Raw genomic sequence first — 57671 nt, forward strand, 5'->3', positions numbered from 1 at the left:
CAAGTGGTGCGGCCAACCGGTCTGGTCGACCCGCAAATTGAAGTGCGCCCGGCTACCACCAAGTGACGACCTGCTTTCGGAAATCAAAAAAACGCAGCGCCATCGACGAGCGTGTTTTGGTGACCACCCTGACCAAGCGCATGGCCGAAGACCTCACCGACTACCTCGCCGACCACGGCGTGCGCGTGCGTTATCTGCACTCGGACATCGATACCGTGGAACGCGTAGAGATATTCGCGACCTGCGCATCGGCGCGTTCGATGTGCTGGTGGGCATCAACCTGCTGCGTGAAGGGTTGGATATGCCCGAAGTGTCGCTGGTGGCGATTCTCGACGCCGACAAGGAAGGTTTTCTGCGCTCCGAGCGCTCGCTGATCCAGACCATCGGCCGCGCCGCCCGTAACCTCAACGGCCGGGCGATTCTGTATGCCGACCGCATGACCGGTTCCATGGAGCGTGCCATCGGCGAAACCGACCGCCGCCGGGACAAACAGATTGCCTTCAACCTGGCCAATGGCATCACGCCCAAAGGGGTGAAGAAAGACGTTCAGGACATTCTCGAAGGCGCCGTGGTACCGGGCTCGCGCAGCAACAAACGCAAAGGCATGGCCAAGGCGGCCGAGGAAAACGCGCGCTACGAAAACGAACTGCGCTCGCCGAGTGAAATCAACAAACGCATTCGTCAACTCGAAGAGAAGATGTACCAGTTGGCGCGGGACCTGGAGTTCGAGGCGGCGGCGCAGATGCGCGATGAGATCACCAAGCTGCGGGATCGGTTGTTGAAAGTCTGACCAACCCCCGTCATCCCCGCGCAGGCGGGGATCCAGACTTTCGAGTCGTGCGTAAATATCCGTATGGTCCGAGATTCTGGATCCCGGCCTGCGCTGGGATGACGGTGGTGGATGGGAAGTCGGTGTTACTGGTCGCCAATCCCCAACGCCACCATCTTCTTGTACAACGTCGAGCGCCCCAATCCGAGGCGCTTTGCCGCTTCCACCACATTGCCGTTATGCGCCGCCAGGCTTTGTTCGATCAACTGGCGCTCAAACGCCGCGCGGGCGCTGTAAAAGTCTTGGTCGCCGCCGACATTCACTGCTTTGCCGGCAGGCAATGGACTAAACCGGCCAATCGCCGTCCGCAGCGCCGCCGCCGTCAGCAACGGTTCATCACTTAGCAACGCCGCGCGTTCCAGCACATTGCGCAGTTCTCGGATATTGCCCGGCCAGGCATGGCTGCCGAGCAGGGCGAAGGCCTCAACCGTCAGGTCGAAATGGCCGCGACCCAGCTCCTCGAGAATTGCATCGCACAGCGCCGGCAAGTCGTCGAGACGGTCGCGCAGCGGCGGCACGGGAATCGGCAGCACGCTCAGGCGGTAATACAGATCGGCGCGAAAACGCCCATCGGCCACCGCGTCTTCCAGGTCTAGCGAAGTGGCGGCGATCAGGCGGATATCGCTGCGCAGCATCTGGTTGGAACCCACCGGCTCGAATTCTTTCTCCTGCAACACGCGCAGCAATTTGCTTTGCAGGGCCAGCGGCATATCGCCGATTTCATCGAGAAACAGCGTGCCGCCCTCGGCCAGTTGCAGCTTGCCGGAGCGGCCTTTGCGGTCGGCGCCGGTGAAGGCGCCAGGAGCGGTGCCGAAGAATTCCGCTTCCAGCAGGTTCTCCGGAATGGCCGCGCAGTTCACGCTGACAAAGGGTTTGTTCGCCCGTGCACTGGCGCTGTGAATGGCATGGGCGAGCAGTTCCTTGCCGGTGCCGGTCTCACCCAGCAACAACACCGGGGAGTCCGTGGTGGCGGCGCGCCGGGCGTGGCGCTTCACTTCCAGGCTGCGGGCGCTGGTGCCGATAAAGTGCGCGAAGCTGTATTTGGCCTGCCGCGCTTGTAGCAGCGAGCGAGTGGACGCCAGCTCCTGCTGAATCTGGGTAAAGCGCGTCACCAGCGGCGCCAGGCGGGTGACCTGGTCGAACAGGGCAAAGCCAATGGCGCCGATCACCTTGCCGACGGCGTCGTGAATCGGCAGACGCATCACCACCAATGGGCCGCTCGGCGTGTCGAGCATATCCAGCAGAATCGGTTCGCCGGTCTGTGCCACCTGGCGCATCAGGCTGCCGGGAATGATTTTCTCCACTTCCTGGCCGACCGCCGCTTTGGCGCTAGGCTGACCGTAGCGCCGGGCATAGCGCTCGTTCATCCAGACGATGCGCGCGTCCTTGTCGACAATCACCGTGCCCTCGCTGGACTGCTCAACGATCTCGAACAACGAACGGATCGCCAATTGGCGAACCTGCCGGTAGTCCTTGAGGTTGTCGGCGTCTTTCATGGGGCGCGGGCCTTGTAGGGAGGAGGGGGCAAGGGTGCCAGAAATGGCGGCGCAGCGCATACAGCGGGAACTAAACGCAGCGGCGCGCCACTACCACACTGTGCGGTTTAGAGCGTTTGCGTCAAAAGCATCGCGGCTGAAGCCGCTCCTACAGGCAATTTCGGTCCATTGTAGGAGCGGCTTCAGCCGCGATGCGGTTGTGCAGGCGCCGCCGATAACCAAGCCACAACAACAACGATGAGGTTCGCGGATGAATACTCAAGTCGAAGAAAGCCGCTACGCGCGTTTCGCCATGCGCTGTTCCAACTGGGCGGAACGCTGGTTCCCCGATTCCTGGGTGTTCGCCACCTTGGCGGTGGTGCTGGTCACCGTAGCGGTGCTGGCCATGGGCGCGCCGCCAGCGCAGGCGGCCAAGGCGTTTGGTGACGGCTTCTGGAGCCTGATCCCGTTCACGATGCAAATGGCTTTTGTGGTCATTGGCGGTTATGTGGTGGCCAGCTCCGGGCCTGCTTCGCGCCTTATCGACGTGCTGGCGCGCGTACCGAAAAACGGCCGCTCGGCGGTGGCCTGGGTGGCGTTGATTTCCATGTCGGCGTCGTTGCTCAACTGGGGCCTGAGCCTGGTGTTCGGCGGCCTGCTGGTGCGGGCGCTGGCGCGGCGGGAAGAGCTGCATATGGACTACCGCGCCGCCGGCGCAGCGGCGTACCTGGGGTTGGGCGCGGTGTGGGCGTTGGGGCTGTCGTCCTCGGCGGCGCAGTTGCAGGCCAACCCCACCAGTTTGCCGCCGTCGATTCTGGCGATTACCGGGGTCATTCCGTTCACCGAAACCATCTTTCTCTGGCAGTCCGGCGTGCTGCTCTTGGCGCTCGTGGTGGTGTCGTTGGTAATTGCTTATGTCACCGCGCCCAGCGCCAGCAGTGCACGGGACGCCAAGGCTTGCGGCATCGACCCGAGCTTTAACGCGGCGAAACTGGAAAAGCCCACGCGCCCCGGTGAATGGCTGGAACACAGCCCGCTGCTGATCATTTTGCTTGTGCTGCTGGCCGCCGGTTGGCTGGCTCAGGAGTTCGCCAGCAAGCCGGCCATCGTCGCGATCTCCGGGCTCAATACGTACAACCTGCTGTTTCTGATGGTAGGTGCATTGCTGCATTGGCGGCCGCGCAGCTTTCTGGATGCGGTGGCGCGGGCGGTGCCGACTACCACCGGCGTGCTGATTCAGTTCCCGCTCTACGGCTCGATTGCCGCGATCATGACCACGGTAAACGGCAGCGACGGCCAGACCGTGGCGCACCATATCTCCACGTTCTTTGTGCAGATTGCCTCCCACGACACCTACGCGCTGCTGATGGGCACGTACTCGGCGGTGCTGGGGTTCTTTATTCCGTCGGGCGGCGGCAAGTGGATTATCGAGGCGCCGTATGTGATGCAGGTGGCCAACGAGCTGCAATACCACCGCGGCTGGGCGGTGCAGATCTACAACGCCGCGGAGGCGCTGCCGAACCTGATCAACCCGTTTTATATGCTGCCGCTGCTGGGCGTGCTGGGGTTGCGGGCGCGGGATCTGATCGGGTTTTCGTTTGTGCAGTTACTGGCGCACGCACCGTTGGTGCTGTTTCTGCTGTGGGCGTTGGGGACGACGTTGCAGTACACGCCGCCGGTGGCGCCTTAGGTTTATTGGGCGGGCGGCTGTTCGCCGCTTGCCTCAGCTGCCGGCGCGGCTTCACTGCTTTCCACCGGAGCGGGGTCTACGACATCCGCCGGCGTTTCCGTCATCGGCTGCTCCACCACCGGCGGCGCCGCTTGCAGGGCGGCAGCGTCCGGCGTGGCTTCTGGCGGCACCGGCGCCGGTTCACTGATCGGCAATTCGGTCGCCATCGGTTCCACCACCGGTTCAGTAACCGGCGCAACGGCTGGCGCGGCAGCCGGCTCGATCACCGGCGTCACCACTTCCTGAATCACCGGCGCGGTAGCCGGGGCCAATGCCTGCGGCTCTGGAATACCCAGATCCTGCTCGGGCGCCGCCGGTGCCACGGGCACAGCCGGCTTCACCTGCGGCGGCAGGAACAGTTCAACCAAGCCAAAAAAGCGCTCATAGAACTTGGCGGATGACACCGTCTCACTGGCCACTTTCACCAGCGAGTCATCGGTGGAGCCAATCGGCATCGACACCGAGCCCAATACACCCACTCCCAAACTGGCCGAGTTATTGAGCTTCTTCAGCGCATAACGGTCCTGCAGGGCGTTGGCGAACATGGTCGAGTGGTGGTCCGTGGCGCCGCCGTCGGTGCACACCACGTTGAAGGTGATTTCCAAGTGGTTATCGCCACTTTGCTGAAAGCTCTTGTGGCCGCTGACCTGCTTGGGGTCGGCACTGGTGATGATGTAACCCTGGCTCAGCAATGCGCGGCGCGCGGCCTCGCAGGACACCGCGTCGCTGCTGGCGTAGTTGCGTGAGAAGGTGCCCGAGTCGGCGAAGTCTTCGTGCTCATAGACGGCGGTGTTGTTCGAGGAACAGCCGGCAGCGCTTGCCAGCACCAGCGCCAGAGCGGCGCACTGCAGCGTGAATGGTTTGAACATTGGGGGTCCGGGCCAAAATAATGCGTCGCGTATTGTGCCTCAGAAAACTCCTACATGGTGTGTCGCTATTCATACACAGTCGGGCGCTCTAAATCCGTTACTGCGCTCTGACTACAGTTCTAAACATTTCTCCCCTTGCGTGTGTTGGGTGGTGCGTGGAATAGTCCGACCAAGCAAGTGCTTGGTTTTTGTTTTGCATGCAGTTTCCCCACAAAAATAATTAGGAGGAGGCCCTGTGACAAATGCTGCCGTTTTGCCCCTAGAGATTTTCTTCCAGCGCGAGGCGCGCCACCCCGACAAGCGCTATATGGTGCAGCCGCTGCCGGGTGGCCAGGTGCTGGAGCTGAGCTGGTCGGATGTCGGCGACCAGGCCCGCCGCGCCGCCAACTGGCTGCGTGCCCAAGAACTGCCAGCGGGTAGCCGCATTGCGCTGGTATCCAAGAACTGCGCGCACTGGATCATCACCGACCTGGCGATCTGGATGGCCGGCCATGTGTCGGTGCCGCTGTACCCCAACCTCACCGCAGACTCCGTGCGCCAGGTGCTGACCCATTCCGAGGCCGCGCTGGTGTTTGTCGGCAAGCTCGATGACTGGGCCGCGATGGCGCCAGGTGTTCCCGAAGGCGTTCGTACCATCGCCATACCGCTGCACCCCGAAGGCACCTTTGATGTGGACTGGAGCGAGCTGCAAGCCTGCACGCCCATCCGCGACAACCCCATCGGCGGCCACGACCAGCTCGCCACCATCGTCTACACCTCGGGCACCACCGGCACGCCAAAGGGGGTGATGCATAACTTCGGCAATTTCGCGTTTGCCTCGAGCAGTGCTTACGACTTGTTCAAGGCCTCCGAGGACGACCGCCTGCTGTCCTATCTGCCGCTGTGCCATGTGGCGGAGCGCATGTTTGTAGAGCTCAACTCCCTGTATGCCGGCGAGACGGTGTTCTTCGCCGAAAGCCTCGACACCTTCCTGGTCGACCTGCGCCGCGCCCGGCCGACGCTGATGTTCGGGGTACCGCGCATCTGGACCAAATTCCAGATGGGCGTGTACAGCAAGATGCCCGCCGAGCGTTTGGACTTTCTGCTGAAAATCCCGCTTATCGGCAAGCGCGTGGGCCACAAGGTGCTGGTGGGTCTTGGCCTGGACGCTGTGCGTTTCGCATTGTCCGGCGCCGCGCCGGTGCCTGAAGCCTTGCTGCACTGGTACCAACGCCTGGGCCTGGATGTGCTCGAGGTGTACGGCATGACCGAGAACTGCGGCTACTCGCATATCTGCCGCAAAGGCAAAAACCGCCCCGGCTGGATCGGCCAGGCCAGCCCCGGCGTGGAAGTGCGCATCAGCGAACTCGGCGAAGTGCAGGTACGCAGCCCCGCGACCATGCAGGGCTATTACAAAGACCCGGAAAAAACCGCTGAAACCATCACCGAAGACGGCTTCTTGCGCACCGGCGACAAGGGCGAGCAAGACGCCGAGCACTACCTGCGCCTGACCGGACGGATCAAGGAAATCTTCAAAACCAGCAAGGGCAAATACGTGGCCCCGGCGCCGATTGAAAACCTGTTGGCGGTGCACCCGCGTATCGAGCAAGTGTGCGTGGTGGGTGACGGCATGCCGCAGCCGATGGCGCTGTGTGTGCTCTCAGATGTCGGCCGCGAAGAAGCGCTGAACGGCTCACGGCCGGCGCTGGAAGGCAGCTTCAAAACGCTGCTGGCCGATGTGAACGCCGCGTTGGATAAGCATGAGCAACTCAGCGGCCTGATTCTGCTCAAGGAAGTCTGGGCAGTGGACAACGGCTTTCTGACGCCTACCTTGAAGATCAAACGCAGTGTGGTGGAGGACGCCTATGCCGGGCGCTTTGCCGAATGGTCCGGTCGGCGCGAAGCGTTGGTCTGGCATGAATGACTGATAAGGAGTTGGCATGAGTTTGTGGCGCACCCCCCCGGATTTGCAGGCCTTGAACAACCTGCGCAAAAACACCATCAACGAGGCGCTGGATGTGCGCTTCGATGCGTTTGACGACGAGTCGATTACCGCCAGCATCGTGGTCGACTCCCGCACCCACCAACCCTACGGTCTGCTGCACGGCGGCGCCTCGGTGGTACTGGCCGAAACCCTCGGCAGCACCGCCAGCTACCTGTGCATCGACAGCAGCAAGTTCTACTGCGTGGGCCTGGAAGTGAACGCCAACCACCTGCGCGGCGTGCGCAGTGGGAGGGTGACGGCGGTGGCGCGGCCGGTGCATCTGGGCCGCACCACCCACGTGTGGGATATCCGCCTGAGCGGTGATGACGGCAAACCCAGCTGCATCTCGCGGCTGACGATGGCGATTGTGCCGCTGGGGAATATGCCGCCGCTGGTGTGATGCAGCCCTTTAATCCCACACCGTCATCCCTGCGCAGGCAGGGATCCAGAATTCCGGAGCGGTCTTCGTTCTCCTGCAAGACTCTGGATTCCCGCCTGCGCGGGAATGACGGTGTTTTGGATGGATTGGCGTGAACACCCAGGTTTATTCCCCTGGCCGTATCGCCATCATTCCCGGCACTTACAGTCATTGCCCCTCGCCGCTTGCTTACGGACAATCGCCCGAGTTTTGTTTCTGGAAGTTCCGCGTATGTCGCAACCGGTGTTTTTCGCCCACGCCAACGGCTTTCCTTCGGCCACGTACGGCAAGTTGTTTGCCGCGCTGGCGCCGGATTACCACGTGCTGCATTTGCCGCAGCACGGTCACGACCCGCGTTTTCCGGTGAATGACAACTGGAGCAACCTGGTCGACGAACTGGTGCACCACCTGCGCGAGCTCTCCGAGCCGGTGTGGGGCGTCGGCCATTCCCTCGGTGGCGTGCTGCATTACCACGCCGCATTGCGCCACCCCGAGCTGTACCGCGGTGTGGTGATGCTCGACTCGCCGGTGCTGACCCTGGCCGACCGCATCGTCATTCGTGCAGCCAAGCGCTTCGGGTTTATCGACCGCATTACCCCGGCCGGCCGCACGTTGGGCCGCCGCGAGGCCTTCAGCGATTTCGCCGAAGCGCGTGATTATTTCTCGGCCAAATCACTGTTCCGCCGCTTCGACCCCGAATGCCTGGACGCCTACGTGCAGCACGGCCTGCAAGCCGATGGCGAGGGCCTGCGCCTGCTGTTCGATCCGGCGACCGAAATCAGCATTTACCGCAGCGTCCCGCACAGCAATCCTGGCCGCCCGCAACAGTTGCAGGTGCCGCTGGCCATGGTCCGTGGCCGTCACAGCCGCGTGGTATTGCCCCATCACACCCGTTCAATCCGGCGCCTGCCGCATTGCCAGTACCTCACGCTGCCAGGCGGGCATATGTTCCCGCTGGAGCGCCCGCACGCCACGGCCGATCTGCTGAAAACCCTGTTCGATCGCTGGCAAGTCCGTTTGGAGACCGCATGAATTATTCCTTCGAAGAAGTGCGCCTGAGCCTGCCGCACATCGAGCTGTCGGCCCACGTGTTCGGGCCGGAAGACGGCAAGCCGGTGATCGCCTTGCACGGCTGGCTGGACAACGCCATGAGCTTTGCCCGCCTGGCGCCCAAGCTCGACGGCCTGCGCATCATTGCCCTGGATTTTGCCGGCCACGGCCATTCCGACCATCGTCCGGCAGGCGCGCATTACCAGCTCTGGGACTACGCCTACGACGTGCTGCTGGTGGCCGAACAGTTCGGCTGGCAGCGGTTTTCCCTATTGGGGCATTCGATGGGCGCCATTGTGTCGGTGCTGTTGGCCGGCTCTATGCCCGAGCGCATCGAACGCCTGGCGCTGATCGATGGCCTTATTCCCTTTACCGGTGAAGCCGAAGCCGCACCGGCCAAGTTGGGTTCCGCGCTTCGTGAGCAACTGGCCTTGGCTGGCAAGCGCAAGCCGGTTTACGAGAAGGTGGAGCAGGCCGTTAAGGCGCGCATGAAAGGCGTTGGCGGGGTCAGCCTGGAAGCGGCGCAGTTGCTCGCTCAACGCGGCTTGATGCCAGTGCCCGGCGGCTTTACCTGGCGCACCGATAGCCGCCTGACCTTGCCATCCCCGCTGCGCTTTACCCAGGCGCATACCGATGTGTTTGTGCGCAGCGTGGCCTGTCCGGCATGCCTGGTGGTGGCCGAAGGCGGCATGCTGCATGCGCAGCCGCAGGTGGTGAGTTCGCTGGAAGGCACGCCGATCAAGGTGGAGCGTCTGGTTGGCGGCCATCACTTGCACCTGGATGACGAGGCGGGCGCCCAGGCAGTCGCAGACTGTTTCAATCGGTTTTTCGCCGCGCCTTGACTTGCCCCGGCCAACTGCGGAGGCTGGGCAGCTTCCGCTTGGCTGACAGGGATTCGCCATGATCGACCTCTACACGGCCGCCACGCCCAATGGCCACAAAGCTTCCATCGTTCTCGAAGAACTCGGGCTGGCCTACCAAGCCCATATCCTCAGCTTCGACAAGAAAGAACAGAAAACCCCCGAATTTCTCGCCATCAATCCCAATGGCCGGATTCCCGCCATTGTCGACCGCGATAACGATAACTTCGCCGTGTTCGAGTCCGGCGCCATTCTGGTTTACCTCGCCGAAAAATCCGGGCAATTGTTACCTTCGGACGTCAAAGGCCGCTCCACCGTCATGCAATGGCTGATGTTCCAAATGGGTGGTGTCGGCCCGATGCAGGGCCAGGCCAATGTGTTTTTCCGCTACTTTCCGGAAAAACTGCAAGGCGCCATCGACCGCTACCAACACGAGACCCGCCGCCTCTATGAAGTGCTGGACGGGCAGCTGGGCCGCCATGAATACCTGGCGGGCGAGTACAGCATTGCCGATATCGCCACCTATCCTTGGGTATTGCGCCATGAGTGGGCGGGCGTTTCGGTGGATGGGCTCGAGCACCTGCAGCGTTGGCTGGCGGTGGTTGGTGAGCGGCCGGCCGTACAGCGCGGGTTGAATGTTCCTGCCTCCACCATGGGCACGCCTGACAAGGTGGTGAAGTCCGCCCAGAGCATGCTCATCAAATGACATGCGGCTTAACGAGAAGATCAATGCGACTGTCTAGCCTGTTGGCGCCCGTTGTTATGTTGTCCCTGGCCAGTTTGGCTAACGCTGCCGATCTGCCCGGCAGCCAGGATCTGGAAATACTGCCGCGCTTCCCCCGTGCCGAAATCGTCGACTTTCGCGATGTAGCGGGGCAGGAGCGTATCTACCCACTGGGTTCCATCCGCCGTATCAGCGGCAACCTGCGTTACGAGCGGCAAGTGGACAGCCTCGGGCGTATGCGTTCGGTCACCTACGAGCTGCCGCCAGAACACAGCTCCGGCCAGGCCTTCAATGCTGCACGCGACACCTTGCAGGAGCAGGGCGCCGAGTTGCTGTACTGGTGTGAAGCGCGCGAATGCGGCGGCAGCAGCCTGTGGGCCAACTCGGTGTTCGGCAATGCCAAGCTGTTGGGCGCGGACGACCAGCAAGCCTATTTGCTGTTGCGCCTGGCCGAGCCCAAGCAGAACACGTTGGTGGCGCTCTACAGCATTACCCGGGGTAACCGCCGGGCGTATTTGCATGTTGAGCAACTCGATAACCAGGCCGATCTCGGCGAGCTATTGCCCGGCCCGGCCACCTTGCTGCGGCAACTGCGCAATACCGGCGAGCTGGATTTCGCCCGCCTTGATGGCGAGCCGGTGGATGCCTGGGCAGAATTGCTCGGCCGTACGCTCAACCAGGACAGCACCTTGCGCGTGAGCCTTTCCGGCAAATACGCCGAAGCCTGGCGCGATGCGTTGGTGACGCAGCGGGTGAGGGCGACCCGGATGGAAATCGACCCAGCGCAAACAGACGGCCTATCCTTTAAGCTGCTGCGCTAGTCGCCCTGACCCCGCTGGAGAAACACATGCTTAATAACGACCGCTTACTGGTCCAGATTCTGTTGCTCGCTTTGTTAGGCGCGGCGCTCTGGGTGCTGGCGCCGTTCTTCTCCGCGTTGTTCTGGGGCGCCGTGCTGGCCTTCGCCAGTTGGCCATTGATGCCCTTGCTTACACGCTGGCTCGGCGGGCGCACGTCGCTGGCTGCGGGCATTCTCACCGCCTGCTGGATGTTCTTGGTGGTGCTGCCATTGGTATGGCTGGGCTTTAACCTGGCCGACCATGTGCGCGACGCGGTCAATCTGGTCAAAGACCTGCAGGTACAAGGGCTCCCGGCGCCGCCTGAGTGGCTGGGCCGCGTGCCGTTGGTGGGCGAGCGTTTAGTGGGCTGGTGGATGACCATCGACCAGCAGGGCGCCGCCGTATTTGCCAGCGTCAAACCCTACCTCGGCGAAGTCGGCAACTGGCTGCTGGCGCGCAGCGCCAAAATCGGCGGCGGCATGCTGGAGCTGTCCCTGAGCCTGGTGCTGGTGTTTTTCTTCTACCGCGATGGCCCGGCCTTGGCCGACCTGGTCCGCCAAGGTTTGCACCGCTTGATCGGCGCGCGTGCCGACCACTATCTGCACCTGATTGCGGGCACCGTGCAACGGGTAGTCAACGGCGTAATTGGTACGGCGGCGGCGCAAGCGGTGCTGGCGCTGATCGGCTTCTGGATCGCCGGCGTGCCGGGCGCCATTCTGCTCGGCATCCTGACGTTCGTCTTCAGCCTGATTCCAATGGGCCCGCCATTGGTGTGGATTCCAGCCACCGCCTGGCTCGCCTGGAAAGGTGAATACGGCTACGCGATCTTCCTCGGTATCTGGGGCACCTTTATCGTTAGCGGCGTGGACAACGTGCTCAAGCCATACCTGATCAGCCGCGGCGGCAACCTGCCGTTGGTGGTGGTGCTGCTCGGGGTGTTCGGCGGCTTGCTGGCCTTCGGGTTTATGGGCCTGTTCCTAGGCCCAACCCTACTGGCCGTTGCCTACAGCTTGCTGAGCGATTGGGTGAAAACCGATCCGGCAACGCCGGACGTGAGAATCATAGAACAGCGATAGGCAACACAGCGGCGGCGATGGCGGCAGTGCTACTATCGCGGCCGCTTTCGCTGTGCCGCGCACCTAGCGCGAGGGTTGTTTGCCAGGAAGGCGCTTACTTAAACACGGACATCGGTTGAGTCGACTCATGAAAAAAGCAGGAATAGCGGTAGGCGTTGTGGTTGCCATTGGTGCGCTCAGCACCGTCGGCGCGTGGTACACCGGCACCCAGTTGCCGAGCGTGCTGGCCAACTCCATCGTCGAAGCCAACCAGAAAAGCGCCGACGCGCTGCTCGGCACCGGCATTACCAGCAAGCTGGAACTGTTGTCGCTGGACAGCCACCTGTTCACCAGCACCGCCCATTACCGCCTGACCCTCGATATGCCCGCTTCCGAAGGCGAAGCTCGCCACCTGGAAGTGTTGCTGGTCGACAATATCCAGCACGGCCCGCTGCCCGCCGCGCGCCTGAAAAAACTAAACCTGTGGCCGGTATTGGCCACCAGCAACTACGCACTGGAACCCAACGAGCTGACCCAGAAATGGTTCGATGCCGCCAAGGGCCAAGCGCCATTGTTCGGCCAGGTGAGCCTGGGCTACGACCATTCCACCACGGGCACCATTGAACTGACCCCGTTGGATTTCTCGCCCGCCGAAGGCCAGAACGTAAAATTCTCCGGCCTCAAGCTGGATATGGATGTGAGCGCCCACGCCGAAAAAGTCGCCCTCAGCGGCGGCATGAACAGCCTGGTGTTGAGCGGCACCGACACCAACGGTGAAGCGATCAGGTTCGAAGCCAAAGACCTGGTGCTGGACAGCGACCAGAAGCTGGGCAGCGGCGATTTCTACCTCGGCGACAGCAGCGTCAAGCTGGCCAGCATGGAATTCAAGATCGCCGACAAGCCGCCGGTACTGATCAAGAACGTCTCGCAGACCGCCACCCTCGAAGAAGCCGCCGGCAAACTCGCCGGGCATATTACCTACGACATCGGCCAGATCAGCTTTGCCGGCAAAGATATCGCCGGCGTGCAGATGCTCTGGCGCATGAAGGACTTTGACGCCAAGGCCATGCAGTCCTTGGTCGAGCTGTACAAAGACAAACTGGCGCCGGTGCAACAAGCCCAGGCCCTGGGCCAGGAAGCCCCGGAAATGGCCTTCAGCCCCGCTGAAGAAGCCAAGTTGAAAGCCAGTATTGGCGACCTTCTGGCAGCCAAGCCCCATGTGGCGCTGGAAAAATTCGCCATCAAAACCGCCCACGGCGAAGCCCTGGTGAGCCTGGCGGTGGACTTCAACAAGCCTGAGTCCTTCGAACTGCCGGTGCCGGATTTGGCCAAGCAGTTGATTGGCCAGCTCGACGCCAAGCTGTCGGTCGACAAGGCCGTGATCGGCGACGGTGTGCGCGTGCAAGCGGCCATCGCCGGCGAAACCGACCAGAAGGCCATCGAAGATCAAGCCGCCATGTTCACCGAGATGGGCAGCGGCATGGCTCTGGCGACCGAGATGGTGGCGTTGAAGGGCGACAAGCTGGAATCCAACCTGCACTACGCCAATAACGAAGTGATCTTCAACGACCAGAAAATGTCGGTGGAAGAGTTCGTGATGTTGGTGATGTCCAAGGCCGGCGGCCTGGGCGGCGGCGCGGGGGATGAGCAGCCGGAAGGCTATGCGCCGGATGATGAAGCACCGGACGCTGGTGCGTTGGATGAGGAAGCGCCGGAAGAAATGCCGGAAGAGGCGCCAGAAGAGCAGTAATACGCTCTGTGTGTTGGCTCCAATATTCTCGTGCGAGGTTCTAGTCTTGACGAGCTGCGCAGCAACCATAAAAAAGGCCAGTCAATTGACTGGCCTTTTTTGTCGTCGCTAATTTTCGCTGGCGTTTAACCCGCCATGGTCAGACGGTTACGGCCATCGCGTTTGGCCACATACAACGCGCTATCGGCACGGCGCAGCAGGCTGTCCACCGACTCGCCCGGCAGCAGGCAAGCGCAGCCCAGGCTGACCGACACATCCACATGCTGGTTCTGCGCAGTGCACTGCAGCTCCTGCACGGCAAAACGCAGACGCTCACCCACCATCGCCGCGCCTTCGCGGCTGGTGTTGGACAGCAGCACGAGAAACTCTTCGCCGCCGAAGCGGAAAATCATATCGATGTTGCGCAACTGCGCCTTGAGTGTTTCGGCCATGGCACGCAGCACTTCGTCGCCGGTGCTGTGGCCGTAGGTGTCGTTGATGTTCTTGAAGTGGTCCACGTCCAGCATCAGCACCGACAGCGGTTGCAGATTGCGGCGGGCCAGATCGATTTCGCGCTGCAAGGCCTGGTCCATGGCGATGCGGTTGCCGGTATCGGTCAAAGGGTCACGCAGGGCGCACTGCACGGCCTTGCGGTAGAGCAGGGCGTTGCGCAGCGGGAAGAGCATGCAGGCCAGCAGCGATTCCAGTTGGCTCAGCTCTTCTTCGGAAAAACGCTGGTTGCGGCGGAAAATCAGCTCGCCCAGGTATTCGCCTTCATGGTTCAGACGGTAACCGGCCGAATGGGTGGCGCGTACGCCAAGTTCCAGGCGCAGATCGCTGGACGGCTGCTGATAGGCCAGCGCATCCAGGGGCACCAGACGTTGCACTTCGCGGAAGAAGATATCGAGGATGCGCTCGACTTCCAGGCTGGTCTGCAATTGCAGGTTCAGCTTCTGACGCAGGTGTGCCAGAGACACCGGACGCAGCGACTGCGTGCGATTGCTGGCGAAACCCAGGCGCTGCAGCTTGGCGGCGTCAAAGTCGATTGTGTTGGTTTTGCTTGGGGGGACCATACCGGGAAACCTCAGCGCGAAAGTGCGGCGACAGGTTCCCTTTTGCGAATAGTGTGCCAGGTGTCACATTCGTCTTTTTTATTCAACAAAATCAAGTGTTTATCAGTGTTGATACACTACAAGCGGCAAACATTTGCCGCTGTTTTGCCGGTTGTTTGGCGAGGGATGGCAAATTGCCGGTTAGTGGCAGAGGGGGTTCGCCAATTTCTTGTCAGGGAATGCTTACATGGCACTTATGGGCAAGTTACCGTCGTGCCCGCGAAGGGGGGACCCAGATTTTCGGATAGGAATGCGTTCGTCACGAGATTCTGGATTCCGAATCGTCGGACCGCCGCCTTCGCGGGAATGACGGAAGCTTTGCTTACGAGCGAGGTGAATTGAGTGCCCGCGACTACTGAGCGTCGAACGCCTGACCATTAACGCCCTGACTGTCCGGCCCCATCAGGTACAGATACACCGGCATGATCTCGTCGGGCAGCGGATTGTTATGTGGGTTTTCGCCTGGGTAGGCGTGGGCGCGCATATCGGTGCGGGTCGCGCCGGGGTTGATGCTGTTGGCACGCACGTTGGTGATATCGGCCACTTCATCAGCCATGGTCTGCATCAGGCCCTCGGTGGCGAACTTCGACACGCCATAAGCGCCCCAATACGCACGGCCTTTGCGGCCGACGCTGCTGGAGGTAAATATCACCGAGGCATCCGGCGCCAACTTGAGCAGCGGCAGCAGCGTGGCGGTGAGCATAAACATGGCGTTGACGTTCACGTGCATCACGCGCATGAAGTTGTCGCCCGACAGCTGCTGCAGCGGGGTGCGCGGGCCGACGATTGCGGCGTTGTGCAGCACGCCGTCGATATGGCCGAACTCGTTTTCGATCATCACCGCCAGTTCGTCGTACTGGTGCGCCAGGGCGGTTTCCAGGTTGAACGGAATCACCACCGGTTGCGGGTGGCCAGCGGCTTCGATTTCGTCGTAGACGGCGCTCAGGTTGGCTTCGGTCTTGCCCAGCAGCAGCACGGTGGCGCCATGGGCGGCATAGGTTTTCGCGGCAGCGGCGCCGATGCCACGGCCAGCGCCGGTCACCAGAATGGTACGGCCCTTGAGCAGGTCGGGGCGGGCGGAGTAGTCGAACATCTCAAATCTCTCTCTAGAAAAGCCTGGCCGGCGCGCCGACCAGAAACAGAACGGTCAGCAGCTGCACAGCGCGCGGTCGAGCACGGCGCGCAGTTCTTGCGGGTGGTCGACCACCACGTCGGCGCCCCAATGGTTGGGGTTGTCGTCGGGGTGGATATAGCCATAGGTCACCGCGGCAGTCTTGGTGCCGGCCGCGCGCCCGGATTCGATATCACGCAAATCGTCGCCCACATACAGCACGCTCGGCGGGTCCAAACCCAGGCGCGAGCAAGCCAGCAACAGCGGCTCGGGGTCGGGCTTACTATTGGTGACGTGGTCGGGGCAGATGAGGATGGCCGAACGCTCGGCCAGGCCCAGTTGCTCCATGATCGGCGCGGCATAGCGCACCGGCTTGTTGGTGACCACACCCCAGATCAGCTTGGCGTGTTCAATGTCGGCCAGCAGCTCGGCAATGCCGTCGAACGGCTTGGTGAACACAGCACAGTGATCTTGATAGCGGGCGAGAAACTCCAGGCGCAGGGCCTCGAACTGCTCGGACATCGGGTCGACATCGAACGCGCGCAGCACCATGGCGCGAGCGCCGCCGGAAACGTGGTCACGGATGTCCTTGTCGGCCATTGGCGGCAGCCCGTGGGCGGCGCGCATGGCCTGGGCAATGGCGATAAAGTCGGGCGCGCTGTCGAGCAGGGTGCCATCCATATCGAAAAGAACGGCTCGCAGGCGCATCAGGCTTCCTTGAGGGTCTGGATCATGTAGTTGACGTCCACGTCGTCGGCCAGCTTGTAGTGCTTGGTCAGCGGGTTGTAGGTGAGGCCGATGATGTCTTTGACTTCCAGGCCCGCGGCCCGGCTCCAGGCACCCAGTTCGGAGGGGCGGATAAATTTCTTGAAGTCGTGGGTGCCGCGCGGCAGCAGGCGCATCAGGTACTCGGCGCCCACGATGGCGAAGAGGTAGGCCTTGGGGTTGCGGTTGATGGTGGAGAAAAACACCTGGCCGCCGGGCTTGACCATGGCGTAGCAGGCGCGAATCACCGAGGCCGGGTCGGGCACGTGCTCGAGCATTTCCAGGCAGGTGACCACGTCGTACTGCTCAGGCATTTCTTCGGCCAGGGCTTCAGCGGTGCACTGGCGGTACTCCACCTGTACGCCGGATTCCAGCTGGTGCAACTGGGCGACGGCCAGCGGCGCTTCGCCCATGTCGATGCCGGTGACGCTGGCGCCACGTTGCGCCATGGCTTCACTGAGAATGCCGCCGCCGCAGCCGACGTCGAGCACCTTTTTACCGGCCAGCTTCACGCGCTCGTCAATCCAGTTGACGCGCAGCGGGTTGATGTCGTGCAGGGGTTTGAACTCGCTTTCACGGTCCCACCAGCGGTGGGCGAGGGCGGAGAACTTGGCGATTTCGGCGTGGTCGACGTTGCTCATACGGGTTTTCCTCGAATCGAATTCTATGGCGGCTGCGTGGTGTGGCTCAGGGACGGCTGGTGGCGATTTTCTGGCCCCAGGCGACGGCGCTGGCGTGCAGTTTTTCTTCGTCCATGCGGGTCAGGCGGCGGTTGTCGAGCAGCTGCTTACCGCCGACCCAGACATGTTTGACGCTGTTGCGGTTACTCGCATAAATCAGTTGAGACACCGGATCGTACACCGGTTGCTGCGCAAGCTCAGTGAGGTCAAATGCCACGATGTCGGCGGCTTTGCCAATCTCCAGCGAGCCGATTTCATCTTCCAGCCCCAGGGCACGGGCGCCATTGAGGGTGGCCATGCGCAGGGCGCGGTGGACATCCAGCGCGGTGGCGGACCCGGCCACGGCCTTGGCAAGCATGGCGGCGGTGCGGGTTTCACCGAGCAGGTCGAGGTCGTTATTGCTGGCGGCGCCGTCGGTGCCGATGGCCACGTTGACGCCGGCCTGCCACAGCCGCTCCACCGGGCAGAAGCCGCTGGCGAGCTTGAGGTTGGACTCAGGGCAGTGGATGACGCTGGCGTTGCTTTCCACCAACAGGTGCAAGTCTTCGTCATTTATCTGCGTCATATGCACGGCCTGGAAGCGCGGGCCCAGCAGGTCGAGGCGCGCCAGGCGGGCCATCGGCCGTTCGCCACGCTGCTCCAGGCTTTGCTGCACTTCGAAGGCGGTTTCATGCACGTGCATCTGAATACCCGCATCCAGCTCTTCGGCGAGCATGCGAATGTTCTCCAGCTTGTCGTCGCTGACGGTGTAGGGCGCGTGCGGGCCGAAGGCGACCTTGATGCGCGGGTGCAGGCGCAGGTCGTCGAACAGATTCAGGCCTTTGCGCAGCGCCTCGTCGGCGTCGCGGGCGCCGGGAATCGGGAAGTCCAGCACCGGAATGGTGATTTGCGCGCGAATGCCGCTGGTGTGCACCAGCTCGCTGGAGACTTCCGGGAAAAAATACATATCGGAAAAGCAGGTGATGCCGCCCTGCAATTGCTCGGCAATCGCCAGCTCCGTGCCATCGTGGATAAACGCTTCATCCACCCATTTGGCCTCGGCCGGCCAGATATGGTCTTGCAGCCAGTTCATCAGCGCCTTGTCATCGGCCATGCCGCGAAACAGGCTCATGGCGGCGTGGCCGTGGGCGTTGATCAGGCCGGGGGTCAGCAGCATGCCCGGCAGCTCGCGCACTTGCGTGGCGGGGTGGCTCAGGGCCTCGGCGCGCGGCGCGATAAGGGCAATACGACCGTCGCGGATACCCAGCCCATGGTCCTGCAACACCACACCGGCGGGCTCGACGGGCACCAGCCAGGTCGGCAGGAGCAACAGATCGAGCGGGGCGGCGGTGTTGGGCATGGCGTCATCCTGAGCTTTATAAAAGATGGGGCTTACATCAATGTAGCGCGTCACTTACGCCAGGTTGGGAAGGGGCAGCCTGGACAGGTTTTTGTGCTGGCGAAGTATACCCGAGCGCCCAAGTCAGGGGCTCGCTATAATCCGCGGCTTTTCGCTTCTGAGTACGAGGATGGTCATGCGCGAGCAATTGTTGGCGGCAGAGAAGGTCAAGGCCATCGATTGGCGGGATGGCGCGCTGTATCTGCTGGATCAGCGTGCGCTGCCTTTTGAGGAGACCTGGGTGCGTTACGACTCGGCTGCAGCCGTGGCGCAGGCGATCAAGGACATGGTGGTGCGCGGCGCGCCGGCCATTGGTATTGCCGCCGCGTACGGCCTGGCATTGGGCGTGCGGGCGCGTCTGGCCGAGGGCGATGACTGGCAGATGGCGCTGGAAGAGGACTTCGAAGTTCTCAATAACTCGCGACCCACAGCTGTCAACCTGTTCTGGGCCTTGAACCGTATGCGCGAGCGCTTGTATCGCGTAAAGGACAGCGACGATGCGCTGGCGATCATGAATGCCGAGGCCGTCGCCATTCATGAGAGCGACCGCGAAGCGAACCTGACCATGGCGCAGTTGGGCGTGGACCTGATCCGTCGCCACCAGGGCAACCTGCAAACCATGTTGACCCACTGCAACACCGGCGCTCTGGCTACCGGCGGCTTCGGTACGGCGCTGGGGGTGATTCGTGCGGCGTATCTCGATGGTCTGGTTGAGCGCGTGTACGCCGATGAAACCCGCCCGTGGCTGCAAGGTTCGCGGCTGACGGCCTGGGAGCTGAAGAATGAGGGCATTCCGGTCAGCCTGAATGCCGACTCGGCAGCGGCCCATCTGATGAAGACCAAGGGCATTACCTGGGTGATCGTCGGCGCCGACCGCATTACTGCCAATGGCGATGTGGCCAACAAGATCGGCACCTACCAGCTGGCGGTCAACGCCATGCACCACGGCGTGCGCTTTATGGTGGTGGCGCCGAGTTCGACCATCGACATGAACCTGGAAAGCGGCGACGACATTCCGATCGAGGAGCGGGCCGGCAGCGAACTGCTGGAGTTGGCCGGCAAACGGGTCGCGGCGGATGTTGACGCGGTGAATCCGGTGTTCGATGTGACCCCGGCTGATTTGATCGATTTCATCGTGACTGAGAAGGGTGTGGTCGAGCGCCCGGACAAGGCCAAGATGGCCTTGCTGATGTGTCGCAAGCGTCTGCACTAACTCCTTCATTTATTAGCTGTTCCGCGCGTTTGGGTGATGTCATTTAAATGGCGCTGCCTGACGCGTGGCGTGCTCTGCGGGGATAGGTTCGGGGCATTCGGTGTGGTACTCTCCGTCAGTTTTCAAGGGGGCCTGCAATGGCCACCCAAACTGCGCAGATCCATGCCATAACTCGTTGATTTGTCATGAGTCGTTGCTGGCCCCAAGGCCGCGACGGCGAGCTTCGTACCATTCAGGATGAATGGGCGGAGTTTCACCAGAAAAAGGAACCAGGCTTCTCATGGGCGAACTGGCCAAAGAAATCCTCCCGGTCAATATCGAAGACGAGCTCAAACAGTCCTACCTCGACTACGCAATGAGCGTAATCGTAGGGCGCGCCTTGCCCGATGCACGTGACGGCCTCAAGCCCGTGCACCGCCGGGTGCTCTTCGCGATGAGCGAACTGGGTAACGACTGGAACAAGGCTTACAAGAAATCCGCCCGTGTGGTCGGTGACGTAATCGGTAAGTACCACCCCCACGGTGATACTGCGGTGTACGACACCATCGTCCGTATGGCGCAGCCTTTCTCCCTGCGTTACCTGCTGGTGGACGGCCAGGGCAACTTCGGTTCGGTAGACGGCGACAACGCCGCTGCCATGCGATACACCGAAGTGCGCATGACCAAGCTGGCTCACGAACTGCTGGCTGACCTCGACAAAGAAACCGTCGACTGGGTGCCCAACTACGACGGCACCGAAATCATCCCGGCGGTCATGCCGACCAAGATCCCCAACCTGCTGGTCAACGGTTCCAGCGGTATTGCCGTGGGTATGGCGACCAACATTCCGCCGCACAACCTCACCGAGGTTATCGACGGCTGCCTGGCGCTCATCGACAACCCTGAGCTGACGATTGACGAGCTGATGCACTACATCCCCGGTCCGGACTTCCCGACCGCGGCGATCATCAACGGTCGTGCCGGCATCATCGAGGCCTACCGTACGGGCCGTGGCCGTATCCAGATTCGCGCCCGCGCCATGTTCGAAGACATCGACAAAGTCGGTGGCCGCCAGCAGATCGTCATCACCGAGCTGCCGTATCAGCTCAACAAAGCCCGGGTGATCGAGAAGATCGCCGAGCTGGTGAAAGAGAAGAAACTGGAAGGCATCACCGAGCTGCGCGACGAGTCCGACAAGGACGGTATGCGCATCGTGATCGAGCTGCGCCGTGGTGAAGTGCCGGAGGTGATCCTCAACAACCTCTACGCCCAGACCCAGCTGCAAAGCGTGTTCGGCATCAACGTGGTCGCGCTGATCGACGGCCAGCCGAAGATTCTGAACCTCAAGGATCTGCTTGAAGCGTTCATTCTTCACCGCCGTGAAGTGGTCACCCGCCGTACCGTTTACCTGCTGCGCAAAGCCCGCGAACGTGGCCATATCCTTGAAGGTCAGGCAGTTGCCCTGTCCAACATCGACCCGGTTATCGCCGTGATCAAGGCCTCGCCAAGCTCCGCTGAAGCGAAAGAAGCCTTGGTGTCCCGCGCCTGGGAATCCAGCGCCGTACAAGGCATGGTTGAAGCGGCTGGCGCCGATTCCTGCCGCCCGCAAGACCTCGACCCGCAATACGGCCTGCGCGATGGCATGTACTATCTTTCGCCAGAACAGGCTCAGGCGATTCTGGACTTGCGTCTGCACCGCCTGACAGGCCTTGAGCACGAAAAACTGCTGGCCGAGTACAAGGAAATTCTGGAGCAGATTGGCGAGCTGATCCGCATCCTGACCAGCGCCACGCGCCTGATGGAAGTGATCCGCGAAGAGCTCGAAGGCGTGAAAGCCGAGTTCGGTGACAAGCGTCGTACCGAGATTCTCGATACCCGTCTGGACCTGACCCTGGGTGACCTGATCACCGAAGAAGAGCGTGTAGTAACCATCTCCCACGGTGGCTATGCCAAAACCCAACCGCTGTCGGCCTATCAGGCTCAGCGTCGTGGCGGTAAAGGCAAGTCGGCTACCGGCGTGAAAGATGAGGACTACATCGAGCACCTGTTGGTCGCCAACAGCCACGCCACGCTGCTGCTGTTCTCCAGCAAGGGCAAGGTGTACTGGCTGAAGACCTACGAAATTCCGGAAGCGTCCCGCGCTGCTCGTGGTCGTCCGCTGGTGAACTTGCTGCCACTGGATGAAGGTGAATACATCACCACCATGCTGCAGATCGATCTCGAAGCCCTGCAGAAAACTGCCGGTGCTGATGAAGATCTGGACGACGCCGAAGACGTGATCGAAGGCGAAGTGGTAGAAGCCGAAGAAGCGGCCGAAGTGGAAGAAGTCGAAGGCGAGACCGCTGAATGGGTCGCTGAGCCTACCGGCGAGTACATCTTTATGGCCACCGCAATGGGTACCGTGAAGAAGACCCCGCTGTCGCAATTCGCCCGTCCGCGTACCAGCGGCCTGATCGCCCTCAAGCTGAAAGAGGGCGACACCCTGATTGCTGCTGCAATCACCGACGGCGCCAAGGAAGTCATGCTGTTCAATGATTCCGGCAAGGTCATCCGTTTTGCAGAAAGCTCCATCCGCGTGATGGGCCGTGGCGCTCGCGGTATCCGCGGTATGCGTCTGGGCAAAGGTCAGACCCTGATCTCCATGCTGATTCCGGAATCGGGCGCGCAGATCCTTACCGCCTCCGAGCGTGGCTTCGGCAAGCGCACTGCCTTGAGCAAGTTCCCACGTCGCGGTCGCGGCGGTCAGGGCGTGATCGGTATGGTCACCAAAGAGCGTAACGGCAAGCTGATCGGCGCCATCCAGGTGCAGGACGGCGAAGAGATCATGCTGATCTCTGACCAGGGCACCTTGGTGCGTACCCGAGTTGACGAAGTGTCGAGCTCGGGCCGTAACACCCAGGGCGTTACCCTGATCAAGCTGGCTAGCGACGAAACACTGGTCGGCCTTGAGCGTGTGCAAGAGCCTTCGGAAGTTGAAGGTCAGGTGCTGCTAGGCGAAGACGGCGAGGTGCTGGAAGGTGCTGAGCTGGAAGGCGCGCAGTTCGAAGATGGCGAGTCGGGCGAGGCAGAGCTGAACAGCGCTGACCTGGACGATGCCATTGACGCGGTATCGGACGACGCTGCCGACGCACCAAGCGAAGAGTAAGCGGGCAGGGCGCGCACACCGTCGGTGGCGCGCCCCACACCTGCACGAATGACAGCATGCACCGTCGCCTGGTCGGCGGTGTGGGTGAACTGAGAGAGACTGACGTGAGCAAGCGAGCCTTTAACTTCTGCGCAGGCCCAGCCGCGCTTCCCGAAGCTGTACTGCAACGTGCCCAGGCTGAACTTCTGGACTGGAACGGCAAAGGCCTTTCGGTCATGGAAATGAGCCACCGCAGCGATGACTACGTGGCCATCGCTGAGAAGGCCGAGCAGGACCTGCGCGATCTGCTCGCTATTCCGTCGAACTACAAAGTGCTGTTTCTGCAAGGCGGCGCCAGCCAGCAATTTGCCGAAATCGCCCTGAACCTGCTGCCCGAAGACGGCACGGCTGACTATATCGACACCGGTATCTGGTCGAAGAAAAGCATCGAAGAAGCCCGCCGCTACGGCAATGTGAATGTTGCTGCCAGTGCCAAGCCCTACGACTACTTTGCCATTCCGGGTCAGAACGAGTGGCAGCTGAGCAAAGACGCGGCCTACGTGCACTACGCCAGCAATGAAACCATCGGCGGTCTGCAATTCGACTGGATTCCGGAAACTGGTGACGTGCCGTTGGTGGTGGATATGTCTTCGGACATTCTTTCCCGCGAACTCGATGTGTCGAAATTCGGCCTGATCTACGCCGGCGCGCAGAAGAACATCGGCCCGTCCGGTCTGGTGGTGGTGATCGTGCGTGAAGACCTGCTGGGTCGCGCCCGCTCCAGCACGCCGACCATGCTCAACTACAAAGTAGCGGCCGATAACGGCTCGATGTACAACACCCGGCGACCTTCTCCTGGTACCTGTCCGGTCTGGTGTTCGAGTGGCTGAAAGAGCAGGGCGGTGTAGCCGCCATGGAACAACGCAACCGGGCGAAGAAGGAGCTGTTGTACGGCGCCATCGATAGCAGCGAGTTGTACAGCAACCCGATTGCCATCAACGCCCGCTCGTGGATGAACGTGCCGTTCCGTCTGGCCGATGAGCGCCTGGACAAGCCGTTCCTCGCCGGTGCTGATGCTCGTGGCCTGCTCAACCTCAAAGGTCACCGCTCGGTGGGCGGCATGCGCGCGTCTATCTACAACGCCGTCGGCCTGGATGGCGTGCAGGCCCTCGTTAGCTACATGGCGGAGTTCGAGAAGGAGCACGCTTGATGAGCGAGCACGAGTTAAAAGCCCTGCGGGTGCGGATCGACAGCCTCGACAAGAAGATCCTCGACCTGATCAGCGAGCGCGCCAGCTGCGCCCAGGAAGTGGCGCGGGTGAAGATGGCCGCGCTGCCTGAAGGCGAAAAGCCCGTGTTCTATCGCCCGGAGCGTGAGGCCTGGGTGCTCAAGCACATCATGGAGCTGAACAAAGGCCCGCTGCCGAACGAAGAAGTGGCGCGTCTGTTCCGCGAAATCATGTCGTCGTGCCTGGCGCTGGAACAGCCGCTGAAAGTGGCGTACCTCGGCCCGGAAGGCACCTTCACCCAAGCAGCGGCGATGAAGCACTTCGGCCACGCGGTAATTACCGTGCCGATGACCGCCATCGACGAAGTGTTCCGCGAAGTGGCCGCCGGTGCGGTGAATTTCGGCGTGGTGCCGGTGGAAAACTCCACCGAAGGCGCGGTGAACAACACCCTCGACAGCTTCTTCGAGCACGACATGGTGATTTGCGGCGAAGTTGAGCTGCGTATCCACCATCACTTGCTGGTAGGCGATGTCACCAAAACCGACCGCATTACCCGCATCTACTCCCACGCCCAGTCGCTGGCCCAGTGCCGCAAGTGGCTGGACGCGCATTACCCGAACGTCGAGCGTGTAGCGGTATCCAGCAACGCCGAAGCGGCCAAACGGGTTAAAAGCGAGTGGAACTCGGCGGCGATCGCCGGCGATATGGCTGCAAGTCTGTACGGTTTGAGCAAGCTGGCCGAGAAAATCGAAGACCGCCCGGACAACTCGACGCGCTTCCTGATCATCGGTAACCAGGAAGTACCGCCGACCGGCGACGACAAAACCTCAATCATCGCCTCGATGCGCAACCAACCAGGCGCGCTGCACGAGCTGTTGGTGCCGTTCCATGCCAATGGCATCGACCTGACCCGCATCGAAACCCGCCCATCTCGCAGCGGTAAATGGACCTATGTGTTCTTTATCGACTTCGCCGGCCATCACCGTGATCCGCTGATCCGTGACGTGCTGGAAAAGATCAATCAGGAAGCGGTCGCACTGAAAGTATTGGGCTCCTACCCCAAGGCAGTGCTGTGACCCCCACGATTCTCTGAGGAGAACCCATGAGCAGTGATTTTCTCGCCCTGGCTCAGCCCGGCGTGCAAAAACTTTCGCCTTACGTCCCCGGCAAACCAGTGGATGAACTGGCCCGGGAACTGAATCTGGACCCGGCTAGCATCGTAAAGCTGGCCAGTAACGAAAACCCGCTGGGGCCAAGTCCGAAGGCGCTGGCAGCCATTGCCCAAGCTGCCGCCGAACTGACCCGTTACCCGGACGGCAACGGCTTCGAATTGAAAGCCGCTCTGGCCGCGCGCTGTGGGGTAAAAGCCAATCAGGTGACGCTGGGCAACGGTTCCAACGACATTCTCGAGCTGGTCGCTCGCGCGTATCTGGCCCCAGGCCTGAATGCCGTGTTCAGCGAGCACGCCTTTGCCGTATACCCGATTGCCACCCAAGCCGTCGGCGCGCAGGCCAAAGTCGTTCCCGCGAAGGACTGGGGCCATGACCTCGACGCCATGCTGGCCGCTGTCGATGACAACACTCGCGTGGTGTTTATCGCCAACCCTAACAACCCGACCGGCACTTGGTTCGGCGCGGACGCTCTGGCGCGTTTTCTCGCCAACGTGCCAGACCATGCCCTGGTTGTGCTGGACGAGGCTTATATTGAATACGCCACCGGCGGCGAGCTGCCGGACGGTTTGAAGTTCCTGGCTGATCATCCGAACCTGCTGGTTTCCCGCACCTTCTCCAAGGCCTATGGCCTGGCGGCGCTGCGTGTCGGCTATGGACTGTCGTCGCCGGCGATTGCCGACGTGCTCAACCGCGTTCGCCAGCCGTTCAACGTCAACAGCCTGGCTCAGGCCGCTGCCTGCGCAGCGCTGGCTGACACGGAGTATATGGCCGCAAGCCGCGCCCTGAACGATGCCGGGATGCAGCAGTTGGAGCAGGGCTTCCGTGAGTTGGGCCTGAGCTGGATCGACTCCAAGGGCAACTTTATTGCCGTGAATGTCGGTCGTGAGGGCATGCCGGTGTATCAAGGCCTGTTGCGCGAAGGCGTCATCGTGCGCCCGGTGGCCAACTATGGCATGCCAGATTTCCTGCGCGTCACTATCGGCACTGAAGCGGAAAACACCCGTTTCCTCAAGGCGTTGACCAAGGTTCTAGCCAGTGGCTGATGTCATGGCGGCGCAACCGCGCACCCCTATCATCGAGCGCCTGGTGGTGGTTGGCCTGGGCTTGATTGGTGGTTCCTTTGCCAAAGGTTTGCGTGAAAGCGGGTTGTGCCGGGAAGTGGTGGGCATCGATCTGGATCCCGAGTCGCGGCGCCTGGCCGTTGAGCTTGGTGTGGTGGATCGCTGCGAAGCCGAGTTGGCCGCCGCTTGTCAGGGCGCCAGCGTGATTCTGCTGGCGGTTCCTATTCTGGCCATGGAAAAGCTGCTGCGTGAACTGGCCAAGCTGGATCTCGGCGATGCTGTACTGACAGATGTGGGCAGTGCCAAAGGCAATGTGGTGCGCGCCGCGCGCCTGGCCTTCGACGGCTTGCCGGCGCGCTTTGTGCCAGGGCATCCGATTGCCGGTTCGGAACAGAGTGGCGTCGAGGCATCTAATGCGGAGCTGTTCCGTCGCCATAAAGTAATTTTGACGCCGTTGGAACAGACGGATCCGGCGGCGCTGCAGCTGGTCGACACGCTGTGGCGTGCGCTGGGCGCGGACGTAGAGCATATGGCCGTGGAGCATCACGACGAAGTGTTGGCTGCCACCAGCCATTTGCCGCATTTGCTCGCCTTCGGCCTGGTGGATTCGTTGGCCAAACGCAGCGAGAACCTGGAGATTTTCCGTTACGCCGCAGGCGGTTTCCGCGATTTCACACGGATTGCCGGCAGCGATCCGGTGATGTGGCACGACATCTTCCTCGCCAACCGTGAGGCGGTTCTGCGCACGCTGGATACCTTTCGCAGTGACTTGGATGCGCTGCGCGATGCAGTCGATGCAGGCGATGGGCATCAGCTTCTGGGTGTTTTCACCCGAGCCCGGGTCGCTCGTGAGCATTTCAGCAAAATTCTGGCGCGTCGGGCCTACGTGGACGCGATGAAAAGCGACAACCTGGTTTTTCTGGCCAAGCCAGGTGGGCGTTTGTCTGGGCGTATTCGTGTCCCGGGTGATAAATCCATCTCTCACCGGTCGATCATGCTCGGCTCGTTGGCAGAAGGCACCACCGAGGTGGAAGGTTTCCTTGAGGGCGAAGATGCCCTGGCGACCCTGCAGGCGTTCCGCGATATGGGTGTTGTGATTGAAGGGCCGCACCACGGTCGCGTCACTATTCATGGCGTGGGGCTGCAGGGTCTTAAAGCGCCACCTGGCCCGATCTACCTGGGCAACTCTGGTACGTCGATGCGTTTGCTGGTTGGTCTGCTGGCCGCGCAGGCGTTTGATGTGACCCTGACCGGCGACGCTTCGCTGTCCAAGCGCCCAATGAATCGCGTGGCCAAGCCGCTGCGGGAGATGGGTGCGTTGATTGATACTGCCGCTGAAGGCCGTCCGCCGATGACCATTCGTGGCGGCCGTCGCCTGGGTGGCATGACGTATGAAATGCCGATGGCCAGCGCTCAGGTGAAGTCCTGCCTGTTGCTGGCCGGGCTGTACGCCGCCGGTTCCACCACCGTGATCGAACCGGCACCGACTCGCGACCATACGGAGCGCATGTTGCGTGGTTTTGGCTATCCAGTGACCGTGGAAGGCAATAGGGTCACCGTTGAGTCCGGCCATAAGTTGACGGCCACCCACATCGAAGTGCCGGCGGATATTTCCTCGGCGGCATTCTTCCTGGTGGCTGGTTCGATTGCTGAAGATTCTGATCTGGTACTGGAACACGTCGGCATCAACCCGACCCGTACCGGCGTAATCGACATCCTGCGACTGATGGGCGCCGATATCACTCTGGAAAACCAGCGTGAAGTGGGCGGTGAACCGGTTGCTGACCTGCGGGTGCGCTCGGCCAAGCTCAAGGGCATCGATATTCCAGAAGATCTGGTGCCGCTGGCGATCGACGAATTCCCGGTATTGTTCGTGGCCGCGTCGGTTGCAGAGGGTCGTACCGTTTTGCGCGGCGCTGAAGAGCTTCGTGTGAAAGAGTCCGACCGCATCCAGGTAATGGCCGATGGTTTGCTGGCGCTCGGGGTAAGAGTCGAGCCGACGCCGGACGGTATCATTATCGATGGTGGCACCATTGGCGGCGGCGAAGTGCATAGTCACGGCGATCACCGGATTGCCATGTCCTTTAGCGTGGCCTCGCTGCGCGCTACCGCGCCGATCCGCATCCACGATTGTGCAAACGTCGCTACTTCGTTCCCCAACTTCCTCGGCCTGGCCGCGCAAGTGGGTATCCGTGTTGTTGAAGAGGGTAAGTCATGAGCATTCAGGCGCCAGTTATCGCCATCGACGGCCCAAGCGGGTCCGGCAAAGGCACCATCGCCAGCCTGCTAGCCAAGAAGCTGGGGTGGAGCTTGCTCGACTCCGGCGCGTTGTACCGCCTGTTGGCTTTCGCCGCCCGTAACCACGGCGTCGACCTGACCAATGAAGAAGCCTTGAAGCTTCTGGCCGCTCATCTGGATGTTCAGTTCGTTGCCGCCGCCAATGGCCAGCCGCAACGCATCGTTCTGGAGGGTGAAGAGGTGACCGACGCCATCCGCAACGAGCAGATTGGCGCCGGCGCTTCGCAGGTCGCAGCGCTAGGCGCGGTAAGGGATGCGTTGCTGCAGCGGCAGCGCGCGTTTCAGGAAATGCCGGGGTTGGTGGCTGATGGCCGCGACATGGGCACCGTCGTGTTTCCCGATGCACCACTTAAGATTTTCCTGACAGCCAGTGCGGAAGAGCGGGCTCGACGCCGGTACTTGCAGTTGAAGGCCAAGGGTGATGATGTTAATCTTGCGAGTCTGCTAGACGAGATTCGTTTGCGCGATGAGCGCGACACTCAGCGTACGGTGGCACCGCTCAAACCAGCGGCTGACGCCATTCAGCTGGATTCCACCGAACTCTCGATTGAGCAGGTGCTGGAACGAATTCTGAGCGAAGTCGCCAACCGCGACCTCGCCGGATGACCAAGCAGGTATGTAGGGAACCCAGTCTTAATCCCGCAGCCGGCTTTTAAACTAACGAAACCCACGTTGTCTGGAATGTGGATGCTGGGCGGGTTTATCCGTCCTAGATCAATCAGGAATTAACATGAGCGAAAGCTTTGCAGAACTTTTTGAAGAAAGCCTAAAAACCCTCGACATGCAGCCGGGCGCCATCATCACCGGTATCGTTGTTGATATCGACGGTGACTGGGTTACTGTCCACGCCGGTCTGAAGTCTGAAGGCGTCATCCCGCTCGAGCAGTTCTACAACGACGCTGGCGAGCTGACCATCAAGGTCGGTGACGAAGTACACGTTGCGCTGGACGCGGTTGAAGATGGCTTTGGTGAAACCAAGCTGTCCCGCGAAAAAGCCAAACGTGCAGAGTGCTGGATCGTTCTGGAAGCGGCTTTCGCAGCTGAAGAAGTGGTTAAGGGCGTTATCAACGGTAAGGTTAAAGGCGGCTTCACTGTCGACGTTAACGGCATCCGTGCGTTCCTGCCAGGTTCTTTGGTTGACGTTCGCCCAGTGCGCGACACCACGCACCTCGAAGGCAAAGAGCTGGAATTCAAGGTCATCAAGCTCGACCAGAAGCGCAACAACGTTGTCGTTTCCCGTCGCAGCGTCCTCGAAGCCGAGAACTCCGCCGAGCGTGAAGCTCTGCTGGAATCCCTGCAAGAAGGCCAGCAAGTCAAAGGTATCGTCAAAAACCTCACCGACTACGGCGCATTCGTCGATCTGGGTGGCGTGGACGGCCTGCTGCACATCACCGACATGGCTTGGAAGCGCATCAAGCATCCATCGGAAATCGTCAACGTTGGCGATGAGATCGATGTAAAAGTGCTGAAGTATGATCGCGAGCGCAATCGTGTTTCCCTGGGCCTGAAGCAACTGGGTGAAGATCCATGGGTTGCTATCAAAGCTCGTTACCCAGAAAGCACCCGCGTAACTGCCCGTGTTACCAACCTGACCGACTACGGCTGCTTCGCTGAGCTGGAAGAAGGCGTTGAGGGTCTGGTACACGTTTCCGAAATGGACTGGACCAACAAGAACATCCACCCGTCGAAAGTCGTACAAGTTGGCGACGAAGTGGAAGTTATGGTTCTGGACATCGACGAAGAGCGTCGTCGTATCTCCCTCGGCATCAAGCAGTGCAAAACTAACCCGTGGGAAGATTTCTCGGGTCAGTTCAACAAGGGCGACAAAATCTCCGGCACCATCAAGTCGATCACCGATTTCGGTATCTTCATTGGTCTGGATGGCGGCATCGACGGCCTGGTTCACCTGTCCGACATCTCCTGGAACGAAGTAGGCGAAGAAGCTGTACGCCGCTTCAAGAAAGGCGACGAGCTGGACACCGTGATCCTGTCGGTTGACCCAGAGCGTGAGCGTATCTCCCTGGGCATCAAGCAACTGGAAAGCGATCCGTTCTCCGAATACGTTGCTACCAATGACAAAGGCGCGATCGTTCGCGGCACCGTCAAAGAAGTAGACGCCAAGGGCGCTGTAATCACCCTGGCCGAAGGCATCGAAGCTGTACTGAAAGCCTCTGAAATCAGCCGCGATCGCGTTGAAGACGCCCGCAACGTGCTGAAAGAAGGCGAAGAAGTAGAAGCTAAAATCATCAGCGTTGACCGTAAGAGCCGCGTAATCAGCTTGTCGGTCAAGTCGAAAGACGTTGAAGACGAAAAAGAAGCCATCAAAGAAATGCGCAAGCAGGAAGTTGAAACTGCTGGTCCGACCACCATTGGTGATCTGATTCGCGCACAAATGGAAAACCAGAACTAAGTTCTGAGCCTCCATTAAGAAAAAGGGCGACTTCGGTCGCCCTTTTTTTTGGCTGCTGTTTGGATTGGCTAGGTTGTGAGCGCATGATTATTGTTTAAAATGAGTTATCATCGATTGCAAGAGGCCAGGTGGTGAGCGGCTATATGCCACCCCTGCAAAATGACACCGCACTTGCCCCTTCAGGCTCTCGCTCGTATCATTGCGTTCATAATCTCGCTTTCAATACCATTTTCGTATATTGAAAATATTATCACTAAAGAATTAAGGTAATTGGAGTATGCCCATGCGCGCCGAAATATTTCGTTTGATGGAAGAGGCAATGGAAGCTGACGAGGGAACTGTTGAAAGTGGTCAGACTCTGGAGTGGGACTCTATTGCAGTTATTACCTTTATGGCACTTGTAGATGAGCGACTGAATAAGACTCTCTCGGCTGATGCACTTAATAAATGTGAAACCGTTGATGCAGTTGCTGAACTTGTAAATGGTTAGGAATTGGTCATGGAAAATTCTTCGAGTGGACAAAGTCAAGTTCGCCGCGTAAGTAAGGTACGGGTCGCGGGTATATCCAGCGCCGTTCCGGCTACTGTGGCTGAGGTCTCAAACCTGGCAAAGAAATTCGGGGAAGAGTCCATCCAGAAAATAATTGCCAGCACCGGTGTCAAGCGCCGACATGTCGTCTCAGGCGAATGCACATCCGATCTCTGTGTGTCTGCAGCTAATACGTTGTTTGAAGACTTGTCCGTCGATCGCGTCAGCATCACCACCCTTGTGTTTGTCTCGCAAACGCATGATTACGCTTTGCCTGCTACGGCCTGCGTTCTGCAAGAGCGACTTGGGTTGCCCGTCACTGTCGCTGCATTTGATGTTGCTTTGGGCTGCTCCGGTTATGTCTACGGTCTTTGGTTAGCGGGTTCGTTGTTGTCTGCAAATGGCAGCGGCAAAGCGCTGCTGCTGGTCGGCGATACAATTAGCAAGATGGTCTCCGAAGCGGATCGATCCGTCGCGGCACTGTTTGGTGATGCAGGCACGGCGACGTTGCTTGAATACGACGAGCAGGCGGCGGATATGCAGTTCATTCTGGGGTCCGACGGTCGTGGTGCTAAAAACCTGATCGTCCCCGGCGGCGGTTTCAGGGACCGTAAAGGAGAGGCAGAGTTTGTGCATGACAATGTGCGAAACTCTTTTGACCTTTATATGAATGGTGCTGAAATTTTCTCATTTACATTGGCTAGAATTCCCAGTTTGGTCAACGGCTTGCTTAACGACACTGGTTATGCTGAGGCTGATATTCAGAAGTTCGTATTTCATCAAGCCAATCGTTTTATGCTTGAACATCTTGGCAAACGCATGAAGTTGCCGAAGGACAAGTTTTTGATGAACTTGGAAGATTACGGTAATACCAGTAGCGCCTCTATTCCATTAGCGCTGTCTACTGAATATGCAAATGTCGATGCAGTGGCGAATGGGTTGCATATGTTAGTCGGTTTTGGGGTTGGCTATTCTTGGGGTGCGTGCATTATTAATTTTGACAATGCACATATCTCTTCGATTACCATTGCTTCGTAGGGCTTAACATGGAAACGGTAGGCTTCTCTCCTTTTAGTTTGCTGGGAAAAAGAATCCTGGTGACCGGTGCCTCCTCGGGTATCGGGCGGGAAATTGCAGTTTGGTTGAGCCAGCAGGGAGCGCAACTGGTTATTACTGCTCGCGACGCTGCACGCTTGAACAGCACCTTTCAAGGCCTTAGCGGGGCAGGGCATACGCAAGAGCGCATCGACTTTCTGGATAAGACCGATGTTTCGTCCTGGCTGAAGACTCTTTGCAAGGGGGCGCCATTGGATGGTTTGGTTCATGCGGCAGGTGTGCAGTCGCCTATGCCTATACGTGCAATGAGCCTGACCCAGTGGGAGGCCTTGATGGGGACTAACGTTACGTCTGCGTTCTTGCTGATCAAGGCGTTTCGCCAGAAGGGCGTATGCAATTCTGGGGGCAGTATTGTGCTGCTCTCTTCGGTAATGGCCAAAGTTGGCCAGCCCGCTCTTTTAGGTTACTGCGCCAGCAAGGGTGCCATTGAGTCCATGGTTCGCGCCGCCGCGCTTGAGCTTGCACGTGAAAACCTCCGTATCAATGCAGTGGCTCCCGGAGTTGTGAAAACCGAGATGGCGGAGTCATTGGAACAGTTAGTGGGCAGTGATTCGATGCACGCTATAGAGCAGAAACATCCATTGGGTATTGGCTCCCCGTTGGATGTGGCTTATGCCGTTCAGTATCTGTTATCGGCTGCCTCGCGGTGGGTTACTGGTACGTCTTTGGTCATTGATGGTGGCTACCTGGCGGAGTGACATGAAAAATATTTATATCGTAGGTGCTGGCAATTTCGCTCGTGAAACGCGTATCTGGCTGATGGACTGGCTCGTGTCCAACGCTGAATGGCAACTGGCGGGATTCATTGCTGACGACTTCGCCGCGTTGGATAAGTATCCAGGGCTTCCTCCAATAGTGAGCACCATCGACGATTATCAGCCTGCCCCCAACTCGTGCCATATCTGCGCCATCGCCAAGCCTCAGGATCGGATGATTGTGGTTGAGAAAATGCTCAAGCGGGGTGCTAAGTTTATTTCGTTAATTCATTCCTCTGCCATCGTTGCGGAAAACGCAACGTTGGGCCGGGGATTGATTGTTTGTCCGAACGTGGTCATTTCTGCGGACTGTGTTATCGGCGACTTCGTTAATATCAATATCGCCACGTCCGTCGGGCACGACGTGGTCTTGGGTGCTTACAGCACCTTGAGTTCTCATTGCGATATAACTGGTGGCGCCAGCACGGGCGAGTGTGCATTTTTGGGCTCCCATGCGGTGGTTTTGCCAAAAGTAAAAGTAGGTAGTCACGCCGTGGTAGGGGCCGGAAGCGTCGCGATTCGCTCGGTCAAGCCGGGATCTACAGTGTTTGGTGTTCCTGCAAAAAAAATCGCGGGGTAATCATGAAAGAATATGCACGCATACGCGCCATCGAGTATGTGCTCCCTGATAAGGTTTTAAGTAATGAAACCCTTGCTGCCGACTATCCAGCTTGGGATGTAGACAAGATATTCACAAAAACCGGCATCAATACCAGGCGAATAGTCAGTGCTGATGAGTGTGCATCTGACCTGGCATTTAAGGCGTGTGAAAAATTGTTCGCTACACAAGTGGTGGTAAAATCTGAGATTGATTTTTTCATCCTGTGTACACAAAGTCCTGATTACTTTCTGCCAGCCACCGCTTGTGTATTGCAGCATCGTCTTGGCTTGCCGACCACCTGCGGTGCATTTGATTTTAATCAAGGCTGTTCGGGCTTTGTTTATGGCCTCGGAATCGCCAAGGGGTTGATCGAAACGGGTCAAGCCAGAAACGTTTTGCTGGTGACTGCCGAAACGTATAGCAAGTACATCAACCCCGGCGATAAAAGCGTCCGTACCCTGTTTGGTGACGCGGCTGCTGCGACGCTGGTATCTGCTTGCGAAGTTGAGCATGAGTATTTGAGCCGATTTAATTACGGTACGGATGGTGCTGGCGTTAACAACTTGATTGTGCCGCGCGGTGGAGCAAGGAGTTTTACGGCTGCCCCGTCTGCCCTAGTAGATACCGTCGACGAAAATGGCAATGTTCGCAATAGCTCAAACCTGTTTATGGATGGTCCGTCGGTCTTCGAGTTCTCTATGACCCGAGTGCCGCAGCTGTTCGATCGACTATTTGACCAGACATTGTCAGTCGAGAAACTCGACTACTTTGTGTTGCACCAAGCGAACAAGTTTATGCTGGATTCGCTACGTCGGCGCTTGAAAATTCCTGTCGAGAAGTTTATCGCTGAGTATGAGCATTGCGGCAATACAGTTTCGTCTACGATCCCGATTGCACTTAAGTCTATTCAGGAAAAAGGGCTGCTCGAAGATGGCATGTTATTGGCTGCGCTGGGATTTGGTGTCGGCTATTCCTGGGCTGGTTGCATCATCAAGTGGTAGTGTGTGTCTGTGCGTCTCAACAAGAGTTAAGTAAATGGATTTGAGTCTACGTCTGATCAATAATTACTGGCATCCACTGTGTCACGCCAGCGAATTGGCCGAAGACGGGGACTTTGTTCGGTTTGATCTCCTCGACTTTGAAGTTGTTGCCTACAACGACAAGGGCAATATCATTGCATTTGATAATCTGTGTCCCCACCGTGGTGCTCGTTTTTTTCTCGATGATTTCGGTCGCAGTCGTATCAAGTGCCAATATCACGGTTGGAGTTTTATTGCTGGCCAGGCGAAGATTCCGAAGAGAGAGGAGTTCGTCAACTGTGATATCGGTTCGGCGGCGCTGAATCTTTTGAAGGTAGAGCGCTGTGGTGACTTTATCTTTTTTTCGCCGCAGGCCGAGCAAACCTTACAGCAGCAACTGGGAGCAGAGCTGGTTAGTCGTTTGGAAAGTGTCTCCAAAGGAATCAAATGCAGAAGTGATTTTAATCGATATCCGTTTCAGTCCTACTGGCCGATTGCAATAGAGAATGCCTTGGAGCCTGATCATATTCCGATAATTCATAGTGACTCTCTTGCACCGTTAAAGCTGCAAGCCGGCGAAAATATTTATTACGGAGAGAACTCAATCTGGTTTTCTCCGTTGGGGAACCGCGCGCTCAACGAAAAGTTGGAGAAGCTAGGTAAGTTTTTTGAGTTAGCAGACCGTTATCCGGGCTATATGAGTATCTATATTTTTCCGTTCTCCATGATTTCATCTACGCATGGATACTCCTATTCGCTGCAAAATTTCTTTCCTGGAGATCTGACGGAAACATTCTTCACCAGTCGGCTTTATCAGGCGCGGGAGTCGAATCCTCGTTATGAGGAGGTGGTGAAGTCGCTCATGCACTCGAGTGCGAATACAAATAGGGCGGTTTTCGACGAAGACCATAAAATTTGTAGGCGAATCCCAGCAAAAGTATGGTCAGCCGATAAGCCAAAATACTTCGGTCAGCATGAAGAGAAGATTGTTCACTTCAGGCAATCCTGTCGTGGATGGATGGAAGATTAATGGGGGATCTACTTCCTTGGCAGTGATAGGGCGAGTAGAAAAGTCCGAGCTCTGGGGCGAAGTGCGGAGGCGATAGCAGGCTTTACAGTTTGGTTGCCTTTTTCTGCGTTCGTCTATGTTCCTTCGACATATTAAGGCTGTTCAAACTGATTCGGTCATGCTAAAACCTCTACATGAGATGATCTAGTCGCTTGAAAACGAAGGGAAAATCATGACCAAGTCGGAGCTGATCGAACGCATCGTTACTCACCAGGGACTGCTTTCACCGAAGGATGTCGAGCTGGCGATTAAGACCATGCTCGAGCAGATGTCCCAGGCGCTCGCTACCGGTGATCGTATTGAGATCCGTGGTTTCGGTAGCTTCTCTCTTCATTTTCGCGCGCCTCGGGTTGGTCGAAACCCAAAAACCGGCCAGTCCGTACGGCTCGATGGCAAGTTTGTCCCACACTTCAAGCCCGGCAAGGAACTGCGGGATCGAGTGAACGAGGATGAGTGATCAGGCGCCGCACACCTTTTGATTGCTTCTGCTCCAGCTGCATTTTCTCTGCCCTCGCTTTTAAAGGCTAAGAGCACACCTGCTGAAGTCACCTCCGAAAATAATTTCCGGTAGACTGGCGCGGCGCCTGGCGCGTTGCACAGCTGGCTTGCGTTCTCGTGAACATTGAGCGTTCGCAAGTCGAGAGCTAAAGGGGGGGGGGGCGGTTTTCGGCCCGCGATTCAGTTTTGAGTGTGCTTACATTTGTACCACTTTAATGTCCTGATTCGAATTTAGTAGTATGCGTTGTTAAAAAAGATCTCCAGATGTTTAGGGGTTATTATTTTTGAGAAGTGAAATGGATAATAAGCCGATTTTTGTAACTCAGCCTTATTTGCCGCCCTTGGAAGAGTTTATCCCTTATTTGCAAACGATTTGGGACAACAAAATACTTACCAATGGCGGTCCCATGCACCAAGAGTTGGAGTCGGCACTGTGCAAGTACTTGGGCGTTGAGTATATTTCTTTGTTTAACAACGGTACGATCGCGTTACTGACCGCGTTGCAGGCGTTGCAAGTGACTGGCGAAGTTATTACCACCCCTTATTCTTTCGTTGCTACTGCGCATTCCCTGTTATGGAATGGTATCAGCCCGGTTTTTGTTGACGTTCACCCCGATACGTTGAACCTTGCTCCGGCAAAGATTGAAGCCGCCATTACGCCGCGGACCACTGCCATTTTGCCGGTTCACTGTTACGGCAATCCGTGTGATGTGGCGGCGATACAACAAATAGCCGATAAGCATAACTTGCGTGTGATCTATGATGCTGCGCATGCGTTTAATGTGAAGGACGGCGGCGGTAGTGTACTTCGGCACGGCGATCTAAGTGTGCTGAGTTTTCATGCGACCAAGGTGTTCAACACGTTTGAAGGCGGGGCTATTGTCAGCCCCGACGCAGCGACAAAAAAACATATCGACCAGTTGAAGAATTTTGGCTATGTCGACGAAGTGACAGTGGTTGCACCAGGCATCAACGGCAAGTTAAGCGAAATGAACGCGGCCTTTGGCCTGCTACAGCTCAAGTACATAGATGGTGCGGTGGCGCGTCGACGTGTCATCGATGGGCACTACCGATCGCTGCTAAGTACGGTGAGTGGCATTCGCCCGGTCGAAGCACTTGAGGGCGTGGAGGGTAACTACTCCTATTTCCCGATTCTGGTGGAAAATCAGTACCCGCTGAGCCGCAATGAGTTGTATCAACGCCTGAAAGATAACAACATATTTTCTCGTCGTTATTTCTACCCATTGATTAGTGATTTTCCGATGTATCGCAGCATGCGCTCGGCGCATCCGACCAATTTACCGGTAGCTGCACAAGTATCGCAGCAGGTGATTTGTCTCCCGATCTATCCAGAGTTGAGCCATGAGGATCAGCTCAGAATTGTTTCGATAATCGCTGCGCGCTAGCCAATCGCTAACGGTTTTCGTACGTGCTTTATTATGGGGTCACTGTTGAGTCGGCTCGTTACCAATGGGCCGGCTTACAATTTGAGCATGAGTTAAAAGTGTCTCTGAAAAATACAACGTTTTTTGGCGTTATCTGGAATTTTGCCGAATTTTTCCTAAGGCGCGGGGTGGCGGCTATTGCCACCTTGGTCCTTGCTCGTTTCCTGGCACCTGAAGATTTTGGATTAATCGCCGCCATCTCCATTTTCCTGGCCTTGGGCAGTGGCTTGATGGATTCCGGAATTCGGGATGCGTTGATTCGTCGCAGAAAACTCAGCCGCCGACTGTTAAATACAGCTTTTTTCGCCGGGTTGTTCATGGGCGCAATTGCTTACGCCCTGATCTACGTGGCCGCGCCTGCGATCGCTGGCTTTTATGATAATGCCATGGTGCTTGACGTGGTGCGGGCGGCAGGCGTTGTCATTGTTATCAGTTCAATTCAGATCGTCCCCTCTGCATTATTGGCCAATAGGCTGGAGTTCAAGTCCCTGCTATTGGCCAATTTTCCCGCTTCGGTTATCTCGGCGGCTGCAGCGCTGCTCGCGGCTTACGCGGGTGCGGGGGTCTGGGCATTGGTTTTGCAGAGTGCAGTGTTTGCGCTGGTCTCCACTGTATTCATCTTTTTGAAGGCTGGGTGGCGGCCACAGCTCCAATTTGACCTGAAGTTGATCCTGATTCTGTATGGGTTCGGTTACAAGTTGTTTGTTGCCAATATCATTTCCATCGTGGTCAGAAATATCACCCCGACAATCCTAGGTCGCTATTTGGGGCTGACATCAGCGGGAATTTATTACCTGCTTGATAAGATCATGGAGTTGGTCATGGGCCAGTTGGTTTATGCCATTCAGAATGTTACCTACCCCGCATTATCGAAGGCCGGCTCCAATGATGAGGCGCTGAAAGTTTTCTACCAGAAGATAATCATCCTCTCAGCGGCAATCGTCAGTCCGGTATTGGCGATAGGTGCCGGGTTGGCTGGGCCGGTTTTCAATCTGCTGTTCAACGATAAATGGAATGCCGCCGTGCCTTATTTTCAGGTGATGTGCGCGGTGTATCTCCTTTATCCGTTGCACGCGATAAACCTCAATTTGCTTAAGGTTAAAGGACGTTCGGATATTTACTTGAAGCTTGAAGTCATCAAGGCGTTCATCATTATCTCAATTCTCGCTGTTTCAATTAACCACGGCCTGTACGCGGTTCTGTTGGGGCAATTAGCGGGTTCGATACTCTGTTATCTGGTGAATAGTCACTATGCCAGAGCACTCATCGGTTATTCCTACACCGAGCAGGTAAAGGATTTTTCGCCCTATATACTTGTGTCGCTAATAGTGGCGGGGCTCAGCCATGCGCTCTCGTCGGTATTGATCGCTCTGCCGGCACTTTTGAATATTCTCGTTGTTGGAGGTGGGGCCGTAGTCCTGTATCTGGTACTGTGTTTCGTATTCGACTTAGGGCAGTTGACCTAGTTCGGTCAATTTTGCCTGTACGCTGATGGAGTCCGTTTTGCGCAAGTACAAGTTTCTTATTTTTACGCCGCCGTATAACCCGAACGAGGGTGGGGCGGTGGTATTGCACAAGCTGTGCTCCTTATTGAATGAAACCGGGCATGAAGCCTACCTGTATAAAATGTTCAGAACATTCGAAATCGGTCAGGAGAGTTGGCGCCGCGAGTTGTTCGAGTTTTTCGGTAGTTGGATTTTTACCTGGTTTCGAGAATTTACTCAGAACCCGATGTTTAACACCCCAGTGTTGACCTCATTGCCGGCTGACCTCAACAGCAACTGGATCGTGATTTACCCTGAGATTGTGCTAGGCAACCCGTTGGGCGCTGCCCATGTGGTCCGCTGGTTCCTGCACCGGCCTGGCTATCATACGGGGCGCATCTCCATTGGAGAGGGCGAGTTCCACGTCGCCTTTAATGAGTTTTTTACCGAGTCTGCGCTTCCAGGCTGTTACAAACCGCAAGAGTCTCTTTCTGTCGTTCACTATCCCTTTGACTTATATAACCTTTCGGGAGCGGTGAGCGAGGAGGCGCGTACAGGTACCGCCTACTGCATACGCAAGGGCAAGGGTAAACCCCTTGAACATGACCTGACCGATTCGATTCTCATCGATGGGTTTGAGCATGCCGAAGTGGCGGCGATTTTCAAACGTGTGAAGACGTTTATTTCCTACGATACCTACACCGCCTATTCTGCGTTGGCGGTGCTCTGTGGCGCAGAATCGATTGTGGTTCCGGATCCCGGTGTCGAAAAGTTGTCCTGGTATAAAAACCCTGAAATGCGCTACGGCCTGTCATATGGCTTTGACGATAGAGATTGGGCTAAGGAAACTGCACCCTTGTTGGAGCCTACTCTGCGTAAGAGTGAGTCCAGGTCTGTTGATTCGGTAATGAAATTTGTTGTTAATGTTCAGGCGTTCTTCAATAACCGCTAACTGATGAGTTTTTTCGAGGAGATGATCGTGCTGCCAAAGGCAAGGATTTTGAAAGCAGTTTTACCTCCGGTTTTATTTGAGTCGCTACGGTTAGCATTTGGGCAGAAAATCCCTTTTTATAAAGATTATCAGGCTTGTGTCAGGGGCAAGAATGGCATTGAAGTAGGTGGCCCGAGCAGCGTTTTCAGAACCTTCTTGCCGCTTTATCCGGTTGTTAATCGGTTGGATGGAGTGAATTTTTCCAATGAAACAATTTGGGAAGGGGCATTACGGGCTGGGGGCCAATACCGCTTTTACAATAGCAAGGTCGGGATGCAACACATTAATGATGCCTCTGATTTAAGTGGCATTGAATCTGCCTCCTACGATTTTCTATTGTCGTCCAATTGCCTGGAGCATGTGGCCAACCCATTGAAGGCGATCAGCGAATGGCGCCGAGTGCTGAAGCCAAAAGGGGCTTTTGTTTTGGTTTTGCCCAGGAGGGAAGGCAATTTTGACCACCGCAGACTGGTTTCAACATTCGATCATTTGCTCGAAGATTTCTCCACGCATGTGGGTGAGGATGACCTTACCCATTTGCCAGAGATTCTGGAACTGCATGATTTGGCAAGGGACCCGCAAGCGGGGACGCTTGAACAGTTCAAAGTTCGTAGTTTGAGTAATCTCAGCAACAGAACATTACATCATCATGTGTTTGATATGCCGCTGATGGAAGAAATTCTCGAATTCAGCGGTTTCGATGTTCTTCAACGTCATGTCACGGAAAGTGACTTTTTTATCCTTGGGCTGAAAAAGACTGGAAAGTAATTATATATAGTTAATTATTTTATGGAGCTTGAGGTTTGGTTTTTATGGATGCTTATGTTGTTGCGGTAGTGGTTACCTTCAACCCCGATCAGTCGGCAGTGACCGCGCTGGTGCGTTATCTTTCGTCGGCAGTAACCCAGGTGGTAGTGGTTGACAATACGCCGGTGCAATCGGGTGTTGATGTTGCTGAGTTTTTCGAAAGCTTGAAGAATGTAGTTGTTCATCAGTTTCACGAGAACAAAGGTATTGCCACTGCGCTGAATTTTGGTATCGGTATCGCGAGAAAAAGCGGCGCTGACTATGTATTGCTTAGCGACCAAGACAGTAGCCCAGCCGCGGATATGGTTACGCAGCTGCTCGCTGCAATGGATCAGTTGCGCCTTGATGGCCAGGACAAAATTGCGGCGGTCGGCCCAGTTTATGTCGATGGGCGCGACGGTACTGTTTCACCCTTTGCTCGGTTGGGCCGACTCAAATTCCGGCTGGTGGCCCCGTCCAGTGCGGAACCCATCATTAAGGCAGCGGCGCTGATTTCTTCTGGTTCTCTTATTCCGCTCTCGGTGCTTGATGCCGTCGGTGATATGCGCGATGAACTTTTTATCGACCTGGTCGACACCGAGTGGTGTTTGCGCGCTGGCGCCGCCGGTTACGGCTGTTACGGTACCTACCATGCGCGGATGGAACACCCCGTTGGCGATGAGTTGATGCGCATCGGCTTTTTCAGGCAGATCTATGTGCCCATGCACAGTCCTCTGCGCTTGTATTATCAGTTCAGAAATGCCTTCTACTTATATAAAGACAGCGTTATACCGTTGAGCTGGAAAATTAACGACCTAGTTTATCGGTTCGGCTTATTTCGCGCCTATATGTTTTTTGCCAGGCATAAAGCCACCTATTTTTGGTCGATCTTTTGCGGGTTCTGTCATGGCTTGATCGGTAAAATGGGGCGCAAAGGTTCGTAATGGTCCTGTCTTGTGTGGGACGGTCTTATTTCAAGTGTTGTGAAAACAGTCAGGTTGAGTTGTTGTGAAGATACCAAGCGTCAATGTCCTGCTCTCTACGTATAACGGAGAGCGTTACGTCGCCGAGCAGATCGAAAGCCTGCTGTTGCAAGTTGATGTGCGTGTGCGCTTACATGTCAGAGACGACGGTTCCAGGGATGGCACACTGGCTATTCTTCGTGCGTTCGAGTCTGAGCATGAAAATATCCGCGTGGTCGCTGGAGATAACCTCGGTTACGTCGCCAGCTTCTTCCAGTTGTTACGGGATGCGGACAATGCTTGCGAGTATTTTTCCTTCTGCGATCAAGATGATGTGTGGCAGCCCGGCAAGCTGATTACCGCGGTTGAGCAAATTGCGGCGCGGTCTACGGTTGCCCCGGTCATGTATTTTTCGCGCACCGAGTATGTAGACGAGCACCTGCAGCACCTGGGATTTTCAGCAGCGCTTGATCGTTCGCGAATCGGTTATGAAAACGCACTGGTTCAGAATGTGGCGACCGGTTGTACCGTCGTGCTCAACAATGCAGCGCGTAGCCTGGTGGTTGCAAAGCTGCCGGCGTTTTGTCTGGTGCATGATTGGTGGGTTTACCTGGTGGTCTCCGCATTTGGCGAGGTTGTTTACGACGCGCAAGCCCACATCAAATACCGGCAGCACGCCGGTAATGCAATCGGAGCGGCGGATACCGTTTGGGGTGTGTACGTACGCCGTATAAAACGGTTTTTCTTGGCGAAAAAGAATGCCGCTGCGTCGTTGCAGTTAGCCGAGTTTTATCAGCTGTATGGTGACGTGCTGGATGTGCAGCGGCGGACGGAGTTGGGACTTCTTGCGGCGCCTGACAAATCGATCTTGTTGCGCCTGAAGCTGATGTTCGCCGGTGGCTATCATCGAAACAGCCGTGTCGATGACTGGCTGTTGCGCATTATTTTATTAATCGGCCGTTTTTAGTAACTGAGCAAACGTGATGATTGTATGTGTAACCGGAGCGACGGGTTTTATTGGCCGGCACTTGTGTGGGGCATTGCTTCGTCTTGGCCATGTCGTTCGTGGCATCACCCGCGACTTACAGAAAAAGCCTGTCGACGGCGTTGAGTATTTTTATGGCGATATCATTACCGGGGAGGGGGACTTCTGTGCCTTCTTCAAGGACGCCGATGTTTTTTTCAACTGTGCGGGAGAAATTACCGACCCCTCGCGGATGTTGTCGCTGCATGTCGATGGCACGCTATATCTGATTGGTTTTCTTGAGCAGGAAATGGCAATCAGGGCCAAGCCTGTGCGCTGGGTACAACTGAGCAGTGTCGGTGCCTATGGTCTGAGCAATCGGCCCCCCAATGCGCCGCGGCGAGTGGATGAACACGCGCCCGAGCGCCCGGAAGATGCCTACGAAATTACCAAAACCGTTTCGGATCACCTGGTTTTAAAGGCCGCCGACAGGCTGAATTTACTGACTTGTACGGTGCTGCGCCCAACAATTGTGGTGGCGGCAGATATGTCCAATCAGTCGTTCTTCCAGCTGGCCAATGCGGTTCGACAGAGAATGTTCTTCTACGTGGCGGACCAGGCAGCGGTGGCCAACTATGTTCATGTAGACGATGTGATTTTGGGATTGTTGGCCTGTGGTTTTGCTGAGCGGCAAGCCGGCGGTATTTATGTGGTTGCCAATGACTGTCCGCTGCTCGATGTCATCAATGCCATCGCCGATTTTTACGGAGTTTCCCGGCCCTGGATTGTCATTCCGGAGCGGCTTACCCGTTTGCTCGCCACTGTGTTCTCCAAGGTCCCGCGGTTCCCACTTACGCAAAGTCGGGTCGATGCGTTGGTCAAGCGTACGTCTTATTCTTCTCAGCAGTTAATCGATCAGTACGGGTTGCGCAACAAGTGTTCTTTGCCGGACAGCATTCCTGCAATTTTGCAGGGGCGTCGATGATCCGGCTTACCATGAAGTGGGAATTTGCCAGGTGGTAATCAAGAAAAAGGTTTGCCTAGTCGCTACGGTGCCCGTGGCGCTGAAGGTTTTTATGCGCGAGCACATTGTGTGTTTGTCGCAGACCTATGCAATTACGCTGGTGTGCTCAGGTGATGTACGCGAGTTGCAGGCGCTGTTCGCCGGCCTTGATGTGCGCTGTGTGTCACTGAACATCGAACGAAAAATTTCGCTGCTGAGCGATTGCGTGTCGCTGTTCAAACTGTGCCAATTCTTTCGATCGGAGCGATTTGATGCGGTGCAGGCGCTGATGCCCAAGTCGGGCCTACTGGCAATGATGGCGGCGAAGGTGGTCGGCATTCCCGTCAGAATCCATATCTTCACCGGCCAGGTCTGGTCCACCTCGACGGGCGTGAAACGGCAGGTGCTCAAAGCTATGGACCAGCTGCTGGGCGCGTGCGCGAGCCACCTGATGGCCGACAGTCCTTCTCAGCGGGACTTTCTGGTTGCCGAGGGGATTGTTCGTCGAGAGAAAATTACCGTATTGGGCCTGGGGTCCATCAGTGGTGTGGATGGCGCTCGCTTTCGTCCTGATGCGACGGTACGCGCACGTATCAGGGCTCAACTGAACGTTCCGGCCGATGCCATGGTGTACCTGTTTATGGCACGTGTAACTCAAGCCAAGGGCGCGATCGATATGGTCGAAGGCTTTGCGCAGATGGCTGCTGCGGCGCCGTTGGCGCACCTGTTGGTTGTCGGGCCGGACGAAGAATTGCTCGATACCCAACTGAATAAGCGGGTAGCGGCGTTCAACGGACGTTACCACCGGGTTGGCTTTACCGATTGCCCGGAAGACTTCATGGCAGCGGCCGATGTGTTCTGTCTGCCGAGCTACCGCGAGGGGTTCAGCCTCGCCACTATTCAGGCCGCCGGTGCCGGGTTGCCGGCCATTGCATCGCGAATTTATGGCTTGAGCGATGCGGTGGACGAAGGGCTGACGGGGCTTATGCATGAGCCAGGGGATATCGAGTCCATCGCGCAATGCATGGCTCGCCTGTACACCGATGCCGCCTTGCGCGAGCAATTGGCCGAGGCGGCGCAGCGCCGCGCAAACAGCCATTTTTCGCAGGAATATATCGTTGGCCAAATGGCTCTTTTTATCAAGCGTTGTGGCCATGATAGTTGAAGCAGAAAAAATCAGAAAAGTGCTGGTTACCGGCGCCACCGGGTTTGTCGGTGCTGCGGTGGTGGACCAATTGCTGGCTGCACCCGGCACGCAGGTGCTGGTCGCGGCCCGACAGGCGCCAGCGGTTCAACGGCAGAACGTTGAATACCTCCGTTTTGACCTGCTTGAGCCCATCGTTTCGGCGCAAGCATTCGCAGGCGTCGACAGCGTCATTCACCTGGCGGCGCGTGTTCACGTGATGAACGAGATAGCGCAGCAACCGCTTCAGGCGTTTCGCGAGCACAATTTGGCGCCTACCCTGGCGCTGGCACGGCAGGCCGCAGAACGGGGCGTGCGGCGGTTCATTTTTATCAGCTCGATCAAAGTGAACGGCGAGCGAACCGAACCCAATCACGCGTTTAACGCCGATGAGAAGGGCCAGCCAAGTGACCCTTACGGCATATCCAAGTGTGAGGCCGAGCAGGGGTTGTTGGCACTGGCACACGAGACCGGCATGCAGGTGGTAATTGTCCGGCCGGTGCTGGTCTATGGCCCCGGCGTAAAAGCTAACTTCCACACCATGATGAGTTGGCTGAACAAGGGCCTACCGCTGCCCCTGGGCGCTATTGCGAACAAGCGCAGCCTGGTGGCGCTGGACAACCTAGTCGATTTGATACTGACCTGTGTGGATCATCCGGCGGCGGCCAATCAGGTGTTTTTGGTCAGCGATGATGAAGACCTCTCCACGACCGAGTTGCTGCGGCGAATGGGGCGTGCGCTTGGCAAGCCCGCTCGCTTGCTACCGGTGCCTGGGTGGTGGTTGAGTACGGCGGCCTCGGTGCTGGGTAAGAAGGACGTGGCCCAGCGACTGTGTGGGTCTTTGCAGGTTGATATCAGTAAGACTAAGTCGCTGCTTGGGTGGAGTCCGCCGGTTACTGTTGATTCCGCTTTAGCGAAGACGGCGAAGCATTTCCTAGAGCATCGAATCCCATGAATGTCTGGTTCTTTCTCGCGGCAGTGGCCGGCGCATCGCTATTGTTGACCCACGTGCTGCGCCGTTATGCCTTGTCATGCAGTCTGATGGACATTCCCAACGCCCGCAGTTCACACACCGCACCCACACCGCGCGGTGGTGGGGTGGCGATTGTGTTGAGTTTTCTCCTGGCGGTGCCCGTGTTGCCATGGCTTGGCGGTATCAGTTGGTCGCTCGCCTGGGCATTGCTGGGTGGGGGAGGATTCGTGGCGTTGGTAGGTTTTCTTGACGACCACGGCCATGTCGCCGCCCGCTGGCGTTTGCTGGCGCATTTTTCCGGCGCGGTTTGGGCGCTCGTCTGGTTGGGCGGTCTGCCCCCGCTAATGGTGTTTGGCCTCACGCTCAACCTTGGCTGGCTCGGGCATGCACTGGCAGCGGTGTATCTGGTGTGGCTGCTCAACCTCTACAACTTTATGGACGGCATCGACGGCATTGCAGGCGTCGAGGCGATCACTGTATGCGTCGGCGGGGCACTGCTGTACGCGGTGGTGGGGCAGAGCAGCCTGGCGTTAGTGCCGCTGTTGTTGGCGGCAGCCAGTGCCGGGTTTCTCTATTGGAATTTCCCCCCAGCGAAGATCTTCATGGGCGATGCCGGCAGCGGGTTTCTCGGTCTGACCTTGGGCCTGCTTTCGCTACAGGCCGCGTGGGTGGCCCCGCAGCTGTTCTGGAGCTGGCTGATTCTGCTGGCGGTATTTATCGTCGATGCGACCTGGACACTGCTGCGCCGCCTGCTTCGTGGTGACAAGGTTTACGAGGCCCACCGCAGCCACGCCTATCAATACGCTTCGCGTCGCCACGGTCGCCATCTACCGGTGACGTTGGCGGTATTGGCAATCAACGTGGGGTGGCTGTTGCCGCTGGCCACCATAGTGGCCCTTGGGCTTCTAGACGGTCTGCTAGGCTTGCTGCTGGCCAGCCTTCCACTGCTGTTTCTGGCGATCCGTTACGGTGCTGGAAAGCCGGAGTAGTGACTAAATATGCAAGCGTGGAATCAGGGACTGGAGTGAACGTGGCGGGTACTAAGGAAAAACAAGGTTTTCTACTGCGCGATCGCATGATTGGTCTGCGGCGTCGCTACAAGCGCATTCTGCAAATCTGCACAGATGTCGTACTGGTCTGGGTCGCCTTGTGGATGGCCTTTGTCGTGCGCCTGGGTATTGAGCGACCGATTGATCCATTTGGCGATTACGCCTGGCTATTTCTCATCGCACCTGTGGTCGCCATCCCGATCTTTATCCGCCTGGGCATGTACCGCGCGGTGATGCGTTACTTCGGCAATGAAGCGCTCGTTGCGATTTTCAAGGCCGTTTCCCTCTCGGCTTTGGTGCTGGGCGTTTACATTTACCTATATCGGGCTGACGTGCTGGTCCCGCGCTCTGTCGTCTTTAACTATTGGTGGCTAAGCCTGCTGATGATCGGCGGCCTGCGCCTGTTTATGCGCCACTACTTTCTCGGTGACTGGCTATTGGCCGGCCAGCACGTGCCGTTTCTGCGGTACGAAGACAACCTGCCAAAGGTCGCTATATACGGCGGCGGCGCTGCCGGCAACCAGCTAGTCGCTGCCCTGCGCATGGGCAAAGGCATGCGCCCAGTAGCGTTTATCGACGACGACGAAGGCATCGCCAACCGCATTGTGGCGGGGCTGAAGGTGTACACCTCGCGCGACATCCAACTGCTGATTGAGGAAACCGGCGCGCAGGAGGTGTTGCTCGCCATTCCTTCGGCCTCCCGTTCCCGACGCAAGGAAATTCTTGCCGGATTGGAGGCTTATCCGGTGCACGTACGCACAGTGCCGGGCTTTATGGATCTGGCCAGTGGCCGGGTCAACGTCAGCGACTTGCAGGAGGTGGATATCGCCGACTTGCTCGGCCGCGATCCAGTGCCGCCTCGCAGCGATTTATTCGAACGCTGCATCCGGAACCAAGTGGTGATGGTGACGGGCGCGGGCGGCTCCATCGGCTCGGAGTTGTGTCGGCAAATTTTGTCCTCGGCGCCGACGGCTTTAGTGCTGTTCGAACACAGTGAGTTCAACCTCTACAGCATTCAGAGCGAACTGGAAGGGCGTATTCGTCATGAAGGTTTGGCGATCCGGCTTATCCCGATTCTGGGTTCTGTACGCAGCGCTGAGCGGCTGCTGGATGTCATGCGCACCTGGGCCGTGAACACCGTCTACCACGCAGCGGCGTACAAACATGTGCCGATCGTTGAGCACAACGTGGCCGAAGGCGTGGTGAACAATGTGTTCGGTACGCTACAAACCGCTCAGGCTGCGGTGCAGGCGGGGGTTGAGCACTTTGTGTTGATTTCCACTGACAAGGCCGTGCGCCCGACCAACGTGATGGGCAGCACCAAGCGCCTGGCGGAGATGACGTTACAGGCCCTGAGCGTGGAAAAAAATCCGCTGCTGGTGGGTACCAAGACGGCCACGCCGGCCAATCGGACCCGGTTCACTATGGTGCGCTTCGGCAATGTGCTGGGCTCGTCGGGCTCGGTGATTCCGTTGTTCCGCGAGCAGATCAAACGCGGTGGCCCGATTACCGTCACCCACCCGAATATCACCCGTTACTTCATGACCATTCCCGAAGCGGCTCAGTTGGTGATTCAGGCTGGTTCCATGGGGCAGGGTGGTGATGTGTTTGTGCTCGATATGGGCTCACCGGTGAAGATCGCCGAATTGGCGGCGAAGATGGTGCACCTGTCCGGCCTTACCGTGCGCAATGAGCAGAATCCTCACGGCGACATCGAAATTGAATTCACCGGTCTGCGCTCGGGCGAAAAGCTCTACGAAGAGCTGCTGATCGGCGACAACGTCAGCCCCACCGAACACCCGATGATCATGCGCGCCAACGAAGAACACCTGCCTTGGGCGGTTTTCAAGGAAGTGTTGAGCGAGATTTTTCTGGCGGTTGAGCGTGATGATTACGAGCGGCTGCGAGAATTGTTGCGCGAGCACGTTAACGGTTACCTACCAGAGTGCGAAATCGTTGATTTAATTCATAAAAAACGCCTGGAAAGCGCGCCGCCGGGTGATTTGACACTCCATTGAGGCTCCCCCTAAGTTGGCCACCGCAGGGCGTTACCTGCCCTGCGTAACCTACTTAAAAGGAGTTTCATCATGCGTACCGGATACGTCTCTTCTCTGTTGTTTGCAGCCCTCGCGTTCTTCTCCATCGGCACTTCTGCGGCCGAGCCTGTCAAAGCCGAACCTGCCCAATCTGCCGTCACCCAGCCTGCTCAGGCTGCGGTTACCGGTACGGTCAACCTCAATTCCGCGGATGCAGCCACGCTGCAACACGATCTTGTAGGTATCGGTCAGGTCAAGGCTCAGGCCATCGTCGCGTACCGCGAAGCCAACGGCCCATTTACCTCGGTGGATGAGTTGCTGGAAGTGAAGGGGATTGGTGCAGCAACGCTGGAAAAGAACCGCGCAAAGCTGAGCATTGAGTAAGCGCACGCCGTAAACAAAAAGGCCGATCTTAGATCGGCCTTTTTGCGTTTTGGCTGTTTGTGCAGGCCAGTCCGGGACTGGCCTTTTTTGCGGGAGTTAAACGGCGATGTTCAGGGTGACCTGGATATTGCCGCGAGTAGCGTTGGAGTACGGGCACACCTGGTGAGCAGCGTCGACCAGCGCTTGTGCTTCGTCACGGTCGAAACCTGGAAGGCTGATGTTCAGTTCCACTTCCAGACCGAAACCGCCGGGGATCTGGCCAATGCCCACTTTGCCGGTGATGGAGCTGTCGGCAGGCAGTTGTTTCTTCTGCTGGCCAGCCACGAATTTCAGGGCGCCGATAAAGCAGGCCGAGTAGCCGGCGGCGAACAGTTGTTCCGGGTTGGTGGCTTCACCACCTTGGCCGCCCAGTTCACGTGGGGTGGAGAGTTTTACGTCGAGAATGCCGTCGGACGAAACAGCGCGGCCGTCGCGGCCACCGGTGGCGGTTGCAGTGGCGGTGTACAGGGCTTTGATGGTTTGCATGGTGATTCTCCGATTATCTAGTCTGTTTGCTTGCTAAAGTTTTGTGCACTAAGCAGTGCGTGAGATGAAAGTTAGTGTCTATTTAGTTTGCGCGCAAGATAAATAATTGGATTGATTTGATCTAAAAATCGGATAGGTCGGGAAGAAGGCTCTAAATCGAGTTGTTCAGGCTGTCGCGCAGGGTGACCAGCTCGGATTTCAGCTCGAGCAACTGCGCCGGTTGCTGCCCCGACGCTTTCAACACGCAGGCGGGAATGCTCAAGGCTTGTTCCTGCAGGGCGCGGCCCTTGTCGGTGAGGTGCAGTTGCACCACACGTTCATCCTGGCTGCTGCGGGTGCGGGTGAGCAGGCCTTCGGCTTCCAGGCGCTTGAGCAGCGGGGTGACTGAACCGGGGTCGGTGAGCAGGTGCTGGCTCAGCTCGCCAACGGTGATGCCGTCGCCTTCCCACAGCACCAGCATCGCCAGGTATTGCGGGTAGGTGAGGTTCAACGCCTGCAACAGTGGCTTGTACACCTTGGTCATGGTCAGCGACGTGGAATACAGCGCGAAGCACAGTTGGTTTTCCAGTTTGAGCTGTTCCGGAGTGGCCATATGAACCTCTTGCTGAGTAGATGAGACGGCGAGGGCGCAACGTTAGCGCGCTTGTGTTTAATGCGCCATGGTTTGCTGATTAGCCAAAGGTTACATCCGAAACCCTTCAACAATATGTTCGGCCAGGCTTTCACTGACCGGCGACTGAGTGCGCGTGTTACGCAGCAGCACAATGCTGCACAGCGGCAACTCCGGCAGGCCTTCGGCTTTGCCGAGAATGCGCATATCCGGTGTGATCAGGCTTTGCAGTTGCGCCGTTACCGCCAGTCCGGCACTGACCACCGCCATCAGCGCCGACAAACTCGGGCTGGTGTACGCCACCCGATACTCGCGGTCCATGGTTTCCAGGGCATTGCACGCCCAAAGGCGGCAGAAGCAGTCGCTATTGAACATCGCCAGCGGCATCGGCGTTTGCTCGTGGGGGCTGAAGCCCAGCGCTTCAGCCCAGACAAACCGTTCCTGGCGCAGCAATTGGCCAATCTCATCGCCCGGCATACGGGTGACGATAGACAGGTCCAAGTCCTGGCGTTGCAGCAACTGCGCCGACGACTCGCAATGCACTTCCACCTGCACCATCGGATACGCCTGGGCGAAGCGCGACAGAATGCCCGGCAGAAACCGCATCACATAGTCATCCGGCGTACCGATGCGCACCGAGCCCACCATATGCGGCTCGCGCAGCGTATTAATCACCTCGCCATGCAGCTTCAGAATGCGCCGCGCATAGCCCAGCAGCACCTGGCCCTCGGCGGTCAGCCGCACCTGGCGGCCATCGCGTTCGAACAGCGCGCGCTGCAGCACGTCTTCTTCCAGCCGCTTCATCTGCATGCTTACCGCCGACTGTGTGCGGTTCACCGCTTCGGCCGCGCGGGTAAAACCGCCGAGGTCCGCGATAGCCACAAAGGTGCGTAACAGTTCGCTGTCGATGCCGACGTAGCTGCTCATTGCCTCACTCTCCATTCATCAAGCTGTGGAATGAATCGCATAAGAAACATTCGTTGGATTGATCTTATCGCCAGGCAGAAACTTGCGCCATCCCCTAAGCGCAGCTGTTCGTCGCACACCTTACGGGGGCATGCACATGGAGAGCTGAATCATGAAAGCGCAAAAAGGTTACGCCATCGCCGCCGCACTGCCACGGGCCAAATCCCGGCCGCTGAGCCGTCTGTTGGCTGGTATCTGGAAGCAAGTGAAACGCTGGAACCAGCTGGCCGAACAACGCCGCATGCTGGCCAGCATGCCCGACGCCGCACTCAAGGACCTGGGCCTGTCGCGCGCCGATCTGGAGCAGGAAGTGGCGCGGCCATTCTGGGATGACCCGCTCTGCCGTAAACACGAACGCCGCTAAGCTAAAACAAACGCCACCAAGGAAGACCGCATGTACCACCTGGCTCAAGTGAATATCGCCCGTACCAAAGCCCCGCTCGATGACCCATTGATGCGGGGCTTTGTTGAGCAGCTAGACCCCATCAACCAACTGGCCGAACGCAGCCCCGGTTTTGTCTGGCGGCTGCAGACGGAAGATGGCGATGCCACCTCGATTCAGCTGTTTGCCGATGACCGCATCATCGTCAATCTGTCGGTCTGGGCTTCGTATGAGGCGCTGAAAAACTACGTCTACAGCGGCGACCACCTCACCGTGCTCAAAGCCAAGAAAAGCTGGATGGAAAAGCTCGACACCCCGTCGTTGGCGCTGTGGTGGCTGCCCGCCGGTGAGCTGCCGACCGCGCAAGAGGCCAAAGAGCGCCTTGAGCTGCTGGCAGAAAATGGCCCCTCATCGACTGTATTCACCTTCGCCAGGCCGTATCCTGCACCCCAGGCCCAACCAGGTGCAGTCGATGTCCACACCGCTATCGCTCTCCCTTAAACAAGCCCGCCGTTTGGCGCTCAGTGCCCAGGGTTTTGCTGGGCGCAGCAGTGCCGCCGAGGTAAAACCGGCACGCCTTAACCAGTTGATCGAGCGCCTGGGCTTGGTGCAGATCGACTCGGTTAACGCCGTGGTGCGTTCGCACTATTTGCCGCTGTTTTCCCGCCTTGGCGAATACGCCCCGAGCTTGCTGGAACAGGCCGCCTGGGGCAGTGGCAAGCGCCGCACGCTGTTCGAATACTGGGGTCATGAAGCCTCGCTCTTGCCCCACGCCCTTTACCCCTTGATGCGCTGGCGCATGCAACGCGCCGCGCACGGCCAGGGCATTTACAGCCAGCTGGCGCAGTTCGGCCGCGAGCAGCAAGACGTAGTGCAACGGGTGCTCGCCACGGTGCGGGACCAAGGTGCTACCGGCGCCGGTGCGCTCACCACCCGCGAAGAACGGGCCGGCCCCTGATGGGATTGGAGCGCAGAGAAAATGGCCCTGGAATGGCTGTTTGCCGCCGGCGAAGTAACGGTGGCAGGGCGCCGCGGATTCGAGCGCTTATACGATTTGCCGGAACGCGTACTGCCCAGCGCCTGGCTAAACCACCCCGACGTGCCCGAAGCCGAAGCGCAACGCCAGCTGCTGCTGCATTCCGCTACCGCGCTCGGCGTGGCGACGGAAAAAGACCTGCGTGACTACTTTCGCCTCGATCCAAAAGACAGCCACGCCCGACTTGCCGAGTTGCTGGAAGCCGGCAACTTGCTGCCGGTTAAGGTCGAGGGCTGGGACAAAACGGCGTACTGCCTGCCCGAGCCGAGTATTCCGCGCGCGGTAAAAGCCTCGGCGCTGTTATCGCCCTTTGACTCACTGGTGTGGGAGCGGGCGCGTACCGAGCGGTTGTTCGACTTCCGCTACCGCCTGGAGATTTACACGCCGCAGCCCAAGCGCGTGTACGGCTATTACGTGCTGCCGTTTCTGCACAACGAGCGGTTGGCCGGCCGGGTGGATGTGCGTGCCGAACGCAGCAGTGGGCGCTTGCTGGTGCATGCGTTTCATGAGGAAACAGTGGGGTTGGACGAAGAGGGCGTGCATGCCCTGGCGCGCAATTTGTTGTCGATGGCGCGGTGGTTGGGGTTGGGGGAGGTTTGGGTGGGTTGCCCGAAGGATGGGAGCGAGCGGTTGCGTGGTGCATTGCGGGCGTAGGAGCGAGCTTGCTCGCGAAGAACGATGATGCGGTCTGACAGAACAACCGCGTCTCCTGCTTCGCGAGCAAGCTCGCTCCTACAGAACGCCGCTGTTACGGCGAAAACGGCGACTTACTCAGCACCACCCCCGTCTCCGCCACATATTGATGCCAATGCTCCAGCAGCTCCTCGAGCTTCTGCGGCTGGGACTTGGCCAGGTCGTGAATCTCACCCGGGTCTTTGCTCAGGTCATACAGCTGCCAAGTAGCCGGGCCCACCGGCGCCGGTAGGAATACAGCTTTCAAATCACCCTTGCGAATGGCGCGCATGCCGAACAGCTCCCAGCCGGTCACGGTGTTTTCATCGTGAATCTGCTCGGTCTCGCCGCTCAGGTAACCCAACCAGGACTTGCCACGCGGCTCGGCCACTTCACGGCCACGCCATTTTTTGCCCGGATGGCGTACGCCGGCCAGGTCGAGAATGGTCGGGGTAATGTCCATCACCGTGCTGAACTCTTTAACGATCTGCCCCTGCCGCTCAAAGCCTGGGTAACGCACCAACGCCGGCACGCGAATGCCGCCTTCGGTGGTGAACGCTTTGTACAGACGCGACGGCGCGGTCGCCGCCTGCGCCCAGCGTGGGCCGTACCAGACGTAGGAGTTGGCGCGGCCGATGTTCTCCAGGCTGTTGTCGTAGTGAGTATCGAGGTAAGTCAGCAGGCTTTCGCCGAACAACGGGAAGGCTTCCAGCAGCAAGCCTTCGGCGCCGTTATCGGACATAAACAGCACAAAGGTGTTGTCCAGTTCGCCCTGTTGGCGCAAGTAGTCCACGACGCGGCCGATGTTCCAGTCCATGCGTTCCACCATCGCCGCATAGGTTTCCATGGTGCGGGCGGAAATGGCGCGCTGCTCGTCGTTGAGCTGCTGCCATGCCTTGTTCTGCGCCAGTACCGGGTGCGCTTCTACGTCCTGCGGCACCAGGCCCAGTTCCTTGAGCTTGGCCAGACGTTCCTGACGCAGCACTTCCGGGCCGGCGTCGTAACGGCCTTTGTAATTGGCCACCACATCGGCCGGCGCTTGCAGCGGCCAGTGCGGCGCGGAGAAGGGCAGGTAGGCGAAGAACGGCCGGGCCTGATCACGCTCTTTGAGGTACTGCAGCAGCTTGTCGCCAAAGGCGTCGGAGGAATAGAAGTCGTCCGGTAGTTTGTCGACGAACTTGTCGTCTTCGATATACAGCACCGGCGTGCCCTTGATGATGCCGGGGGTATTTTCGTCTTCCGGTGGCTCGTAGCCGTAATGGTTGGCAGCGCCCGGCAGCAGCGAAAACGAACGCTCAAAACCACGGGCATGGGGCGCCAGGTCGGCGGTCAGGCCCAGGTGCCATTTGCCGGCCATCAGGGTTTCGTATCCGGCTTCGCGCAGCAGCTCAGGCAGGGCCACCACGCGGTCGTTCAGGTAACCCTCGTAGCCGGGCTTGCCTTGCTGATCGGGGTGAATGGCTTCGGCCATCGCGCCGATGCCGGCGATATGGTGGTCGGTGCCGGTCAGCAGCATCGAGCGGGTCGGCGAGCAGGTGGGCGCGGTGTGGAAGTCGGTCAGGCGCACGCCGGCGGTGGCCAGGGCATCCAGGTTGGGCGTGGCGATCTCGCCGCCAAAGGCGCCAAGGTCGGAAAAGCCCAGGTCGTCGGCGACGATCACCAGGAAGTTGGGGCGTTTACTCATGGCAAAGCATCCTTTCTAAATCGATCAGTAGGCGATATAGGCAAGTGGCAAGTCTTCGACGCGCACCACCGGCGGCGCCACGTACTCGCCGTCGTGGGTCAGTTCGTGCAGCAATTCTTCGCGCAGTTGGTGGAATTCAAAGCTTGAGCGGGTGCGCGGGTGCGGCAGGTCGATGTCGACGATGCGCTTGATCCGCCCCGGCCGTGGCTCCATCACCACCACGCGGTCGGCGAGGAAAATCGCTTCTTCCACGTCGTGGGTCACCAGCAAGGTGGTGATCTGCGCGCGGCGGCGGATGGCCAGCAGCTCGTCTTGCATCTGCTGGCGGGTCAGGGCATCCAGGGCGCCGAAGGGTTCGTCCAGCAGCAGAATCTGAGGGCTGGCCACCAGGCCGCGGGCAATCGCCACGCGTTGGGCCATGCCGCCGGAAAGCTGGTGTGGGTAAGCGCGTTCAAAGCCCTGCAGGCCTACCAGATGAATAAATTCGTTTACCCGGCGAAAGCGCTCGGCTTGGGTCAGGTGTTCGTTTACCAAACCGAGGCCGATGTTCTGTTCCACGGTCAGCCAGGGAAACAACCGATGCTCCTGAAACACGATGCCGCGGTCGCCGCCGATGCCTTGCACCGGCTTGCCGGCCACTTCGATCTGGCCGCGAAATTCGCCGTCCAGGCCCACCAGCAAACGCAGCAGCGTGGACTTGCCGCAGCCGCTCGAACCGACAATGGCCACGAACTCGCCAGGGGCGATATCCAGGTTGAATTCACGGATGGCTTCCAGCTCGCCGCCATCGACCGCGAACTGTTTGCCCACGTGGGTAAAGCGCACCAACGGCGCCGTGGCTTGGGGAAAGGCGAGGGTGGTCATGCGGTTCTCCAGCGCGTGGCGCGCGCTTCAATAAATTGGCCGAGGGCATTGAGGGCGGCGCCGGTGAGGCCGATCAGCAGCATCGCGGCCATCACCTGGTCCATGCGAAACAGCTGCTGGGCGCCGATCATCAAGGTGCCGATGCCGTAGCCAGAAGCCATGAAATATTCGGCGCCGATGGTGCCAAGCCAGGCATAGATCAGCCCCAGGCGCAGGCCGGCGAAAATGGCCGGCGTGGCGCCCGGCAGAATCAGCAGACGCAGGCGTTGAAAGAGGTTCAGGCGCAGTGCCTGGGCGGCCTCGCCCAGTTGCGGTGACAGGTTGCGAATGCCGCGTTGGGTCGCGACCAGCAAGGGAAAGAATGCCGCCAGGCCAACGAACACCAACTTGGCCATTTCGCCCAGGCCAAACCAGGCGGTCAGCAGCGGCACCCAGGCGAAAATCGCGATCTGCCGCAGCGCCGAGAGGCTAGGGCCGAGCAGGCGTTCGCTGCGCGATGACAAGCCCAGTACCACGCCGAGCACAAAACCCAGCCCGCCGCCGAGCGCCAAACGGCAAGGGCGCGCACCAGGCTATGGCCCATGGCGAGTGGAAGGCTGCCGTCGGCCAGGCCTTCGTAAGTGCTCACCAATACTTGCCAGGGGCTGACCAGAATATTGCTGTCCACCCACTGCAATTGGCTGATGGTCTGCCAGATCGCCACCAGGCCCAATGGCAGAAACCACGGCTGCAACCGCTCCCAGCCGGAACCCAATGGGCGGCGGCGAAATTCGGCGGTGGGCGGGTGTGGCCAGAACAACAAATGCCGGTCGAGCAGGGTGATGCCGCGCTCCATCAGCACGCCCACCACGCCAATCACCAGGATGCAGACGAACACCACGTCGAGCATAAACAGCTGGCGACCCCAGACCATCAGGTAGCCAATGCCTTCACTGGAGGCCAGCAGTTCCACCGCCAGCAGCGACGACCAACCGGTGGCCAGCGCCAAGCGCAAACCGGCCATAAACGACGGCA

General features: G+C 58.5%; 49 protein-coding genes and 4 pseudogenes (1 of these 53 running past the window's edge). 40 read left to right on the forward strand and 13 right to left on the reverse strand.

The genetic code is table 11. The features are described 5' to 3' along the window. Positions 1-790, forward strand: a pseudogene (locus AC0V2S_RS21120) (helicase-related protein); the annotation flags it as partial. 125 nt (positions 791-915) lie between these two features. On the opposite strand, the gene AC0V2S_RS21125 reads toward AC0V2S_RS21120, so the two are convergent. After that, the gene (locus AC0V2S_RS21125; protein ID WP_475511432.1) at positions 916-2325 is read right to left on the reverse strand and encodes a sigma-54 interaction domain-containing protein; all 1410 of its coding nucleotides are present in this window, start codon (positions 2323-2325) and stop codon (positions 916-918) included. 250 nt (positions 2326-2575) lie between these two features. Between AC0V2S_RS21125 and AC0V2S_RS21130 the strand changes: the two genes are divergently transcribed. Next, on the forward strand, positions 2576-3994 hold the full coding sequence (locus AC0V2S_RS21130) for a short-chain fatty acid transporter (RefSeq protein ID WP_475511433.1): 1419 nt from the start codon (positions 2576-2578) through the stop codon (positions 3992-3994). A gap of 2 nt (positions 3995-3996) precedes the next feature. Here the strand turns inward: AC0V2S_RS21130 and AC0V2S_RS21135 are convergent, their stop codons facing one another. Next, the gene (locus AC0V2S_RS21135) at positions 3997-4902 is read right to left on the reverse strand and encodes a DUF2242 domain-containing protein (RefSeq protein WP_475511434.1); all 906 of its coding nucleotides are present in this window, start codon (positions 4900-4902) and stop codon (positions 3997-3999) included. Positions 4903-5137: 235 nt separating this feature from the next. On the opposite strand from AC0V2S_RS21135, the gene AC0V2S_RS21140 reads away from it, so the two are divergent. The 8 genes from AC0V2S_RS21140 to AC0V2S_RS21175 all read left to right on the forward strand — a co-directional run bounded on the left by AC0V2S_RS21140 (position 5138) and on the right by AC0V2S_RS21175 (position 13561). Continuing rightward, a complete protein-coding gene (locus tag AC0V2S_RS21140) occupies positions 5138-6805 on the forward strand; it encodes an AMP-binding protein (protein ID WP_475511435.1) in 1668 nt (555 codons plus the stop codon). A 16-nt stretch (positions 6806-6821) separates the two neighbouring features. Then, on the forward strand, positions 6822-7265 hold the full coding sequence (locus AC0V2S_RS21145; protein WP_475511436.1) for a hotdog fold thioesterase: 444 nt from the start codon (positions 6822-6824) through the stop codon (positions 7263-7265). Between the two features lie 249 nt (positions 7266-7514). Next, entirely contained in the window at positions 7515-8315 is an 801-nt protein-coding gene (locus AC0V2S_RS21150; protein WP_475511437.1) for an alpha/beta fold hydrolase, read from the forward strand. After that, positions 8312-9175 (forward strand): alpha/beta fold hydrolase, encoded by an 864-nt coding sequence (locus AC0V2S_RS21155; protein WP_475511438.1) that lies wholly within the window; start codon positions 8312-8314, stop codon positions 9173-9175. Before AC0V2S_RS21150 ends, AC0V2S_RS21155 begins: the two co-directional genes overlap by 4 nt. 58 nt (positions 9176-9233) lie before the next feature. Then, positions 9234-9899, forward strand: a complete 666-nt coding sequence (locus tag AC0V2S_RS21160; protein WP_475511439.1) for a glutathione S-transferase family protein — start codon at positions 9234-9236, stop codon at positions 9897-9899. A gap of 23 nt (positions 9900-9922) precedes the next feature. Next, positions 9923-10738: a DUF4892 domain-containing protein gene (locus tag AC0V2S_RS21165; RefSeq protein ID WP_475511440.1), complete on the forward strand. Its 816-nt coding sequence runs from the start codon at positions 9923-9925 to the stop codon at positions 10736-10738. Between the two features lie 26 nt (positions 10739-10764). Beyond that, positions 10765-11832 (forward strand): AI-2E family transporter, encoded by a 1068-nt coding sequence (locus AC0V2S_RS21170; RefSeq protein ID WP_475511441.1) that lies wholly within the window; start codon positions 10765-10767, stop codon positions 11830-11832. Between the two features lie 127 nt (positions 11833-11959). Continuing rightward, a complete protein-coding gene (locus AC0V2S_RS21175) occupies positions 11960-13561 on the forward strand; it encodes a YdgA family protein (protein ID WP_475511442.1) in 1602 nt (533 codons plus the stop codon). A gap of 125 nt (positions 13562-13686) precedes the next feature. On the opposite strand, the gene AC0V2S_RS21180 is transcribed toward AC0V2S_RS21175, so the two are convergent. The 5 genes from AC0V2S_RS21180 to AC0V2S_RS21200 form a co-directional block, all read right to left on the reverse strand. Beyond that, the gene (locus tag AC0V2S_RS21180) at positions 13687-14613 is read right to left on the reverse strand and encodes a GGDEF domain-containing protein (protein WP_475511443.1); all 927 of its coding nucleotides are present in this window, start codon (positions 14611-14613) and stop codon (positions 13687-13689) included. A gap of 391 nt (positions 14614-15004) precedes the next feature. Next, on the reverse strand, positions 15005-15745 hold the full coding sequence (locus AC0V2S_RS21185) for a YciK family oxidoreductase (protein WP_475511444.1): 741 nt from the start codon (positions 15743-15745) through the stop codon (positions 15005-15007). Between the two features lie 54 nt (positions 15746-15799). Continuing rightward, the gene (gene mupP / locus AC0V2S_RS21190) at positions 15800-16471 is read right to left on the reverse strand and encodes an N-acetylmuramic acid 6-phosphate phosphatase MupP (RefSeq protein WP_475511445.1); all 672 of its coding nucleotides are present in this window, start codon (positions 16469-16471) and stop codon (positions 15800-15802) included. Continuing rightward, entirely contained in the window at positions 16471-17169 is a 699-nt protein-coding gene (gene ubiG / locus AC0V2S_RS21195; protein ID WP_475511446.1) for a bifunctional 2-polyprenyl-6-hydroxyphenol methylase/3-demethylubiquinol 3-O-methyltransferase UbiG, read from the reverse strand. Before ubiG ends, mupP begins: the two co-directional genes overlap by 1 nt. A 46-nt stretch (positions 17170-17215) precedes the next feature. After that, positions 17216-18547 (reverse strand): TRZ/ATZ family hydrolase, encoded by a 1332-nt coding sequence (locus tag AC0V2S_RS21200; protein ID WP_475511447.1) that lies wholly within the window; start codon positions 18545-18547, stop codon positions 17216-17218. A gap of 175 nt (positions 18548-18722) precedes the next feature. Here AC0V2S_RS21200 and mtnA point away from each other — a divergent pair, with 175 nt between their 5' ends. The 27 genes and pseudogenes from mtnA to AC0V2S_RS21335 all read left to right on the forward strand — a co-directional run bounded on the left by mtnA (position 18723) and on the right by AC0V2S_RS21335 (position 49918). Next, positions 18723-19799 carry an S-methyl-5-thioribose-1-phosphate isomerase gene (gene mtnA / locus AC0V2S_RS21205; protein ID WP_475511448.1) on the forward strand — a complete coding sequence of 359 codons (1077 nt, stop codon included), beginning with the start codon at positions 18723-18725 and terminating at the stop codon, positions 19797-19799. A 280-nt stretch (positions 19800-20079) separates the two neighbouring features. Beyond that, complete coding sequence (gene gyrA / locus AC0V2S_RS21210; protein WP_475511449.1) at positions 20080-22923, forward strand: DNA gyrase subunit A; 2844 nt, start codon at positions 20080-20082, stop codon at positions 22921-22923. 104 nt (positions 22924-23027) lie between these two features. Next, positions 23028-24112: pseudogene (gene serC / locus AC0V2S_RS21215) on the forward strand (3-phosphoserine/phosphohydroxythreonine transaminase). Beyond that, on the forward strand, positions 24112-25206 hold the full coding sequence (gene pheA, locus AC0V2S_RS21220) for a prephenate dehydratase (protein ID WP_475511450.1): 1095 nt from the start codon (positions 24112-24114) through the stop codon (positions 25204-25206). The pseudogene serC and the gene pheA overlap by 1 nt, the downstream one beginning before the upstream one ends. A gap of 26 nt (positions 25207-25232) precedes the next feature. Continuing rightward, a complete protein-coding gene (gene hisC / locus AC0V2S_RS21225) occupies positions 25233-26345 on the forward strand; it encodes a histidinol-phosphate transaminase (RefSeq protein ID WP_475511451.1) in 1113 nt (370 codons plus the stop codon). A 28-nt stretch (positions 26346-26373) separates the two neighbouring features. Next, a complete protein-coding gene (locus AC0V2S_RS21230) occupies positions 26374-28581 on the forward strand; it encodes a bifunctional prephenate dehydrogenase/3-phosphoshikimate 1-carboxyvinyltransferase (RefSeq protein WP_475511501.1) in 2208 nt (735 codons plus the stop codon). Continuing rightward, positions 28578-29267 (forward strand): (d)CMP kinase, encoded by a 690-nt coding sequence (gene cmk, locus AC0V2S_RS21235; protein ID WP_475511452.1) that lies wholly within the window; start codon positions 28578-28580, stop codon positions 29265-29267. Before AC0V2S_RS21230 ends, cmk begins: the two co-directional genes overlap by 4 nt. A gap of 124 nt (positions 29268-29391) precedes the next feature. Beyond that, the gene (gene rpsA / locus AC0V2S_RS21240; RefSeq protein ID WP_108098129.1) at positions 29392-31071 is read left to right on the forward strand and encodes a 30S ribosomal protein S1; all 1680 of its coding nucleotides are present in this window, start codon (positions 29392-29394) and stop codon (positions 31069-31071) included. 283 nt (positions 31072-31354) lie between these two features. Continuing rightward, complete coding sequence (locus tag AC0V2S_RS21245) at positions 31355-31561, forward strand: phosphopantetheine-binding protein (RefSeq protein WP_475511453.1); 207 nt, start codon at positions 31355-31357, stop codon at positions 31559-31561. Between the two features lie 9 nt (positions 31562-31570). Then, a complete protein-coding gene (locus tag AC0V2S_RS21250) occupies positions 31571-32638 on the forward strand; it encodes a ketoacyl-ACP synthase III (RefSeq protein WP_475511454.1) in 1068 nt (355 codons plus the stop codon). 8 nt (positions 32639-32646) lie between these two features. Continuing rightward, positions 32647-33414, forward strand: coding sequence for an SDR family NAD(P)-dependent oxidoreductase (locus AC0V2S_RS21255; protein WP_475511455.1), 768 nt, complete (start codon positions 32647-32649; stop codon positions 33412-33414). Between the two features lies 1 nt (position 33415). After that, on the forward strand, positions 33416-34051 hold the full coding sequence (locus AC0V2S_RS21260; protein WP_475511456.1) for an acetyltransferase: 636 nt from the start codon (positions 33416-33418) through the stop codon (positions 34049-34051). 2 nt (positions 34052-34053) lie between these two features. Further along, a complete protein-coding gene (locus tag AC0V2S_RS21265; RefSeq protein WP_475511457.1) occupies positions 34054-35073 on the forward strand; it encodes a ketoacyl-ACP synthase III in 1020 nt (339 codons plus the stop codon). A gap of 34 nt (positions 35074-35107) precedes the next feature. Beyond that, the gene (locus tag AC0V2S_RS21270) at positions 35108-36121 is read left to right on the forward strand and encodes an aromatic ring-hydroxylating oxygenase subunit alpha (RefSeq protein WP_475511458.1); all 1014 of its coding nucleotides are present in this window, start codon (positions 35108-35110) and stop codon (positions 36119-36121) included. Positions 36122-36332: 211 nt separating this feature from the next. Continuing rightward, the gene (gene ihfB, locus AC0V2S_RS21275) at positions 36333-36617 is read left to right on the forward strand and encodes an integration host factor subunit beta (RefSeq protein ID WP_108098123.1); all 285 of its coding nucleotides are present in this window, start codon (positions 36333-36335) and stop codon (positions 36615-36617) included. 337 nt (positions 36618-36954) lie between these two features. Continuing rightward, positions 36955-38064, forward strand: coding sequence for a DegT/DnrJ/EryC1/StrS family aminotransferase (locus AC0V2S_RS21280; protein ID WP_475511459.1), 1110 nt, complete (start codon positions 36955-36957; stop codon positions 38062-38064). Between the two features lie 98 nt (positions 38065-38162). Beyond that, on the forward strand, positions 38163-39569 hold the full coding sequence (locus AC0V2S_RS21285) for a lipopolysaccharide biosynthesis protein (protein ID WP_475511460.1): 1407 nt from the start codon (positions 38163-38165) through the stop codon (positions 39567-39569). 37 nt (positions 39570-39606) lie between these two features. Then, a complete protein-coding gene (locus AC0V2S_RS21290) occupies positions 39607-40539 on the forward strand; it encodes a hypothetical protein (RefSeq protein WP_475511461.1) in 933 nt (310 codons plus the stop codon). 27 nt (positions 40540-40566) lie between these two features. Further along, positions 40567-41346, forward strand: coding sequence for a methyltransferase domain-containing protein (locus AC0V2S_RS21295; RefSeq protein ID WP_475511462.1), 780 nt, complete (start codon positions 40567-40569; stop codon positions 41344-41346). A 44-nt stretch (positions 41347-41390) separates the two neighbouring features. After that, on the forward strand, positions 41391-42308 hold the full coding sequence (locus tag AC0V2S_RS21300) for a glycosyltransferase family 2 protein (protein ID WP_475511463.1): 918 nt from the start codon (positions 41391-41393) through the stop codon (positions 42306-42308). 64 nt (positions 42309-42372) lie between these two features. Beyond that, positions 42373-43293: a glycosyltransferase family 2 protein gene (locus AC0V2S_RS21305; protein ID WP_475511464.1), complete on the forward strand. Its 921-nt coding sequence runs from the start codon at positions 42373-42375 to the stop codon at positions 43291-43293. Positions 43294-43309: 16 nt separating this feature from the next. Next, a complete protein-coding gene (locus AC0V2S_RS21310; RefSeq protein WP_475511502.1) occupies positions 43310-44275 on the forward strand; it encodes an NAD-dependent epimerase/dehydratase family protein in 966 nt (321 codons plus the stop codon). A gap of 91 nt (positions 44276-44366) precedes the next feature. Beyond that, positions 44367-45458, forward strand: a complete 1092-nt coding sequence (locus AC0V2S_RS21315) for a glycosyltransferase (RefSeq protein WP_475511465.1) — start codon at positions 44367-44369, stop codon at positions 45456-45458. Further along, on the forward strand, positions 45448-46431 hold the full coding sequence (locus tag AC0V2S_RS21320; RefSeq protein WP_475511503.1) for a UDP-glucose 4-epimerase family protein: 984 nt from the start codon (positions 45448-45450) through the stop codon (positions 46429-46431). The genes AC0V2S_RS21315 and AC0V2S_RS21320 overlap by 11 nt, the downstream gene beginning before the upstream one ends. Next, positions 46428-47438 carry an MraY family glycosyltransferase gene (locus AC0V2S_RS21325; protein WP_475511466.1) on the forward strand — a complete coding sequence of 337 codons (1011 nt, stop codon included), beginning with the start codon at positions 46428-46430 and terminating at the stop codon, positions 47436-47438. The genes AC0V2S_RS21320 and AC0V2S_RS21325 overlap by 4 nt, the downstream gene beginning before the upstream one ends. 86 nt (positions 47439-47524) lie before the next feature. Continuing rightward, the gene (locus AC0V2S_RS21330; RefSeq protein ID WP_475511504.1) at positions 47525-49516 is read left to right on the forward strand and encodes a polysaccharide biosynthesis protein; all 1992 of its coding nucleotides are present in this window, start codon (positions 47525-47527) and stop codon (positions 49514-49516) included. Positions 49517-49585: 69 nt separating this feature from the next. Next, entirely contained in the window at positions 49586-49918 is a 333-nt protein-coding gene (locus tag AC0V2S_RS21335; protein WP_475511467.1) for a ComEA family DNA-binding protein, read from the forward strand. A gap of 96 nt (positions 49919-50014) precedes the next feature. On the opposite strand, the gene AC0V2S_RS21340 is transcribed toward AC0V2S_RS21335, so the two are convergent. The 3 genes from AC0V2S_RS21340 to AC0V2S_RS21350 form a co-directional block, all read right to left on the reverse strand. Continuing rightward, the gene (locus AC0V2S_RS21340) at positions 50015-50443 is read right to left on the reverse strand and encodes an organic hydroperoxide resistance protein (protein WP_475511468.1); all 429 of its coding nucleotides are present in this window, start codon (positions 50441-50443) and stop codon (positions 50015-50017) included. Between the two features lie 151 nt (positions 50444-50594). Beyond that, the gene (locus AC0V2S_RS21345) at positions 50595-51035 is read right to left on the reverse strand and encodes a MarR family winged helix-turn-helix transcriptional regulator (RefSeq protein WP_475511469.1); all 441 of its coding nucleotides are present in this window, start codon (positions 51033-51035) and stop codon (positions 50595-50597) included. Between the two features lie 90 nt (positions 51036-51125). Beyond that, complete coding sequence (locus AC0V2S_RS21350; protein WP_475511470.1) at positions 51126-51980, reverse strand: LysR family transcriptional regulator; 855 nt, start codon at positions 51978-51980, stop codon at positions 51126-51128. Positions 51981-52131: 151 nt separating this feature from the next. Here AC0V2S_RS21350 and AC0V2S_RS21355 point away from each other — a divergent pair, with 151 nt between their 5' ends. The 3 genes and pseudogenes from AC0V2S_RS21355 (at position 52132) to AC0V2S_RS21365 (ending at position 54091) form a co-directional block, all read left to right on the forward strand. Further along, positions 52132-52383, forward strand: a complete 252-nt coding sequence (locus tag AC0V2S_RS21355) for a DUF1127 domain-containing protein (RefSeq protein ID WP_475511471.1) — start codon at positions 52132-52134, stop codon at positions 52381-52383. 30 nt (positions 52384-52413) lie between these two features. Then, a complete protein-coding gene (locus AC0V2S_RS21360; protein ID WP_475511472.1) occupies positions 52414-52902 on the forward strand; it encodes a DUF3291 domain-containing protein in 489 nt (162 codons plus the stop codon). Beyond that, positions 52874-54091: pseudogene (locus AC0V2S_RS21365) on the forward strand (winged helix-turn-helix domain-containing protein). The gene AC0V2S_RS21360 and the pseudogene AC0V2S_RS21365 overlap by 29 nt, the downstream one beginning before the upstream one ends. A 94-nt stretch (positions 54092-54185) precedes the next feature. Here the strand turns inward: AC0V2S_RS21365 and AC0V2S_RS21370 are convergent. The 3 genes and pseudogenes from AC0V2S_RS21370 to AC0V2S_RS21380 all read right to left on the reverse strand — a co-directional run. Then, positions 54186-55793, reverse strand: coding sequence for an arylsulfatase (locus AC0V2S_RS21370; RefSeq protein ID WP_475511473.1), 1608 nt, complete (start codon positions 55791-55793; stop codon positions 54186-54188). Between the two features lie 24 nt (positions 55794-55817). Further along, the gene (locus AC0V2S_RS21375) at positions 55818-56657 is read right to left on the reverse strand and encodes an ABC transporter ATP-binding protein (RefSeq protein WP_475511474.1); all 840 of its coding nucleotides are present in this window, start codon (positions 56655-56657) and stop codon (positions 55818-55820) included. Further along, positions 56654-57671 (reverse strand): annotated as a pseudogene (locus tag AC0V2S_RS21380) (ABC transporter permease); it runs 574 nt beyond the window's last position. The gene AC0V2S_RS21375 and the pseudogene AC0V2S_RS21380 overlap by 4 nt, the downstream one beginning before the upstream one ends.

Source organism: Pseudomonas sp. CC11G, assembly GCF_056174845.1.

Bases quoted from the DNA above. Each gene is read 5' to 3' on its own strand.
- mupP (WP_475511445.1), bottom strand. From the start codon at position 16,471: ATGCGCCTGCGAGCCGTTCTTTTCGATATGGATGGCACCCTGCTCGAC.
- AC0V2S_RS21125 (WP_475511432.1), bottom strand. From the start codon at position 2,325: ATGAAAGACGCCGACAACCTCAAGGACTACCGGCAGGTTCGCCAATTG.
- mtnA (WP_475511448.1), top strand. From the start codon at position 18,723: ATGCGCGAGCAATTGTTGGCGGCAGAGAAGGTCAAGGCCATCGATTGG.
- AC0V2S_RS21340 (WP_475511468.1), bottom strand. From the start codon at position 50,443: ATGCAAACCATCAAAGCCCTGTACACCGCCACTGCAACCGCCACCGGT.
- AC0V2S_RS21265 (WP_475511457.1), top strand. From the start codon at position 34,054: ATGAAAGAATATGCACGCATACGCGCCATCGAGTATGTGCTCCCTGAT.
- AC0V2S_RS21245 (WP_475511453.1), top strand. From the start codon at position 31,355: ATGCGCGCCGAAATATTTCGTTTGATGGAAGAGGCAATGGAAGCTGAC.
- AC0V2S_RS21315 (WP_475511465.1), top strand. From the start codon at position 44,367: ATGCGCGAGCACATTGTGTGTTTGTCGCAGACCTATGCAATTACGCTG.
- AC0V2S_RS21370 (WP_475511473.1), bottom strand. From the start codon at position 55,793: ATGAGTAAACGCCCCAACTTCCTGGTGATCGTCGCCGACGACCTGGGC.
- AC0V2S_RS21180 (WP_475511443.1), bottom strand. From the start codon at position 14,613: ATGGTCCCCCCAAGCAAAACCAACACAATCGACTTTGACGCCGCCAAG.
- AC0V2S_RS21355 (WP_475511471.1), top strand. From the start codon at position 52,132: ATGAAAGCGCAAAAAGGTTACGCCATCGCCGCCGCACTGCCACGGGCC.
- AC0V2S_RS21330 (WP_475511504.1), top strand. From the start codon at position 47,525: ATGATTGGTCTGCGGCGTCGCTACAAGCGCATTCTGCAAATCTGCACA.
- AC0V2S_RS21160 (WP_475511439.1), top strand. From the start codon at position 9,234: ATGATCGACCTCTACACGGCCGCCACGCCCAATGGCCACAAAGCTTCC.
- AC0V2S_RS21130 (WP_475511433.1), top strand. From the start codon at position 2,576: ATGAATACTCAAGTCGAAGAAAGCCGCTACGCGCGTTTCGCCATGCGC.
- AC0V2S_RS21200 (WP_475511447.1), bottom strand. From the start codon at position 18,547: ATGCCCAACACCGCCGCCCCGCTCGATCTGTTGCTCCTGCCGACCTGG.
- gyrA (WP_475511449.1), top strand. From the start codon at position 20,080: ATGGGCGAACTGGCCAAAGAAATCCTCCCGGTCAATATCGAAGACGAG.
- AC0V2S_RS21170 (WP_475511441.1), top strand. From the start codon at position 10,765: ATGCTTAATAACGACCGCTTACTGGTCCAGATTCTGTTGCTCGCTTTG.
- AC0V2S_RS21310 (WP_475511502.1), top strand. From the start codon at position 43,310: ATGATTGTATGTGTAACCGGAGCGACGGGTTTTATTGGCCGGCACTTG.
- AC0V2S_RS21300 (WP_475511463.1), top strand. From the start codon at position 41,391: ATGGATGCTTATGTTGTTGCGGTAGTGGTTACCTTCAACCCCGATCAG.
- AC0V2S_RS21350 (WP_475511470.1), bottom strand. From the start codon at position 51,980: ATGAGCAGCTACGTCGGCATCGACAGCGAACTGTTACGCACCTTTGTG.
- AC0V2S_RS21145 (WP_475511436.1), top strand. From the start codon at position 6,822: ATGAGTTTGTGGCGCACCCCCCCGGATTTGCAGGCCTTGAACAACCTG.
- AC0V2S_RS21360 (WP_475511472.1), top strand. From the start codon at position 52,414: ATGTACCACCTGGCTCAAGTGAATATCGCCCGTACCAAAGCCCCGCTC.
- AC0V2S_RS21375 (WP_475511474.1), bottom strand. From the start codon at position 56,657: ATGACCACCCTCGCCTTTCCCCAAGCCACGGCGCCGTTGGTGCGCTTT.
- AC0V2S_RS21185 (WP_475511444.1), bottom strand. From the start codon at position 15,745: ATGTTCGACTACTCCGCCCGCCCCGACCTGCTCAAGGGCCGTACCATT.
- AC0V2S_RS21280 (WP_475511459.1), top strand. From the start codon at position 36,955: ATGGATAATAAGCCGATTTTTGTAACTCAGCCTTATTTGCCGCCCTTG.
- AC0V2S_RS21270 (WP_475511458.1), top strand. From the start codon at position 35,108: ATGGATTTGAGTCTACGTCTGATCAATAATTACTGGCATCCACTGTGT.
- AC0V2S_RS21250 (WP_475511454.1), top strand. From the start codon at position 31,571: ATGGAAAATTCTTCGAGTGGACAAAGTCAAGTTCGCCGCGTAAGTAAG.
- AC0V2S_RS21345 (WP_475511469.1), bottom strand. From the start codon at position 51,035: ATGGCCACTCCGGAACAGCTCAAACTGGAAAACCAACTGTGCTTCGCG.
- cmk (WP_475511452.1), top strand. From the start codon at position 28,578: ATGAGCATTCAGGCGCCAGTTATCGCCATCGACGGCCCAAGCGGGTCC.
- pheA (WP_475511450.1), top strand. From the start codon at position 24,112: ATGAGCGAGCACGAGTTAAAAGCCCTGCGGGTGCGGATCGACAGCCTC.
- AC0V2S_RS21260 (WP_475511456.1), top strand. From the start codon at position 33,416: ATGAAAAATATTTATATCGTAGGTGCTGGCAATTTCGCTCGTGAAACG.
- AC0V2S_RS21320 (WP_475511503.1), top strand. From the start codon at position 45,448: ATGATAGTTGAAGCAGAAAAAATCAGAAAAGTGCTGGTTACCGGCGCC.
- rpsA (WP_108098129.1), top strand. From the start codon at position 29,392: ATGAGCGAAAGCTTTGCAGAACTTTTTGAAGAAAGCCTAAAAACCCTC.
- AC0V2S_RS21175 (WP_475511442.1), top strand. From the start codon at position 11,960: ATGAAAAAAGCAGGAATAGCGGTAGGCGTTGTGGTTGCCATTGGTGCG.
- AC0V2S_RS21325 (WP_475511466.1), top strand. From the start codon at position 46,428: ATGAATGTCTGGTTCTTTCTCGCGGCAGTGGCCGGCGCATCGCTATTG.
- ubiG (WP_475511446.1), bottom strand. From the start codon at position 17,169: ATGAGCAACGTCGACCACGCCGAAATCGCCAAGTTCTCCGCCCTCGCC.
- ihfB (WP_108098123.1), top strand. From the start codon at position 36,333: ATGACCAAGTCGGAGCTGATCGAACGCATCGTTACTCACCAGGGACTG.
- AC0V2S_RS21165 (WP_475511440.1), top strand. From the start codon at position 9,923: ATGCGACTGTCTAGCCTGTTGGCGCCCGTTGTTATGTTGTCCCTGGCC.
- AC0V2S_RS21150 (WP_475511437.1), top strand. From the start codon at position 7,515: ATGTCGCAACCGGTGTTTTTCGCCCACGCCAACGGCTTTCCTTCGGCC.
- AC0V2S_RS21155 (WP_475511438.1), top strand. From the start codon at position 8,312: ATGAATTATTCCTTCGAAGAAGTGCGCCTGAGCCTGCCGCACATCGAG.
- hisC (WP_475511451.1), top strand. From the start codon at position 25,233: ATGAGCAGTGATTTTCTCGCCCTGGCTCAGCCCGGCGTGCAAAAACTT.
- AC0V2S_RS21135 (WP_475511434.1), bottom strand. From the start codon at position 4,902: ATGTTCAAACCATTCACGCTGCAGTGCGCCGCTCTGGCGCTGGTGCTG.
- AC0V2S_RS21255 (WP_475511455.1), top strand. From the start codon at position 32,647: ATGGAAACGGTAGGCTTCTCTCCTTTTAGTTTGCTGGGAAAAAGAATC.
- AC0V2S_RS21335 (WP_475511467.1), top strand. From the start codon at position 49,586: ATGCGTACCGGATACGTCTCTTCTCTGTTGTTTGCAGCCCTCGCGTTC.